This window comes from Flavobacterium sp. MMS24-S5, from assembly GCF_050320125.1.
In the GTDB taxonomy this organism is placed as follows: Bacteria; Bacteroidota; Bacteroidia; order Flavobacteriales; family Flavobacteriaceae; genus Flavobacterium; species Flavobacterium tyrosinilyticum.
This window is the reverse complement of record NZ_CP190016.1, coordinates 1,614,801-1,672,471: the sequence shown is the minus strand read 5'-3', so window position 1 is coordinate 1,672,471 and position 57,671 is coordinate 1,614,801. Positions and strand designations below refer to the sequence as shown.

Annotated in this window: 51 protein-coding genes, 1 tRNA gene and 7 pseudogenes (2 of these 59 cut by a window edge); 28 read left to right on the top strand and 31 right to left on the bottom strand. The window is 33.1% G+C overall.

What is annotated here, in order from left to right; all coding sequences use genetic code 11:
- Both ACPWTF_RS07495 and ACPWTF_RS07490 read right to left on the bottom strand, forming a co-directional pair.
- Positions 1-1,037 carry the 5' portion of a glyceraldehyde-3-phosphate dehydrogenase gene (locus ACPWTF_RS07495; protein WP_427875012.1) on the bottom strand. Its footprint begins 412 nt before the window's first position, so 1,037 of the gene's 1,449 nt are visible here — the first part of the coding sequence; it begins with the start codon at positions 1,035-1,037; its stop codon lies off the left edge, out of view.
- A gap of 201 nt (positions 1,038-1,238) precedes the next feature.
- On the bottom strand, positions 1,239-2,639 hold the full coding sequence (locus ACPWTF_RS07490; RefSeq protein WP_427875011.1) for a Do family serine endopeptidase: 1,401 nt from the start codon (positions 2,637-2,639) through the stop codon (positions 1,239-1,241).
- Between the two features lie 160 nt (positions 2,640-2,799).
- On the opposite strand from ACPWTF_RS07490, the pseudogene dapF reads away from it, so the two are divergent.
- From dapF to ACPWTF_RS07470, 4 genes and pseudogenes are all read left to right on the top strand, one after another.
- Positions 2,800-3,583: pseudogene (gene dapF, locus ACPWTF_RS07485) on the top strand (diaminopimelate epimerase).
- A gap of 85 nt (positions 3,584-3,668) precedes the next feature.
- The gene (locus ACPWTF_RS07480; RefSeq protein WP_095931873.1) at positions 3,669-4,202 is read left to right on the top strand and encodes a GNAT family N-acetyltransferase; all 534 of its coding nucleotides are present in this window, start codon (positions 3,669-3,671) and stop codon (positions 4,200-4,202) included.
- Positions 4,203-4,212: 10 nt separating this feature from the next.
- A pseudogene (gene mltG, locus ACPWTF_RS07475) lies at positions 4,213-5,252 on the top strand (endolytic transglycosylase MltG).
- Between the two features lie 486 nt (positions 5,253-5,738).
- A complete protein-coding gene (locus ACPWTF_RS07470; RefSeq protein ID WP_095931871.1) occupies positions 5,739-6,377 on the top strand; it encodes a peptidoglycan-binding protein LysM in 639 nt (212 codons plus the stop codon).
- Between the two features lie 116 nt (positions 6,378-6,493).
- On the opposite strand, the pseudogene scpA reads toward ACPWTF_RS07470, so the two are convergent.
- From scpA to dnaA, 11 genes and pseudogenes are all read right to left on the bottom strand, one after another.
- Positions 6,494-8,618, bottom strand: a pseudogene (gene scpA / locus ACPWTF_RS07465) (methylmalonyl-CoA mutase).
- Between the two features lie 11 nt (positions 8,619-8,629).
- Positions 8,630-8,818, bottom strand: coding sequence for a hypothetical protein (locus ACPWTF_RS07460; RefSeq protein WP_427875010.1), 189 nt, complete (start codon positions 8,816-8,818; stop codon positions 8,630-8,632).
- A 38-nt stretch (positions 8,819-8,856) separates the two neighbouring features.
- On the bottom strand, positions 8,857-10,221 hold the full coding sequence (locus ACPWTF_RS07455) for a methylmalonyl-CoA mutase subunit beta (protein WP_427875009.1): 1,365 nt from the start codon (positions 10,219-10,221) through the stop codon (positions 8,857-8,859).
- 14 nt (positions 10,222-10,235) lie between these two features.
- Positions 10,236-10,568 (bottom strand): FtsB family cell division protein, encoded by a 333-nt coding sequence (locus tag ACPWTF_RS07450; protein ID WP_095931869.1) that lies wholly within the window; start codon positions 10,566-10,568, stop codon positions 10,236-10,238.
- A 194-nt stretch (positions 10,569-10,762) separates the two neighbouring features.
- Positions 10,763-11,371, bottom strand: coding sequence for a uridine kinase (gene udk / locus ACPWTF_RS07445; RefSeq protein ID WP_250837162.1), 609 nt, complete (start codon positions 11,369-11,371; stop codon positions 10,763-10,765).
- Positions 11,372-11,622: 251 nt separating this feature from the next.
- Positions 11,623-12,505, bottom strand: a pseudogene (locus ACPWTF_RS07440) (SDR family oxidoreductase).
- Between the two features lie 84 nt (positions 12,506-12,589).
- A pseudogene (locus ACPWTF_RS07435) lies at positions 12,590-13,710 on the bottom strand (methionine aminotransferase).
- Positions 13,711-13,749: 39 nt separating this feature from the next.
- A complete protein-coding gene (locus ACPWTF_RS07430; protein ID WP_427875006.1) occupies positions 13,750-14,508 on the bottom strand; it encodes an energy transducer TonB in 759 nt (252 codons plus the stop codon).
- A gap of 53 nt (positions 14,509-14,561) precedes the next feature.
- A complete protein-coding gene (locus tag ACPWTF_RS07425; protein WP_427875742.1) occupies positions 14,562-15,275 on the bottom strand; it encodes an SAM-dependent methyltransferase in 714 nt (237 codons plus the stop codon).
- Between the two features lie 61 nt (positions 15,276-15,336).
- On the bottom strand, positions 15,337-15,804 hold the full coding sequence (locus ACPWTF_RS07420) for a low molecular weight protein-tyrosine-phosphatase (RefSeq protein WP_427875005.1): 468 nt from the start codon (positions 15,802-15,804) through the stop codon (positions 15,337-15,339).
- A gap of 8 nt (positions 15,805-15,812) precedes the next feature.
- On the bottom strand, positions 15,813-17,240 hold the full coding sequence (gene dnaA, locus ACPWTF_RS07415) for a chromosomal replication initiator protein DnaA (protein WP_095931847.1): 1,428 nt from the start codon (positions 17,238-17,240) through the stop codon (positions 15,813-15,815).
- A gap of 187 nt (positions 17,241-17,427) precedes the next feature.
- Between dnaA and ACPWTF_RS07410 the strand changes: the two genes are divergently transcribed.
- Positions 17,428-17,841 (top strand): acyl-CoA thioesterase, encoded by a 414-nt coding sequence (locus tag ACPWTF_RS07410; RefSeq protein ID WP_274254115.1) that lies wholly within the window; start codon positions 17,428-17,430, stop codon positions 17,839-17,841.
- 24 nt (positions 17,842-17,865) lie between these two features.
- On the opposite strand, the gene ACPWTF_RS07405 is transcribed toward ACPWTF_RS07410, so the two are convergent.
- From ACPWTF_RS07405 to ribD, 3 genes are all read right to left on the bottom strand, one after another.
- The gene (locus ACPWTF_RS07405; RefSeq protein ID WP_427875003.1) at positions 17,866-18,498 is read right to left on the bottom strand and encodes an IMPACT family protein; all 633 of its coding nucleotides are present in this window, start codon (positions 18,496-18,498) and stop codon (positions 17,866-17,868) included.
- Positions 18,499-18,627: 129 nt separating this feature from the next.
- Entirely contained in the window at positions 18,628-19,230 is a 603-nt protein-coding gene (locus ACPWTF_RS07400; RefSeq protein WP_427875002.1) for an HAD family hydrolase, read from the bottom strand.
- Positions 19,223-20,269 (bottom strand): bifunctional diaminohydroxyphosphoribosylaminopyrimidine deaminase/5-amino-6-(5-phosphoribosylamino)uracil reductase RibD, encoded by a 1,047-nt coding sequence (gene ribD, locus ACPWTF_RS07395; protein ID WP_427875001.1) that lies wholly within the window; start codon positions 20,267-20,269, stop codon positions 19,223-19,225. The genes ACPWTF_RS07400 and ribD overlap by 8 nt, the downstream gene beginning before the upstream one ends.
- A 130-nt stretch (positions 20,270-20,399) precedes the next feature.
- Between ribD and ACPWTF_RS07390 the strand changes: the two genes are divergently transcribed.
- From ACPWTF_RS07390 to ACPWTF_RS07380, 3 genes are all read left to right on the top strand, one after another.
- Positions 20,400-20,885 carry a GNAT family N-acetyltransferase gene (locus ACPWTF_RS07390; RefSeq protein WP_427875000.1) on the top strand — a complete coding sequence of 162 codons (486 nt, stop codon included), beginning with the start codon at positions 20,400-20,402 and terminating at the stop codon, positions 20,883-20,885.
- Between the two features lie 86 nt (positions 20,886-20,971).
- Entirely contained in the window at positions 20,972-21,838 is an 867-nt protein-coding gene (prmC, locus tag ACPWTF_RS07385; RefSeq protein WP_427874999.1) for a peptide chain release factor N(5)-glutamine methyltransferase, read from the top strand.
- Positions 21,839-21,861: 23 nt separating this feature from the next.
- A complete protein-coding gene (locus ACPWTF_RS07380) occupies positions 21,862-22,380 on the top strand; it encodes a hypothetical protein (protein WP_427874998.1) in 519 nt (172 codons plus the stop codon).
- 22 nt (positions 22,381-22,402) lie between these two features.
- On the opposite strand, the gene ACPWTF_RS07375 is transcribed toward ACPWTF_RS07380, so the two are convergent.
- A complete protein-coding gene (locus ACPWTF_RS07375; RefSeq protein WP_427874997.1) occupies positions 22,403-23,647 on the bottom strand; it encodes an ABC transporter permease in 1,245 nt (414 codons plus the stop codon).
- A 241-nt stretch (positions 23,648-23,888) separates the two neighbouring features.
- On the opposite strand from ACPWTF_RS07375, the gene hisS reads away from it, so the two are divergent.
- The 12 genes and pseudogenes from hisS (at position 23,889) to ACPWTF_RS07315 (ending at position 34,837) form a co-directional block, all read left to right on the top strand.
- On the top strand, positions 23,889-25,316 hold the full coding sequence (gene hisS, locus ACPWTF_RS07370; RefSeq protein ID WP_427874996.1) for a histidine--tRNA ligase: 1,428 nt from the start codon (positions 23,889-23,891) through the stop codon (positions 25,314-25,316).
- A gap of 292 nt (positions 25,317-25,608) precedes the next feature.
- Positions 25,609-25,679: transfer RNA gene (locus ACPWTF_RS07365), tRNA-Trp, on the top strand.
- Between the two features lie 327 nt (positions 25,680-26,006).
- The gene (locus ACPWTF_RS07360) at positions 26,007-26,585 is read left to right on the top strand and encodes a nucleotide exchange factor GrpE (RefSeq protein ID WP_250837149.1); all 579 of its coding nucleotides are present in this window, start codon (positions 26,007-26,009) and stop codon (positions 26,583-26,585) included.
- Between the two features lie 69 nt (positions 26,586-26,654).
- On the top strand, positions 26,655-27,764 hold the full coding sequence (gene dnaJ / locus ACPWTF_RS07355) for a molecular chaperone DnaJ (protein ID WP_427874995.1): 1,110 nt from the start codon (positions 26,655-26,657) through the stop codon (positions 27,762-27,764).
- A 158-nt stretch (positions 27,765-27,922) separates the two neighbouring features.
- Positions 27,923-28,867, top strand: a complete 945-nt coding sequence (locus ACPWTF_RS07350) for an ABC transporter ATP-binding protein (RefSeq protein WP_427874994.1) — start codon at positions 27,923-27,925, stop codon at positions 28,865-28,867.
- A 71-nt stretch (positions 28,868-28,938) separates the two neighbouring features.
- A pseudogene (locus ACPWTF_RS07345) lies at positions 28,939-30,257 on the top strand (ABC transporter permease).
- A 105-nt stretch (positions 30,258-30,362) separates the two neighbouring features.
- Positions 30,363-31,526 carry a sigma-54-dependent transcriptional regulator gene (locus ACPWTF_RS07340; protein WP_250837145.1) on the top strand — a complete coding sequence of 388 codons (1,164 nt, stop codon included), beginning with the start codon at positions 30,363-30,365 and terminating at the stop codon, positions 31,524-31,526.
- A gap of 45 nt (positions 31,527-31,571) precedes the next feature.
- The gene (locus tag ACPWTF_RS07335; RefSeq protein ID WP_320492383.1) at positions 31,572-32,231 is read left to right on the top strand and encodes a DEAD/DEAH box helicase; all 660 of its coding nucleotides are present in this window, start codon (positions 31,572-31,574) and stop codon (positions 32,229-32,231) included.
- Positions 32,232-32,369: 138 nt separating this feature from the next.
- Positions 32,370-33,185, top strand: a complete 816-nt coding sequence (locus ACPWTF_RS07330) for an alpha/beta hydrolase (protein ID WP_427874993.1) — start codon at positions 32,370-32,372, stop codon at positions 33,183-33,185.
- A 14-nt stretch (positions 33,186-33,199) separates the two neighbouring features.
- The gene (locus ACPWTF_RS07325) at positions 33,200-33,418 is read left to right on the top strand and encodes a putative signal transducing protein (protein WP_095931831.1); all 219 of its coding nucleotides are present in this window, start codon (positions 33,200-33,202) and stop codon (positions 33,416-33,418) included.
- Positions 33,419-33,495: 77 nt separating this feature from the next.
- Entirely contained in the window at positions 33,496-34,299 is an 804-nt protein-coding gene (locus tag ACPWTF_RS07320) for a Cof-type HAD-IIB family hydrolase (protein ID WP_427874992.1), read from the top strand.
- A gap of 7 nt (positions 34,300-34,306) precedes the next feature.
- The gene (locus ACPWTF_RS07315; RefSeq protein WP_427874991.1) at positions 34,307-34,837 is read left to right on the top strand and encodes a GNAT family N-acetyltransferase; all 531 of its coding nucleotides are present in this window, start codon (positions 34,307-34,309) and stop codon (positions 34,835-34,837) included.
- 81 nt (positions 34,838-34,918) lie between these two features.
- Here the strand turns inward: ACPWTF_RS07315 and ACPWTF_RS07310 are convergent, their stop codons facing one another.
- Positions 34,919-35,443 (bottom strand): hypothetical protein, encoded by a 525-nt coding sequence (locus tag ACPWTF_RS07310; protein ID WP_202006353.1) that lies wholly within the window; start codon positions 35,441-35,443, stop codon positions 34,919-34,921.
- Positions 35,444-35,930: 487 nt separating this feature from the next.
- Between ACPWTF_RS07310 and mtaB the strand changes: the two genes are divergently transcribed.
- Positions 35,931-37,265: a tRNA (N(6)-L-threonylcarbamoyladenosine(37)-C(2))-methylthiotransferase MtaB gene (mtaB, locus tag ACPWTF_RS07305; protein ID WP_095931104.1), complete on the top strand. Its 1,335-nt coding sequence runs from the start codon at positions 35,931-35,933 to the stop codon at positions 37,263-37,265.
- Between the two features lie 159 nt (positions 37,266-37,424).
- Here the strand turns inward: mtaB and ACPWTF_RS07300 are convergent, their stop codons facing one another.
- The 8 genes from ACPWTF_RS07300 to ACPWTF_RS07265 all read right to left on the bottom strand — a co-directional run bounded on the left by ACPWTF_RS07300 (position 37,425) and on the right by ACPWTF_RS07265 (position 45,041).
- A complete protein-coding gene (locus ACPWTF_RS07300; RefSeq protein ID WP_427875741.1) occupies positions 37,425-37,931 on the bottom strand; it encodes a hypothetical protein in 507 nt (168 codons plus the stop codon).
- Between the two features lie 110 nt (positions 37,932-38,041).
- On the bottom strand, positions 38,042-38,758 hold the full coding sequence (locus ACPWTF_RS07295) for a 3-ketoacyl-ACP reductase (protein ID WP_095931102.1): 717 nt from the start codon (positions 38,756-38,758) through the stop codon (positions 38,042-38,044).
- Positions 38,759-38,872: 114 nt separating this feature from the next.
- On the bottom strand, positions 38,873-39,460 hold the full coding sequence (locus ACPWTF_RS07290; RefSeq protein WP_427874990.1) for a phospholipid scramblase-related protein: 588 nt from the start codon (positions 39,458-39,460) through the stop codon (positions 38,873-38,875).
- A gap of 62 nt (positions 39,461-39,522) precedes the next feature.
- Positions 39,523-41,676 carry a YfbK domain-containing protein gene (locus ACPWTF_RS07285; RefSeq protein ID WP_427874989.1) on the bottom strand — a complete coding sequence of 718 codons (2,154 nt, stop codon included), beginning with the start codon at positions 41,674-41,676 and terminating at the stop codon, positions 39,523-39,525.
- A gap of 143 nt (positions 41,677-41,819) precedes the next feature.
- Complete coding sequence (locus ACPWTF_RS07280) at positions 41,820-42,704, bottom strand: hypothetical protein (protein WP_427874988.1); 885 nt, start codon at positions 42,702-42,704, stop codon at positions 41,820-41,822.
- 2 nt (positions 42,705-42,706) lie between these two features.
- A complete protein-coding gene (locus ACPWTF_RS07275; protein ID WP_427874987.1) occupies positions 42,707-43,207 on the bottom strand; it encodes an RNA polymerase sigma factor in 501 nt (166 codons plus the stop codon).
- Positions 43,208-43,534: 327 nt separating this feature from the next.
- A complete protein-coding gene (locus tag ACPWTF_RS07270) occupies positions 43,535-44,371 on the bottom strand; it encodes a DUF6929 family protein (protein WP_427874986.1) in 837 nt (278 codons plus the stop codon).
- Between the two features lie 25 nt (positions 44,372-44,396).
- Positions 44,397-45,041, bottom strand: a complete 645-nt coding sequence (locus tag ACPWTF_RS07265) for a hypothetical protein (protein ID WP_427874985.1) — start codon at positions 45,039-45,041, stop codon at positions 44,397-44,399.
- Between the two features lie 228 nt (positions 45,042-45,269).
- Between ACPWTF_RS07265 and ACPWTF_RS07260 the strand changes: the two genes are divergently transcribed.
- Positions 45,270-46,148 (top strand): PPK2 family polyphosphate kinase, encoded by an 879-nt coding sequence (locus tag ACPWTF_RS07260; protein WP_427874983.1) that lies wholly within the window; start codon positions 45,270-45,272, stop codon positions 46,146-46,148.
- A 128-nt stretch (positions 46,149-46,276) separates the two neighbouring features.
- Here the strand turns inward: ACPWTF_RS07260 and ACPWTF_RS07255 are convergent, their stop codons facing one another.
- Entirely contained in the window at positions 46,277-46,795 is a 519-nt protein-coding gene (locus tag ACPWTF_RS07255) for a hypothetical protein (RefSeq protein ID WP_379797011.1), read from the bottom strand.
- A gap of 189 nt (positions 46,796-46,984) precedes the next feature.
- On the opposite strand from ACPWTF_RS07255, the gene ACPWTF_RS07250 reads away from it, so the two are divergent.
- The 4 genes from ACPWTF_RS07250 to ACPWTF_RS07235 all read left to right on the top strand — a co-directional run bounded on the left by ACPWTF_RS07250 (position 46,985) and on the right by ACPWTF_RS07235 (position 51,375).
- The gene (locus tag ACPWTF_RS07250; RefSeq protein ID WP_427874982.1) at positions 46,985-48,367 is read left to right on the top strand and encodes an MATE family efflux transporter; all 1,383 of its coding nucleotides are present in this window, start codon (positions 46,985-46,987) and stop codon (positions 48,365-48,367) included.
- A gap of 96 nt (positions 48,368-48,463) precedes the next feature.
- Complete coding sequence (locus ACPWTF_RS07245; protein WP_095931090.1) at positions 48,464-48,691, top strand: hypothetical protein; 228 nt, start codon at positions 48,464-48,466, stop codon at positions 48,689-48,691.
- Between the two features lie 37 nt (positions 48,692-48,728).
- Positions 48,729-50,663 carry an LTA synthase family protein gene (locus ACPWTF_RS07240; protein ID WP_427874981.1) on the top strand — a complete coding sequence of 645 codons (1,935 nt, stop codon included), beginning with the start codon at positions 48,729-48,731 and terminating at the stop codon, positions 50,661-50,663.
- 22 nt (positions 50,664-50,685) lie between these two features.
- Positions 50,686-51,375, top strand: coding sequence for a DUF4304 domain-containing protein (locus ACPWTF_RS07235; protein WP_427874980.1), 690 nt, complete (start codon positions 50,686-50,688; stop codon positions 51,373-51,375).
- 29 nt (positions 51,376-51,404) lie between these two features.
- On the opposite strand, the gene meaB is transcribed toward ACPWTF_RS07235, so the two are convergent.
- The 3 genes from meaB to ACPWTF_RS07220 form a co-directional block, all read right to left on the bottom strand.
- On the bottom strand, positions 51,405-52,502 hold the full coding sequence (meaB, locus tag ACPWTF_RS07230; protein WP_427874979.1) for a methylmalonyl Co-A mutase-associated GTPase MeaB: 1,098 nt from the start codon (positions 52,500-52,502) through the stop codon (positions 51,405-51,407).
- 237 nt (positions 52,503-52,739) lie between these two features.
- Positions 52,740-53,381, bottom strand: coding sequence for an NAD(P)-dependent oxidoreductase (locus tag ACPWTF_RS07225; RefSeq protein WP_111378401.1), 642 nt, complete (start codon positions 53,379-53,381; stop codon positions 52,740-52,742).
- A gap of 57 nt (positions 53,382-53,438) precedes the next feature.
- Positions 53,439-53,846 (bottom strand): RrF2 family transcriptional regulator, encoded by a 408-nt coding sequence (locus ACPWTF_RS07220; protein ID WP_095931086.1) that lies wholly within the window; start codon positions 53,844-53,846, stop codon positions 53,439-53,441.
- A 118-nt stretch (positions 53,847-53,964) separates the two neighbouring features.
- Here ACPWTF_RS07220 and ACPWTF_RS07215 point away from each other — a divergent pair, with 118 nt between their 5' ends.
- On the top strand, positions 53,965-54,876 hold the full coding sequence (locus ACPWTF_RS07215) for an AEC family transporter (protein ID WP_427874978.1): 912 nt from the start codon (positions 53,965-53,967) through the stop codon (positions 54,874-54,876).
- A gap of 304 nt (positions 54,877-55,180) precedes the next feature.
- On the top strand, positions 55,181-55,819 hold the full coding sequence (locus ACPWTF_RS07210; RefSeq protein WP_427874976.1) for a peroxiredoxin: 639 nt from the start codon (positions 55,181-55,183) through the stop codon (positions 55,817-55,819).
- Between the two features lie 186 nt (positions 55,820-56,005).
- Here ACPWTF_RS07210 and ACPWTF_RS07205 read toward each other — a convergent pair.
- Positions 56,006-57,671 (bottom strand): annotated as a pseudogene (locus ACPWTF_RS07205) (cation:proton antiporter) (it continues 571 nt past the right edge of the window).

Here is a 57,671-nt window from a genome sequence, read left to right as displayed (position 1 = left end):
ACCATGTTTAAAGCTGCAGCTCTTCCGCGACGGTATTTTTTGTGCATATTATCAACCAGATTCTGGTCGTTTGTGTAGGCATGAATGGTTTCTAAATGTCCTTTTACAACTCCAAGAGTTTCTTCAACTACTTTTAAAATTGGAGTTATGGCGTTTGTTGTACAAGAAGCGGCAGAGAAAATATTTATTTCATCAGGATTAAAATCGTTATGATTCACACCATGTACAATATTTGGAACACCTTTTCCTGGAGCAGTTAACAAAACTTTATTTGCTCCGTTTGAGGTTAAATGTCTTTTTAATGCTTCTTCTGTTGTAAATGCGCCAGTATTATCAATAACTAAAGCGTCATTAATTCCGTATGTGGTATAATCAATTTCTTCTGGCGAATTGGCAGTAATGATATGAACGGTTGTTCCGTTTATAATTAAGGCATTATTTTTAGCGTCGGCTATTACTGATCCTTGGAAATCTCCGTGAATGGAGTCGTATCGTAATAGAGAAGCTCGTTTCTCTAAGCTTGATGCGTCATTTTTATCACGGGTAACAATTGCTCTTAATCGCAACTGATTTCCTTTACCTGTTTTCGACATTAGCTCTCTTGCTAATAAACGTCCGATTCTTCCAAAGCCATATAAAACAACGTCTTTTGGTTTGATTTCTTTTGATGATTTTGCTTTTTTCAGTTTATCAATAACAAAATATCTTGCATCGGGATATTTTTCATCTTCTAAACGATACTCGTAAGTTAGTTTTCCTAGATCTATCTTTGCTGGCGGAAGATCTAATGATAAAACCACTTTTGCAATCTCGACAGAATCGAATATTGTAATTGGTTTTCCAACAAATTCACCAGCATATTGATGAAGATTGATAATATCGCTGACGTTTTTATCCAATAATTGATTTTTAAATAAAACCATCTCGATTGATTTGTCATACCATAAATCGCTTATGACTTTAATTAATTCGACACCTGCTTTTCTTCGGTCGACTTGTAAGGATACCTCTTTTTGGTACAATGATTTGTTACTCATAATTGAAAAAATAAAATGCTCACTATTTTAAAATTTGGCGCAAAAGTATCCATTTCAATCGATTTCGTAAACTATTTTATCATTTATTTTTGAAAATAAAAAAGTCACCTTAATTTTCTTAAGATGACTTTTTTGAAGTTTTCAGTCGCAGTCACAGTTTGCAGTTTTTAGTAACCGAAAACTGTAACCGAAAACAGAGACTTAAATTATAATTCTGAAAATCTCTCCGTTTCTGTTGATCATTTCAATTCGTACGCTTTGTCCTTCGTCTTTTTTACTTAAAAGTTTTGAAACAGTTTCAACGTTGGTTGCTTTTACATTATCAATACTTAGAATAATATTTCCTAGTAGTTCGTTTTGATATTGCATTAAATTTTCATTGCTGATGTTTTTAATTTTAACACCATAATCAATTCTGAATTTTTTCTTGTCAGCGGCATCAATGTTTTCTAATTCAATTCCTTTAAATTCAGCGCTGTAAAACTCATTTTTGCTTAAAGTTACGGGAACTGTTTTGGTTTTTCCTTCTTTAATATAAGTTACTTTTACAACATCGTTTGGACGTTTTGTATTGATATAACCTGATAAATCTGCATAAGTTGCAATATTTTGGTCATCCAATTTTACGATAATGTCACCTTTGGTTAAACCAGCTTTTTCTGCACCTGAGTTTTTAGAAACTCTATTAATATAGAATCCTTGTGTTTCTGTTACTCCCAATTCTTTAGAAGCCGTTGCATTTAATTCGCCTCCTTCAACACCAAGAATACCTCTTTGAACATTTCCGTATTCCATAATATCCTCAATAATTTTACGAGCAATATTAGAAGGAACCGCGAAAGAATATCCAACATAAGAACCTGTCATAGAAGAAATCATGGTATTAATTCCAATTAATTCTCCTCTTGCATTTACTAACGCTCCACCACTATTACCTGGGTTTACCGCAGCATCAGTTTGAATGAAAGATTGGATTCCGCTTTGGTCTAAATTTCTGGCTTTCGCCGAAACAATTCCAGCAGTTACAGTTGAAGTTAAGTTATAAGGATTTCCAACTGCCAATACCCATTCTCCTACTTTCACATTATCAGAATTTGCAAAAGCAGTATAAGGAAGTTTCTCATCGGCATTGATTTTTAAAAGGGCAATGTCCATTTTAGAGTCGGTACCAATTAACTTCGCTTTGTATGATTTTTTATTGTTTAAAGTAATTTCAATTTCTGTAGCGTCTTTAATTACGTGATTATTAGTCACAATGTACCCGTCTTCAGAAATAATTACACCAGAACCAGTTCCTACTTGTTCTTGTTGTTGCTGTCCGCCGTATCCGTAGAAAAACTCAAGCATCGGATTACTTACGGTTCTTCTCGAAACATTTTTTACGTGAACAACAGTGTGGACAGTTTTTTCTGCGGCTTCGGTAAAATCTAGTATTTCAGCACCTAAACCAACATTTTTTCCATAAGAGTTAGGGGCAAGAGTTACAACAGAATTTCCTTTTCCAAAAAAAGAATTGTTGCTTTCAAATAATAACTTGTAAGCACCAAGAGTAATAGCACCACTTAATAATGATACTAAAAATAAGGCTGAAAATCTTTTCATATTAGAATTTGTAATTAAGTTATTAGAATTTAAGTTCATGTTTTATTTAACGTAAAATTACTTCAAAAAATTATTTGGAAAAACGGTTTAACGCTCTTTAACAATGATTAACATTTCATTAATTAATAGTTCGTACTTTTGTATTTCTAACAACTAAAAAATGCAAGTAGAATTTTATAAATATCAAGGCACAGGAAATGATTTTGTAATGATTGATAACCGATCCAATTTCTTTCCAAAAGATGATGTTAAACTTATTGAGCGTCTGTGTGACAGACGTTTCGGAATTGGAGCTGACGGATTAATCCTTTTAGAAAATGATACCGAAACCGATTTTAGAATGGTGTATTATAACTCGGATGGAAACCAAAGTTCGATGTGTGGAAATGGAGGTCGTTGTCTTGTTGCTTTCGCTAATCAATTGGGAGTAATTGATGATAAAACCACTTTTATCGCAACAGATGGTTTGCATCATGCTTCAGTAAATAATGATTCGATTGTTTCCTTACAAATGATAGATGTTAATGAAATCCAGAAAAAAGATTCTTATACGTTCCTAAATACAGGTTCTCCTCATCATGTTCAGATTGTGGATGATTTGGAACATTATAATGTAAAGGAGAACGGAGCCGCGATTCGTTATGGTGAATTGTACGGAGAAAAAGGCAGTAATGTCAATTTTGTAAAAAAAGTAGATAACGATACTTTTTCTTTAAGAACATACGAAAGAGGCGTTGAAAATGAAACTCTTGCCTGTGGAACTGGCGCAACTGCAGTTGCAATTGCTATGAATGCAATTGGAGAAACAGATAAAACTTCAATAAACTTAAATGTTGAAGGTGGAAAACTTGTCGTTTCTTTTGATAAAGATAATGATGGTTATACCAATGTTTTCTTAACAGTGACCTGCAAAATTTGTATTCAAAGGTACAATTGAGATTTAATTTATAAATACCAATTTTTAAAATCCCAAATTCCAATTGAGATTTTAAAATCTAAAATCTACAATCAAAAATCTAAAATTGTAAAATGATAACATTAAAAGGCGATTCCATTTATCTACGTGCTCTTGAACCTCAAGATCTCGAGTTTATTTACTCTATAGAAAATGACGAGAATATCTGGGAAGTTAGCAATACGCAAACTCCTTATAGCCGTTTTTTGATTAAACAATATTTAGAAAATGCTCATCAAGATATTTATGAGGCAAAACAACTTCGTTTGGCAATCTGTCAAGACGAAGATTTTCCTGCTATCGGATTGATTGATTTGTTTGATTTTGATCCTAGAAATAATAGAGCTGGAATTGGTATTGTGATTCAGAAGGAAGAAAATCAAGGGAAAAACATTGGTTCTGAGGCTTTAGAGCTTTTAATAAAGTATTCTTTTTACAATTTAAATCTCCATCAATTGTATGCAAATATTGGTGTTCAAAATGTAGCAAGTCTTGCACTTTTTACTAAATTTGGTTTTAAGAAAATCGGAATCAAAAAAGACTGGATTTTGTATCATAACCACTATCATGATGAAGCAATTTATCAGTTAATTAATAAACAAATTTAAATTTTAAGCTTTGAGTCTAAAGAAAATAATCACAATAAGTGCCGTAGCCATTATTTCAGTTCTATTGATATATGGTTTTATTTTAGTAAGTAAAATTTTTAGTTCTAATACTAAATTTGAAGAGAAAGAAGTATATGTTTACGTGCCTACAGACGCTAGTTATGCCGATGTAAAGAAAATATTATCACCTTATATTAAGAATTTTGACAACTTTGAAATGGTTGCTGAAAAAAGAGATTATCCGCAAAATGTAAAATCGGGTCGTTTTCTTTTAAAGAAGGATATGAACAACATCGATCTAGTTCGTGCAATGCGTTCTAATATTCCGGTTAAGCTAGTTTTTAATAACCAAGAACGTTTAGAAAACTTTGCTGGAAGAATTGGAAAAGAAATCGAAGCTGACAGTTTATCCTTAATGAAAGCTATCAAAGATTCGACATTCTTAGCCGCTAACGGATTTAATGAAGAAAACGTCTTTGCAATGTTTATTCCAAATACGTATGAAATTTATTGGAATACATCGGCAGAGAAGTTCCGTGATAAAATGATTAAAGAATATAATAATTTCTGGACAGCTGATAGAATCGCTAAAGCAAAAGCGCAAGGATTAACTCCTGTTCAAGCCACAATTTTAGCATCAATTGTACATAAAGAGTCTGTTAAAAAAGACGAAAGACCTCGTATTGCTGGTGTTTATTTAAACCGTTTGCGTTTAGAAATGCCATTACAAGCAGATCCAACAGTTATTTATGCTTTAAAATTGAGAGATAACGACTTTGATCAAGTTATTAAAAGAGTTTTTTATAATGATTTAGTTATGAGATCTCCATATAATACTTACGTAAACAAAGGAATTCCTCCAGGCCGATCGCAATGCCAGATATTACAGCTTTAGAAGCAGTTTTAAACCCAGAAAAGAACGATTATATTTATTTCTGTGCAAGTGTTGACCGTTTCGGATATCACGAGTTTGCGGCGACATTGGCAGAACACAATGTAAACGCGAAAAAATATTCAGACTGGATCGCTAGTCAGGGCGTCACAAGATAATTTTGTTATCTAAATAATATTAAAAAAACCGAAGCCAATTTTGCTTCGGTTTTTTTGTTTTCTTTTTGAGGTGAAAATGTTCTTTAGAACTAAAATTTATCAAATTGCTATTTTAACGATTTTATAGTTTATCGTAATAAAAAAATAAACATTTATTAATGAGGAATTTTATAAAATTCGAAAATTGCTTTTCAAGATTTGCATAAAAAATCACGATTTAATCATAAGATAATTCTTTCTTTTTTGCTAAAAAAGCTTAAAATTTATATAAAATGCGATTTTTTTTGACCTCATTTTTCAGTTTTTGAGGCCAAAAAAAATAAGCTTCAAATCTATCGGAAACTACTATCATAACTGGGATTATCGCGATTTACGTTTTTACGTAAAAAACGCTAAAGTATTGGTTTTTAGTATATTTTTGAAATAACTTATCTTTGCACCGTAGAAATTTCAAGAGGGTGACGGCGTCTTGAAGAAAAACAATTTATGATAAAGAAATGGTATTTTTATGCGAGTTTAGTCGTTATTATTACATTTTTAAGTTTGGGATTTATTCCCTCAGAAAAAGAAACCAAACCTTGGTTTTTAATTGAAAAAACAGATGGATCAGAATACATTTTTCCATCAAAAGAAAAGGATGATTATCCGAACACCAACGTCCCATACACAGGAAATCATCTAATAGGATTTAAAGAGGCAGTAGCTTTTAAAGAATCACAAGGGCAATACAGACTAGTAAATTCTCTTGGGTATATGGGTAAATATCAATTTGGTTCTAAAGCTTTAAGAGCAATCGGAATTAATGATAATAAAGCCTTTTTAAAAGATCCTGCTCTACAAGAAAAAGCTTTTATAGCTTTGTTAGCCAAAAACAAATGGATTTTACGTTACGAAATCGAAAAGTATCAAGGTAAAATCATCAGTGGTATTGAAATTACCGAATCTGGAATTTTAGCTGCAGCGCATTTAGGTGGTGCAGGTTCTGTAAAGAATTTTTTCAAAAACAAAGGAAGCAGACATTTTAGAGATGCTTTCGGGACTTCTTTGAAAAGCTACATGAGAGATTTTGCAGGTTACGATCTTTCTTTTATAGAAGCAGATAGTAACGCAACAGTAAACGACTAAATTAAAAGAGGTTGTTTCACATTTGTGAAACAACCTCTTTTTCTATTTAATTTCTTTTGTCTCGAAATCTTTATTTATTTCCAAAGCAGCTGAGAACTGTGACTGAGACTGTAAACTTAATCTATTAAAGCTTCTAAGATTTTTATAGCTGCTTCGCTTATTTTAGTTCCAGGTTCCAAAAACAGCTGATGCTCCGGCATCGAACAAGAATTGATAGTCCTGAGACGGAATAACACCACCTACAATTACCATTATATCTTCGCGTCCATGTTTTTTTAGTTCTTCTATAACTTGTGGAACTAATGTTTTATGACCAGCAGCAAGTGATGAAACTCCCAAAATATGAACATCATTTTCTACCGCCTGTTTTGCGGCTTCTGCAGGAGTTTGAAATAATGGGCCAATATCAACATCAAAACCTACATCGGCATATCCTGTTGCAACTACTTTTGCACCTCGGTCGTGACCGTCTTGTCCCATTTTGGCAATCATAATTCTAGGACGTCTACCTTCTTGTTTAGCAAAAACATCTGCTAGTTGTTTTGCTCGCTCAAAATTTTCGTCATTTTTTATTGCTGCACTATACACTCCGCTAAAAGATTTGATTTGTGCTTTAAAACGGCCAAAAATGGTTTCCAATGCATTACTAATTTCGCCTAATGTTGCTCTGTTTCTCGCAGCTTCAACGGCAATTTCCAGTAAGTTGCCTTGTCCGGTTTGTGCACAAAGGATTAATTTTTCTAGTGATTGATTTACTTTTTCAGAATCTCTGGTTCTTTTTATTTCTTCCAGACGTTCAATTTGTTGTTTGCGAACCAATTGATTGTCTACATCTAGAATATCTAAGGGATCTTCTTTTTCTAAACGATATTTATTTACGCCAACAATAATATCTTGTCCGCTGTCAATTCTTGCTTGTTTTCTCGCAGCTGCTTCTTCAATTCGAAGTTTCGGAATTCCAGCTTCAATTGCTTTGGTCATTCCGCCAAGTTCTTCAACTTCTTCAATTAGCTTCCACGTTTTTTCAACAATATCGTTTGTCAGACTTTCAACATAATAACTTCCAGCCCAAGGATTTACTGTTTTAGTAATTTTGGTTTCTTCTTGAAGAAATATTTGAGTATTTCTAGCAATTCTCGCAGAAAAATCTGTTGGAAGCGCGATAGCTTCATCTAAAGCATTGGTATGCAAAGATTGTGTTCCTCCAAAAACCGCGGCAGAAGCTTCTATACAAGTTCTCGCCACATTATTAAACGGATCTTGTTCTGTTAAGCTCCATCCGCTAGTTTGGCAATGTGTTCTTAAGGCTAAAGATTTATCGCTTTTTGGATTGAACTGTTTTAATAATTTAGCCCAGATCATGCGGCCAGCTCTCATTTTGGCAATTTCCATAAAATGATTCATTCCGATCGCCCAGAAGAAAGATAATCTTGGAGCAAAATCATCAATCGTCATTCCAGTTGATAATCCAGTTCTGATGTATTCTAAACCATCGGCCAAAGTATAAGCCAATTCAATATCTGCAGTTGCACCAGCTTCTTGCATATGATAACCAGAAATAGAGATAGAATTGAACTTTGGCATTTTTTTGCTCGTAAATTCAAAAATATCTGCAATTATTTTCATTGAAGGAGTAGGAGGGTAGATATAGGTATTTCTAACCATAAACTCCTTTAAAATATCGTTTTGAATTGTTCCTGCCAGTTTTTCTGGACTAACACCTTGTTCTTCTGCAGCAACAATGTAAAAAGCCATAATAGGTAAAACAGCTCCGTTCATGGTCATAGAAACCGACATTTCGTCTAACGGAATCTGATCGAAGAGTACTTTCATGTCTTCAACAGAATCAATTGCAACACCCGCTTTACCAACATCGCCAACAACTCTTTCGTGATCAGAATCGTAACCGCGATGCGTTGGCAAGTCAAAAGCAATGGAAAGTCCCTTTTGTCCTGCAGCTAAATTTTTTCTATAAAAAACATTGCTTTCTTCTGCCGTAGAAAATCCTGCATATTGGCGAATGGCTCAAGGGCGTCTCACATACATTGTAGCGTATGGTTCGCGTAAGTTTGGTGCAAAACCAGCTCCGAAATCAAGAAATTCAAATTCTTCAATGTCTTTCTCCGAATAGTTTTTTTTGATTTCGATTCCTTCGGCAGTCGTAAAGTTGTCAGAACTAGAATTAACTTCTGGTTCCTGACTTTTAACTTCTAGCTTTATATGTTTAAGGTCTTTTCTCAATTTAAATATGGTTATTTAAGTGCGATTAAATCTCTTTTGATTTCTTCTAAAAAGTCATCGATGTTAGAGACATCATTTGGATTTTTTAAATAATCTTTTGTTCTTTTTCTAACTTGATCAATTTGCCACTCAGGAATTTTGTATTGAAATTCAGCTATTGAATCGTTTTCAACTGATATTATTTCATTAGTTCTTTTCATAATACTTTAGTTTAAATTCAATAATTTATTTCACAATTTTATTCAAGCTCCAATCTTTCTTGCTCCATTTTCTCAGCCAATCTCTTTTCGATAATTGGCGTAATTAATGTTTTTCTTGGTTTTATTTTGACAAAAGGGAACAATTCTAAATCCTGTTTCATTCGGTCTTCTTTGTTGGGATATTTATTCGTTCCTAAAAGAATTTCTTTTTTAGAATCGAATAATTCCTGCTCTTTATTAGCACTTTCCTGAATTTTCTTTTTGATTGTTCCATCATTTAAAAGTTTCAAGAAACCTCCATTGGTTTCGATATCTTTAAACAAAGTCAAACTTTTTTCAGCCAACTGCATGGTTAAACTTTCGATATAATAACTTCCATCGGCTGGATTGTCTACTTTGTCAAAATAACTTTCGTGTTTTAAAATCAAAAGCTGGTTTCTGGAAATTCGATCTCCAAATTCGTTGTCTTTATGGTACAATGCATCATAAGGTAAATTGGCAATTGCATCGGCTCCTCCCAAAATTGCAGACATGCATTCGGTTGTGGTGCGAAGCATATTGACGTTATAATCGTAAATTGTTTTATTACGTTTTGTTGGTGTTACCAATAAATGACATTGGATTTTTGAATTGTATTCTTTAGCAATTAAATCGAAAAGCAGTCGAAGCGCACGAAGTTTGGCAATTTCAAAGAAATAATTTGTTCCAACAGAAACCTGAAAAACAATAGATTTTGCAGTATCAGAGAAACGATTTAAATATTCGTTTGCATGCGCTAAACTATATGCAATTTGTTGCGTAATATTAGCTCCAGAATTTTGATACAATCCTAAATCTACACTTAGCAGATTTAAATGGGTCGTGTTTTTAAAGAGTAGATCTACAGTGTCGAAATTATTTTTCTCAGAAGTTGTAAACCAATTTCCTTCTCTTGCTAATTGTCCGATTGGATCAAAATTGCAATAGAATTTAGCTTTTTTCTGGATTGAAATAGTATCTAATTTTTTAACGAAATCGATTGAGATAAAATTGAAATTAAAGTAAACCGTTTTGTTTTCTAAAGGAAGATTTCCCAATAGTTTTTGAACGTCAATTTTATCGTTTTCAATTGTAAAACGAAGGCTTTCTGCACCTCTTTCTAAAGTGTTTAAAGCACGTTCGATAGATTTTTCTACATCGAAAACAAAGATATTCTGGCAGATCTTAAAATCTGAGGCTTGAGTATTTACATTTGCTGCTTTTGTAAATTCATCGCTGTGATAAAAAGGTTTTACCTGAATATCTTCTGGAGAATTCCAAATAACAGTTTGATTGTAATCGGCTCCATCTAATTCAAACTGAATTTTTTGTTTCCATTGTTTGGATGAAATCGGATTAAAATCGTCGAATAGGTTAGTGGCCATTGTATTTTGTTTGATTATTCTTTTTCTTGAATCGTGTCTCCTTCAAATTGAATGATATAAATATCCTCACTGTCTTTTTTCATGAAATACTTTTCGCGAGCGTATTTCTCAATTTGTTCAGGATTTTTGAGCTGTTTGATCTGCTCTTGATCTTTTTTGATCTCGTCCTGATAATACTTTTTATTATCCTCAAGTTCATGAATTTGCTCATCTAAAAAGCGATGATCAAAATAGGAGTAATTGTCTAGAAATAACATCCAAACAATAAAAAATAGCAAAACCCAAACGTATTTGTTTCCTAGGTATTTGAACCATTTTCTGTCTTTGTATGGAATTTTAAATTTCATTTTTAAACGAATATTTCTTTTGAATTTGAGTGTTGTCTTTAGCCCCGATAGTAGTGAAAATCCTTTTGTGCCGGGGTTCGGCACAAAAGATTACTTCACTTAATTTTTATTTTTATTGGAGTTCAGTAAACTCCATTTGTAACGAATAGCGGGAATCAGCTTCTAATTATTATGGTTTAAATTTACGATAAAAATTATGAAATTCTCTGATTAATTACAGCGCGAACTACATCTATTGCTACCGTATTGTATTTGTCATTCGGGATAATGATGTCTGCAAAAGCTTTAGAAGGTTCTATAAATTGCTCATGCATAGGTTTTAAAGTCGTTTGGTAACGGTTTAAAACTTCATCAATATCGCGTCCTCTTTCTGAAATATCTCTTTTTAAACGGCGAATTAATCTTTCATCAGAATCGGCGTGAACAAAAACTTTAATATCAAACATATCTCTCAATTCTGGATTTGTTAGAATTAAAATTCCTTCTACAATCATTACTTTTCTAGGATGTGTCGAAACGGTATCGTCTGTTCTGTTGTGCTGAATAAAAGAATAAACAGGTTGGTCAATTGTTTCACCTGCTTTTAGCGCTTTTAAATGCTTAACCAATAATTCGAAATCAATTGCTCTTGGGTGATCAAAGTTGATTAATGCTCTTTCGTCAAACGATAAATTATCAGTTTGTTTATAATAAGAATCTTGAGAAATTACCCCAACTTCTGTATGTGGCAATTCGTTCATGATTTGGTGTACTACTGTTGTTTTTCCACTTCCTGTTCCTCCTGCAATTCCTATAATGAGCATAAAATTTTTGTTTGATATTTGTTTCGCAAAAATAATAATTTAACTGAATCGCTAAACATTTAATGTAATTTAACCATATAAGTACTGTAAGTAAAATTAAGCTAGAAAATGTTTAAACAAAATGTTACTTAACTGAAATTATATTACTTATATGGCAAAAAATATAAAAAAAATCCCGAAAGTAAACCTTCGGGATTTCGTGCAATCAGTATAGTTTAAAAAAATATTCTGAATTTAGTAAGCACTTGTAATTATTTATTCTTTTTTGCTTTAATCATCATTTCAAGCTGATCCCAAAGTTCTTCTGGAATTGCTTCTAACAAGTTGAATTGTCCAGCGCCTTTTAACCATTCGCCTCCATCAATTGTAATTACATCTCCATTGATGTATGAAGAGAAATCGGAAACTAAATAAGCAGCTAAATTGGCCAATTCTTGATGATCTCCAACTCTCTTTAAAGGCACTTTTTTCGCCATGTCAAATTTCTCTGAAAGATCTCCTGGTAATAATCTGTCCCAAGCTCCTTTAGTTGGAAATGGTGCCTGGAGCAATGGCGTTAGAACGGATTCCATATTTAGCCCATTCTACAGCAAGACTTCTTGTCATGGCCAAAACTCCCGCTTTTGCTGTAGCACTAGGAACAACATAAGCAGATCCTGTCCAAGCGTAAGTTGTAACAATATTTAAAATCGTAGCAGAAGTTTGTTTCGTATCGATCCAGTGTTTTCCAAAAGCCAACGTACAGTTTTTAGAACCTTTAAGTACGATATCTATCACAGTGTCAAATGCATTTGCAGATAGTCTTTCTGTTGGAGAAATGAAATTCCCTGCTGCATTATTTAAAAGAACATCTACTTTTCCGAAAGCTTTTAAAGTCTCTTGAAGCATATTTTCTACTTCTTCGTAATGACGAACATCACATTGAAGAGGAAGACATTTACCTCCCGTTTGACTTTCCAGTTCAGCAGCTGTAGTTTTTAACTTTTCTAGATCTCTAGAAGTTATGGCTACTTGAGCTCCTAATTCGAGAAAATATTTGGTCATAGCTTTACCTAAACCGCTTCCGCCGCCTGTAACGACAATGACTTTGCCTTGTAAAGCATCATCACGTAACATCTTATCTGTGTAGCTCATACTTTTTTCTTTTTTTGCAATATTAGTTAAATAAAATAGGATGCATGCATAATAATGTTATAAAATTTTGAAAAAAATTATATTTCAGATAATTTTTTTGCTTGCAGACTCTAATGTGAAGTTATCCTTTGCGAAACAAAAACGAATTAATTTTTGATCTTTATGATCTGAATAGAAGGTTGAAATAGGAATTGCAGCAACTCCGTGTTTAGTAATAAGATTTTTGCAGAAAGTAACATCGTCTTCGTCTGAAATGTTAGCATAAGAAGCAACTTGAAAATAAGTTCCTTCACAAGCTTTCAGTTCAAAACGGCTATTCTGAAGCAGTTTCTGAAAGTAATCTCTTTTTCTTGATAGAATTTTCCAAGAAGATTAACGTCAACAACATCTAAATATTCGCTTATAGCAAACTGGGAAATGCTGTTTACACTAAAAACTAAAAATTGATGCACTTTTTTAATTTCTTTCATTAAATGTTCTGGAGCAATGGTATAACCAATTTTCCATCCTGTTATATGAAATGATTTTCCAAAAGAAGAAACCATCACACAACGATCTAAAAGGAAATCTTTTGTATGTGCAGAAATATGTTTTTCTTCGAAAGTAATATATTCGTAAACTTCATCAGATAAAATGATAATATCCGGATATTTTTCAAGAAGATTTTTTAATTGAACGAAATCATTTTCGGTCAGAATTTTTCCTGTTGGATTATGTGGATTATTGATAATCATCATTCTGGTTTTTGCAGAACAAGCTTTTTCAATTCTTTCCCAATTTGGTGTGTAATCGTCATTTAGTGCAACTCGAACGGGTTTTGCTTTGCAAAGTAAAACTGGAGACTCATAAGAATCATAACTCGGATCGAGAATAATTACTTCGTCATTTTCTTTTACTAAAGCCAAAATAGTAGTGAAAATTCCCTGTGTAGCTCCAGCGGTAACCAAAAGTTCTGTGTCAGGATTAATTGTTCTGTTATAAGAACTCTGGGTTAACGCCACAATTTTGTTCATCAACGGCGGATAACCTGCCATTGGTGTATATTGGTGAACGTTTTCCTTTGCTAATCGGGCAATAATATCTGTTAATCTTTCATCTACAGGAAAATTTGGAAATCCCTGCGAAAGATTGATTGCATTGTACTCGGCCGCCATTTTTGACATTACCGTGAATATGCTTGTGGTTACGTTTGGGAGTTTGCTCATGGCGAAGTTTGATTTTGGAAAAAGAAGAGGTGGTTAAATTTAATCTACTACTATAGGCATAGCGTATAAAACTCTAACGACCTTCTCATTTTGTTTTCCAGGATTCCATTTAGGAGATAATTTTAAAACCCGAATAGCTTCTTCTTTAGTCCCAAATCCTAAATCTCGAATAGTTTTTATATCACTAAGCAATCCATCTTTTTCAATAATAAAAGTGGCATATACTTTACCTTTTAGATCTTTTTTTGGGTTTTTAAAATTATCTTTTAAAAAACGTTCCAATGCTTCTTGACCTCCTGGAAATTCAGGTTTAACTTCTATGCCTGCAGTATTATAAACATCGTTTTTATCCTCAATAACTTCTGAAATTGGGTTGGTGTTATTACGATCATAAAATTCTTTGGCTTCATCTAGTTCAACACCGTTTACAGTTATAGGAAATGAATAGTTCCATCTCACATATTTGTTGTCTCTTTTTGCAGGAGTCCATCTAGGAGATAATTTTAATACCCTAATTGCTTCTTCACCTGTTCCATATCCAATGTCTCTTAAAATTTTTATATCACTTAAAGTTCCATTTGTTTCAACCATAAAGGATACATACACTTTTCCTTTTAAGTTTTTCACAATCGGCATTCTATAATTATTTTTTATAAAATCGTTATATAAAGCTTCTGGTCCGCCAGGGAATTCAGGTTGTGAATCTACACGTAAATTATTTGTACTGCTGTTGGCTACTGCATCAGGATTCTGATTTAATAGTTGGTTCTTTGTGTTGAGAAAAACTATTTTGTACAAAACAAATCAAAATTAACGGAAGAAGTTTTTTCATCATGATGGTTTAAGTTAGTTTACATTTTATGAATAATAAAAATCGCAGGACGTTTATCTAAATCAACTTTTAACTTTTTCCAATCAGAAATTTTCATGGTTTTTATGAATTCTGTTGGAAGCGTTATATCTGCCGCAATACAAAGATGAGTTGCAGGACTTAAAATCTGTAGAAGGTCTTCAATCAGTTTGTTGTTTCTGTATGGAGTCTCAATGAATAGTTGCGATTGATTTTTGTCATAAGATAGTTTCTCAAAATGACGAATTGCCGATTTTTTTTCGTCTTTGTCAATTGGTAAATATCCGTTGAAAGTAAAACTTTGTCCGTTCATTCCTGAAGCCATCATCGCCAATAGGATAGAAGAAGGACCAACTAAAGGTACAACTTGAATTCCTTTTTCATGCGCCAATTTTACAATTGCAGCACCTGGATTGGCAACGCCTGGACAACCTGCTTCGCTCATTAAACCCATGCTTTTTCCTTCTAATAAAGGTTTAATGAAATCATTATGTTCGCTAGTTTCTGTTCTTTTGTTTAAAGTAAAAAGAACCAATTCAGATTGTTTTTTTTCGGGATAAACTGCTTTTATAGATTTTCTTGCCGTTTTGTCGTTTTCTACAATATAATGGTCAATAACTTCTATCGTTCTTCTTACTGTTTGTGGTAAAACATCCATCGGATTGCTTTCGCCCATTGTAGTTGGAATTAAATATAATTTTCCGAGAAGTTTCATGTGTTTTTTCTTTAAAATTAAAAAATTCAATTATTTCTTTTTTAGAAACAATTGAATCGAATTAGGAGTGTTTTTTAAGTAATTGATCTGCAATAAGATCGGTTACTTCGTCTAGCATTTGGTAAACATTGTCAAAGCCATTTACTGAACCGTAATATGGATCTGGAACATCGACATTTTCGTTTGGAAATAAATCGTTTAAAATCAAACGAACTTTGTTTCTGTGTTCTGGAGTTTTAGCTAAATGAAGTACATCGCGAAAATTAGAATTATCCATTACATATATATAATCGAATTCATCAAAATCAGAAACTTGAATTTGTCTCCCTTTTTGCTCGCCGATATGGATTCCGTTTTTTTTGGCCACTTCGATAGAACGTTTGTCAGGACAATGGCCAATATGCCAAGAACCTGTACCAGCAGAATCAACAAAGAATTTATCTTCGGGTAGTTTAGAAGCAAGAATTCCTTCGGCTAAAGGAGATCTGCAGATATTCCCTAAACAAACCATTAAGATCTTTACAGGCATGGTGCGTCTTAAAGCGTTAGTTTTTTATTGATGTCTTCAACAAACTTTTTAAATTGTTTGTCTGTAGAAACTAAATTATCGACTGTTTTGCAAGCATGAAGAACAGTTGCGTGATCGCGGTCTCCAATTTGTGAACCAATATTTGCCAAAGAAGCTTTTGTGAATTTTTTAGCAAAGAACATCGCTAGTTGTCTTGCTTGTACAACGTGCCTCTTTCGAGTTTTAGACTGAAGTGTTTCAATATCTAATTGGAAATAGTCTGAAACGATTTTTTGAATATAATCGATTGAGATTTCTCTCTTTACGTTTTTAACAAATTTCTCTACAACACTTTTTGCCAGTTCAATCGTAACTTCTTTTTTGTTGAAAGAAGACTGAGCGATTAATGAAATAATGGCGCCTTCCAATTCTCTAACATTAGATTTGATGTTTCGAGCAACATATTCTAAAATATCTTCAGGCATCTCAACACCATCACGATATAAAATGTTTTTTAAGATCGAGATACGAGTTTCGTAATCAGGCTGATGTAATTCTGCAGATAATCCCCATTTAAAACGAGACAATAATCTTTGTTCGATATCCTGCATATCAACAGGAGCTTTATCTGAAGTTAAGATTACTTGTTTTCCGTTTTGGTGTAAATAGTTGAAAATATGGAAGAATACATCTTGTGTTCCTGATTTTCCAGACAAGAACTGAACGTCATCAATAATTAAAACATCAATTAATTGGTAAAAGTGAATAAAATCATTTCGATTATTCTTTTTTACAGAATCAATGTATTGCTGTGTAAAAATCTCAGCAGAAATATATAAAACGGTCTTTTCTGGATATTTATCTTTTACTTCTACACCTATAGCATGCGCTAAGTGTGTTTTTCCTAGACCAACTCCTCCAAAAATCAATAACGGATTAAATGAAGTTCCTCCAGGTTTGTTGGCAACAGCCATACCAGCAGAACGAGCCAAACGGTTGGAATCTCCTTCTAAGAAATTATCAAAACTATAGTTCGGATTTAACTGAGACTCAATTTTTAAATTTCTAATTCCAGGAATTACAAACGGATTTTTTAGTTCGGGATTTAAGTTTTTAAACGGAGCATCAACCTCTTGCGGTTTCATTGGCACTCTGTTGGCACTTGGCAGCTGCTCGGTAAACGGCTGTTTATTGCCATAAGTGTTCTCCATTTTAATTTTATAGAGTAACTTTGCGTTTTTTCCCAGTTCTTTGGTAAGCGCAACTTTCAATAATTTTACGTAATGCTCTTCGAGCCATTCGTAGAAAAATTTACTTGGAACCTGAATGTATAATGCGTTATCGGTTAGCTCAACTGATTTGATTGGTTCGAACCAAGTTTTATATGCTTGGTCTTGAATATTATCCTTTATAAAGGACAAACAGTTTTCCCATACCGATTGAGCAGTTTTAGTCATAGATTCAGATAAATTTTTATTATTGTTATAAAGATTCTCCTAATAAAATAGGAGCAATTTTATTCCGTATTTCGGGATAACAAATATGTGAACAAATTTCTGTAAAAAAAAATATTTTGGTATCTAATTTTATAAAAAAAAGTTGTAATACGGCTTTTTAAATTCGAATTTTTTTAATATTTTATAAATGAAAAATCATCAGACTCAAGTACGAGTTCGTTACTCAGAAACTGACCAAATGGGAGTCGTTTATCACGGTAATTATGTTCCTTATTTTGAAATTGGACGCGTGGAATGGCTTAGAAATAAAGGGGTTTCGTATAAAAGCATGGAAGAAAGCGGTATTGGTCTTCCAATTGTCAACATGAACATCAATTACAAAAAATCGGCGAGATACGACGAACTTTTGACAATTCACACGACTTTCAAAAGTCACTCTTCGGTGAAGATCGAATTTGACTGTGCAATTTACAATGAGGCTAATGAGTTATTAACAACTGCGACATTTATTTTGGTATTTGTAGCGTTAAAAACGGGTCGTCCAACAGCTCCTCCAGAATACATTTTAGACATATTCAAATCACTTGATGAAAACTGTTAAAACAGCCTTCATTTTGATGTTAAATTATATAATTTTAATATCAATTTCGAACATTAAATCAAAAATGCTGAACACTGTTTCGGCATTTTTTTTTCGTGTTTTTGTCACAATTTTGCCAATTGGCAGTTCAGAAATTTCATCCATTTCCATTTCCTGAGAAGTGATTTCTAATTTCTTTTCTTTGATAACTCGCATTACTTTATTCATGTTTTTGTAATCAAAAGAAATTAAAAATTCGACATCAATTGTCTTTTCAACGATTTCACAAACTTCCAAAGTCTGTTGTGCAGTTGTTCGATATGCAGAAATTAAACCGCCAACGCCTAATTTTACTCCGCCAAAAATACGAACGACTACAACTAGAACGTTTGTTAATCCAAAAGATTGTATTTGTCCGTATATTGGGGCTCCGGCTGTATTGCTTGGTTCTCCATCGTCGTTGGCACGATACGAGATTTTATTTCCAACACCAATTTGGTAAGCGTAGCAATAGTGTACTGCGTGTGGATGTTGCTTTTTAAGTTCCTCGATAATAGGTTTTACTTCATCTTCATGATCTATCGGAAAAGCATAGCCAAAGAATTTACTGCCTTTTTCTTTAAACAGTATTTCTTCAGATGCAGATGCAATAGTTTGATAAGTATCGTTAATTTCCAATTGTAAGGGTTTAAGTTTTTTTTAGCCACAGATTAAAAAGATTCTCACAGATTTTCTTTTAAAAAAGCAAAAAAGAAATCTTTTTAATCCTTTTAATCTGTGGCTAAATATTTTTTACTAGAAAGTGTGTTACAATAATCCTTTGGTAAATAGATCAACAACATCTTCTTTGCCAACTTGAAGATTCCAAACTTTAATTCCTAGAGACGCAGCGCTGTCGGTATTTTCTGTTTTATCGTCAACAAATAAAGTGTTTGCTGCAACTAGATTATTTTGGTCCAAAACAAATTGATAGATTTTCGGGTCTGGTTTTCTCATTCCTATATCAAACGAAAAATAGACTTTTTCGAAACAAGCATAAAAGTCTTTGTAAAAAGAAATTCCGCTTTTTTCTTCAAATGTATTAATGTGAATAGAGTCGGTATTGCTCAACAAAAACAAGCGGTATTTTTTTGATAACTCCTGGAGAAACTCTAAACGATAAAAAGGAAAATCTGCCAAAACTGCATTCCATGCTCTCAAAATGTCTTCTTTAGAAGCATTTGGCAGTTGTTTTTGAAAACCGCCAATAAAATCTTCTGAAGAAATAGCACCAACTTCAAAAGAAAGATTTAATTGATCCAATTCATTATTCCATTCTTTCATTCCTAATTTTTGTAAACCAGAAATGGTGGCAGGTTTATCTAAATTGATGAAAATATCTCCAAAGTCAAAAATTATCGCATTAATCATGATTTCTAATTTGTATTAGTTCGTCACTTAATATGTTGGTCTTTGTGGTGTTTTTTCTTGTAATAATTGGAGCTTTTGTTCCGTTTAGAAAACTTGTTTTTCCAACAAAAATTCTCGCTTCATCCCAAAGATTTTCATCAATAAAAGATTGGATTGTTTGTCTTCCGCCTTCAATTATTATAGATTGAATTTGATTTTGATATAAAACATCCAAAACCTGAGGGATACTATTTTTATCAAAATCAATTACTTCAAATTGAGTATTTTCTCTTGATGGTTTTGAATCTTTAGAAAAAACAAAAGTTTTTACAGAGTTATCAAAAATAAAACTGTTTTCATCAATTCTATTATTTTGATCTATAACAACTCGAACGGGATTGTTACCGTTCCAATCTCGAGCATTTAATTTTGGATTGTCATCAACAACGGTTTGGGTTCCAACTAAAATGGCCTGTTCTTCAGTTCGCCATTTGTGAACCAATTGTCTTGAATATTGATTCGTAATCCAAATTGGTTTGCGTTCTTGATTGATTTCTTTTTCTGGCGCTAAAAAGCTGTCTTGGCTTTCTGCCCATTTTAAAATGATATACGGTCTCTTTTTTTGATGGAAAGTAAAAAAGCGTTTATTCAGTTCGTTGCATTCCTCTTCTAAGACTCCAACAGTAACATTCGCTCCAGCTTCAATTAATTTTAAAATACCCCTTCCAGCTACTTTTTCGTTAGGATCAACTGTGCCGACCACAACATTCGGAATTTCATTTGCAATAATCAAATCACAGCAAGGAGGAGTTTTTCCAAAATGACTGCAAGGCTCTAAGCTTACATAAATTGTAGCTTTTTTCAACAGTGATTTGTCTTTTACAGATTTAACGGCATTTACCTCGGCATGGGGTTCACCTGCTTTTTTATGCCAACCTTCGCCAATAATCTTATCTTCATAAACAATTACACTGCCAACCATTGGATTCGGATACGTTGTTCCAAGTCCATTTTGTGCCAGTTCGATGCAGCGTTTTATGTATTTTTCATGTATATTCACACTGCAAAAGTAGTTAATTTTAAGATTATCACTAACTCGAAAAGATTAAGTTGTGAAACAATCCAGATAGTTATAATAGTATCAAAAAAGTATATTTACTTTTGTATTTGTAATGATTTAGAATAAAAAAATGGTAAATTGGCTTATAAGGACAATTAAAAAGGAAGACAATCAGGCGGTTGCAAGTTTGATAAGATCTGTTTTTGATGAATTGGAAATTCCAAAAGTAGGAACAGCATACGAAGATCCTTACTTAGATTTGATGTTTGAGGAATATAGTAAAACGAAATCGGCCTATTTTGTTGTGGAAAATGATGGGGAAATTGTGGGCTGTGCTGGAATCGCGCCTTTAGAAAATGGAGATCCTGAAATTTGTGAATTGCAGAAAATGTATTTCCTTCCCAAAACGAGAGGATTGGGAATTGGAACTAAAATGATGGACAAATGTTTGGAACAAGCAAGAGCATTTGGTTTTAAAAAATGTTATATTGAAACCATGCCATTTATGCATGCAGCGCAGAAACTGTATAAAAAATCCGGTTTTGAGTATTTAGATGCCCCAATGGGGTGTACTGGGCACAATTCTTGTCCGGTATGGATGCTGAAAGTTTTATGATTTTAATGTAACAAATTTAAAGTGTCAAGACTTATTGAAAGATAAAATATCAGTTTTGGACTGATGTAAATGCCCAAAAAATAAAAATGAAAATTAAACAATATCGTACTCAGTTTATTAAAGAATTATCTCCTTTTTACGATGCGTACGAAGCAGAGAGTTTTTTTTATTTGATTTTAGAAGATAAACACCAGCTTCGCCAGATTGATTTAGCTTTAAATCATGAGTTGGTATTTGATGAGAATGATTTTGTGATATGGGATGAAATCTTGCAACATTTGAAGAAAGAAGTCCCTATTCAATATCTATTAGGAAAAACACATTTTTATGGTTTGGACTTTGAAGTTAATGAGAATGTTTTAATTCCAAGACCAGAAACTGAGGAATTGGTAGAATGGATTATTAATGAAAATGCAAGTCCAGAGAAATCTAAGAAAATAAAAATACTGGATATTGGAACAGGAAGTGGCTGTATTGCTATTTCTTTGGCTAAAAATCTTCCAAATGCCGAGGTTGTTGCTATAGATGTTTCTAAAAAAGCAATTGAAACTGCGAAAAGAAATGCGGTTAGGAATAATGTTGATGTAACTTTTGTTATGCAGGATATCTTAAAGGAAGAGGAGCTGAGATGTCAATTTGATGTTATTGTTTCTAATCCGCCTTACGTACGAAATTTAGAAAAAGCAGAAATCAAAAAAAATGTTTTGGACTACGAACCGCATTTAGCGCTTTTTGTTGAAGATCATGATGCCTTGATTTTTTATAGAAAAATTGCCTCGCTGGCAAAAAATGCCCTTGTGGAAAAAGGAAAATTATATTTCGAAATCAATCAATATCTTGGAAAAGAAATGACCGATTTATTAGAAAGTATGGATTTTAAAAGTGTAGAGCTTCGAAAAGATATTTATGATAATGACAGAATGATTTCTGGTAAGGTTTTGAAAGGCTTGTAATTTAATAATTCGTTTAAAATCTTATGGAAGACCAAATTCACCCTAAAGATGAGTTTATTGTAATTGATGGTTATTTTTCAGGAAATGGAATTAAATCTGTTAAAGATGTTGTAGAAAAGCGTTTTGAAAATCGATTAAAAACAGATTTCTATAATGATTTTATAAATTGGTCTAAAGCTGAAAATGAAATTTTGTTAGGAACGTTTAGAGCCTCTGCCGCTTGGCCTTTACTTACGGATTTAGGATGTGTTTTTGATTTTCGTAACCCAGAAAAATTTGTTTATCAGGAATTTAAACTTGTTCATTCTTTAGTGAATGGGTGGATTCCAGCAGAAAGCACTTCAATAGGAAATAATCATATTGTAGCTGTAAGGTTTGAAAGGCAGATCCCTGAAATGCTGCATGAACTTTATGAAGAAAGCGAATATCATCCCAATGCACCAATTGGTTGTCTTCAATTAGGAATATGTCGTAAAAAAGATTTTCCCATTATCTTGGAAAATATTAGAAAGAATCGTTTAAAAAGTGAAAGTGATTATTAACTGAAAAATGAATACTAAAAAACTATTCGTAACGCAACGCTTCAATAGGATCTAATTTCGATGCTTTAATGGCCGGATATAAGCCGGAAACTATAGCAACCATAAAGCTAGTAGCAAAAGCCGCAAAAATGGCCATCCACGGAATCACAAAAGAAAAACTCATAGCGGTGGCTATTCCGAAACCCAGAAGAATTCCAAGAAAGATTCCAACTAAACCACCAATTTGTCCGATTAATAAAGTTTCAATAAAAAACTGAAAAGCAACTGTTGATCTTTTTGCTCCTAATGCTTTACGAACACCAATTTCGCGTGTGCGTTCTGTTACTGAAACAATCATAATATTCATTAAAGCAATAGACGATCCTAAAATGGTAATTACAGAAATAGTCCACGCTGCCAATCCTAGATATTGAGTAATGCTTAGTATGCGATTAATCAAATCATCGCTTCGAACTATGCCAAAATTATTGTCACGAACCGGACTTAATTTACGAACTCTTCGCATGGTACTTGTAGCGTTATCTATGGCTTCGTCTAAAACTTCTTTTTTAGAAACCATCACACTAATGGTATAGTTGATATTTGGTGCAGTAAATAAAGATCTCGCAACTTGAATTGGAATTAGAACTCTTAAATCCTGACTGTTGCCAAACGTAGAACCTTTCTCTTTTAAAACACCAATTACTTTAAATCTTGCGCCTCGAATAGAAATGATTTTATCAATTGGATTAACGTCTTTCAAGAGCCCTTTTTCAAAATCAGAACCAACAATACAAGAGTAAGTATTATTTTCAATATCAAATTGGTTAAAACTTCTTCCTAAACTAGTTTCTAGCCCAGAATTGGTAATAAAATGTTCGTCTACGCCTACAATTGTAATTTCTGGATCTGTTTTTTCGCTCAAGTATTTTACTTCAGCAGTTGAAGTTGCGGTAAAAGATAGAGAGGTTTCTGTAAATGGGTATTTGTATTTGCTTTTGAAAGCCACAGCTTCTGGATAGGAAATAATAGGATTGATGATTTCGCGTTCGTTTCCGCCACGGTTTCGAACTTTATTTTCGTATTGATTGATGTTAAAAGTATTGGCTCCCATAGAAGCAAAATCGCTGGAAATAGTGTTTTCTAAAGCAGAAACTACAGTAAGGATTCCAACCAAAGCGGTAATACCGATGGCAATAATTAATACAGTAAGAATAGTTCGCAGCAATTGTGTTTTGATAGAACCAAATGCAATTCGGATATTTTCTTTAAATAATTTTAGCATCATGACCAATTTGTCACGAAAATACGGTTTTTGTTACAAGTTTGTTTTCGAAGTGTTATTATTTATTTTAAAAAGTAAGATATTTGCAGACTTAAATTAAGTCGAAAGTTGGAAAGTTATAAAGTCGAAAGTCTAAAGTGCCAGCAATCAAAAAAAATAGAAATAAATTAATTTTAAAGATTTTTTGAATTTAAGTTTCAAAAGAAATCTAAAATCTAAAATCAATAATCTAAAAGAAAAGAAGATGGCTTCAAAACCAAGTGTGCCAAAAGGGACAAGAGATTTTTCACCAGCCGAGGTGTCAAAACGCGAATATATTATGCAAACCATAAAAAGTAATTTTGAAAAATTTGGTTTTCAGCCTATAGAAACGCCTTCGTTTGAAAATTCGGATACTTTGATGGGGAAATATGGAGAAGAAGGAGATCGTCTGATATTTAAAATATTGAATTCTGGTAATTTCTTTTATGATAAAAATAAAATTGAACTGCCACAATCAATTGAAGAATTACTTGTGAATTCTGCTGAAAAAATAAGCTTAGAGCAAAGAATCGAATTAAATAAATTCACAGGAAAGATTTCTGAGAAAGCATTGCGTTATGATTTGACTGTTCCATTTGCGAGATATGTAGTGCAGCACCAAAGTGAAATAGTATTTCCTTTTAAAAGGTATCAAATTCAACCAGTTTGGAGAGCTGATAATCCGCAAAATGGGCGTTATAGAGAGTTTTATCAATGTGATGCTGATGTTGTTGGTTCAAAATCACTTTGGCAGGAAGTAGAATTGGTTCAATTGTACGATACTGTTTTTACTTCTTTAGGTTTAGAAGGCGTTACAATTAAAATCAACAACCGAAAAATTTTATCGGGAATTGCTGAGGTAATTGGCGCTTCAGATAAATTGATTGATTTTACAGTTGCTCTTGATAAATTGGATAAAATTGGAGAAGACGGCGTTAAAAAAGAAATGATTGAAAAAGGAATTTCTGAAGAGGCTTTGGTAAAAGTACAGCCGCTTTTTAGTTTCTCAGGAACTTTTGCAGACAAAATTGCGCAACTTTCGGACTTATTGTCTTCTTCTGAAGAAGGAATGAAAGGTGTTGAAGAATTAAAGTTTATATGTGACAATGTTGCCGATTTAGGTTTGTCAACAGCAACTTTAGATTTGGATGTAACATTAGCACGTGGTTTAAATTACTATACCGGAGCTATTTTTGAAGTTGCAGCGCCAAAAACAGTTGCTATGGGGTCTATCGGTGGAGGCGGAAGATATGACGATTTAACTGGTATTTTTGGTTTGCAAAATATGAGTGGTGTCGGAATCTCTTTTGGGTTAGATAGAATATACTTAGTTTTAGAAAAATTGCAATTATTCCCAGAAACTGTTGCAACTACTTCAAAAGCAATGTTCTTGAATTTTGGAGATAAAGAAGCGCTTTACGCTTCAAAAGCGATTCAGAAATTGAGACAGGAAAATATAAAAGTAGAATTATATCCTGATAGTGTAAAAGTTGGAAAACAATTTCAATATGCAGACAAACGTTTAATTCCGTTTGCAGTATTGGTTGGAGATCAGGAAATTGCTTCAAATTCTTATACGCTTAAAAATTTAGTGTCAGGAGAGCAGGTTTCTGTAGATTACGACGGATTAAAAAATGCTTTACAGGCCTAATAAAATTTTGTTTCACGCAGATTTTTCAGATTAGAGGAGATTTATTTTATTTTTTTGTTTAAAAAATCTGTAGAAATCGGCCTAAATCTTTTTTAAAATCTGCATGAAATAGTTTTTCTTTCTAAAAAGCAAATAAATTTCGAAGCATTAAAAAAAAGCTTTGTCAAGTTAACTATCTGGAACAAAAGTTTTTGCTTTAGATTCCGCAGATTTAAAGGGTTTTCTTTTGAAATCTCTTCCTGAAATAGTTGCCAGAGAAGAAAAAAAACTTTTAATTTGCCAACCTTAAGTTACGGGCGTAGTTCAAGGGTAGAATAGCGGTCTCCAAAACCGTTGATGGGGGTTCGAATCCCTCCGCCCGTGCAAAAACAATAAATGACAACTTTGTCATGTAAAGCTTAAACATAAAAAAAGCTTCGTCTCTATAGGCGAAGCTTTTTTTAATATAAGGTAAACTTGAATTAATAATTATTTAGAGGCCGAAGCCAACCCTTAAATTCAATTTTTGGCGGTAATAATTTATGTTTATTGGTCTCAAAGATAATATAAACTAAAACGTAATAGTCTTAAAATTATAATAAATTTTTTCTGAGCAGATACTTTTTTTAAAGGTCTCATAATTAATAAAGTGACAATTTGACATTTTATAAGATTTGGCAGTACTTTTGCAATCCAACAGAAAGAAATAAAATGAAGTTTAAGAATATTTTTAAAAATAAAAGTAATATGACTACGGAAAATACAGAATTCGATCAGGAATTAGACGATGTAACGTTAGAGAACAATGCCAACGGAGAACAGTTAATTGTTGAAGAATTAAGTGTTGAGGAGCAATTAGCTAAAGACTTGGCTCACGAAAAAGATAAGTTTTTGAGATTATTTGCTGAATTTGAAAATTACAAAAAAAGAACTTCAAAAGAGCGTCTTGATTTATTTAAAACAGCAAATCAAGAGGTTTTATTGGCAATGCTTCCGGTTTTAGATGATTTTGACAGAGCGGCAGTAGAGATCAACAAGTCTGAGGATGAGAATTTGAAAAAAGGTGTTGAGTTGATTCACGAAAAACTGAGAAATACTTTAGTTTCTAAAGGTTTAGAGCAAGTTGAAATTCAAGCAGGAGATGCTTTCAATGCTGATATTGCTGAAGCAATTACCCAAATTCCAGCGCCGTCTGATAAATTAAAAGGGAAAATTGTTGATGTTATTGAAAAAGGATACAAATTAGGAGACAAAATTATTCGTTACCCTAAAGTTGTTGTAGGAAACTAAAAATGCAATAAGAATTTCAAATGCATTTTTGGATTTTGGAATTTTTAAGATTTGGAACTTAATCTAATTATGAAAAAAGATTTTTACGAAATACTAGGCATTTCAAAAAATGCTGATGCTGCCGAAATAAAAAAAGCATACCGAAAAAGTGCGCTTAAATACCACCCTGATAAAAATCCAGGCGACAAAGAGGCAGAAGAAAACTTCAAATTGGCGGCAGAAGCTTATGAAGTTTTAAGTGATCCACAGAAAAAAGCGAAATACGATCAATATGGTCATCAAGCATTTGATGGCTCTGGCGGATTTGGCGGTGGCCACGGCGGTATGAATATGGATGACATTTTCAGCCAGTTTGGTGATATTTTTGGTGGCGGATTTGGCGGTTTCGGAGGCGGAGGCGGAGGCCATCGTCGTGCGAAAGGAAGCAATCTTCGAATTAAAGTAAAATTAACTTTAGAAGAAATTGCAAATGGAGTGGAGAAAAAAGTAAAAGTAAAACGTAAAGTTCAAGCAAAAGGCGTAACGTATAAAACTTGTACGACTTGTAACGGTCAAGGACAAGTAATGCGTGTAACCAATACCATTTTAGGAAGAATGCAATCTGCATCTACTTGTCCTGCTTGTGGTGGTTCTGGTCAGATTTTAGATAAAAAACCTTCTGAGGCAGATGCTCAAGGAATGGTTCAAGAAGACGAAACAGTATCAATTAAAATTCCTGCGGGAGTTGTTGATGGTATGCAGTTAAAAGTTGCCAACAAAGGTAACGATGCTCCAGGAAACAGTATTCCAGGAGATTTAATTGTAGCGATTGAAGAAGTTGAACACGAATTCTTGAAGCGTGAAGGAGAAAACATCCATTTCGATTTATACATCAGTTTTCCTGAAGCAGTTTTGGGAGCTTCTAAAGATATTGAAGCAATCAACGGAAAAGTTCGTATTAAATTGGAAGAAGGAATTCAGTCTGGAAAAATCTTAAGATTGAAAGGAAAAGGAATTCCAAGTTTAAATGGTTACGGAAGCGGAGATTTATTGGTTCACGTAAATGTTTGGACTCCAAAAACATTAAATAAAGAGCAAAAACAATTCTTTGAAAATGCTTTAGCAGACGAACATTTTGTTCCAAGTCCAGAGAAATCAGAGAAGTCGTTTTTTGAAAAAGTAAAAGATATGTTCTCATAATCTGAACTTTTTTAAAGTTATAAAAATTAAAAACCCATTCTAGCATAAATTAGAATGGGTTTTTTGCGTAATATGCCACAATTTCGCTTCGAATTATTTACTTTTACAGTCGCTGAACCGTAACAGGCAAAGTGACGCAGTAAATCCTTAAAAATAGCATGAGTAACTTACTTGAAGTACATAAAGTCGTAAAAAAATACGGCAATTATGTAGCACTTAACGAAGTTTCATTAAATGTGCCAAAAGGCAGTATATATGGACTTTTAGGTCCGAATGGAGCCGGAAAAACTTCCCTTATCAGAATCATAAACCAAATTACATTGCCAGATAGTGGCGAAGTAATTTTGGATGGAGAAAGATTGCAACCCAAACATGTGCAAACTATCGGATACCTTCCAGAAGAAAGAGGTTTGTATAGTTCGATGAAAGTGGGAGAGCAATGTTTATATCTGGCTCAAATGAAAGGCCTTTCTAAGGCTGAAGCCAAGAAACAATTGGATTATTGGTTTGACCGATTAGGAATTCAAGGCTGGTGGAACAAGAAAATTCAGGAACTTTCTAAAGGAATGGCACAGAAAATTCAGTTTGTGGTTTGTGTTTTGCATAAACCAAAATTGCTAATTTTAGATGAGCCTTTCTCTGGATTTGATCCTGTAAATGCGAATGTTATTAAAGATGAAATTCTGGCATTGAAAGAACAAGGTTCTACTATTATTTTTTCGACGCACCGAATGGAAAGTGTAGAAGAGCTTTGTGAAAACATTGCTTTAATTCACAAATCCAATAAATTGATCGAAGGGAAAGTGGCTGATGTGAAACGTCAGTTTAGAACCAATAGTTTTGAAGTTGGAATTTTGACGAATAATGTTGAAGGTTTGATGTACGATATCACTCAAAAGTTCACGGTTTCGCCTGCTAGTTTTAAATCTTTAAATGATGATTTGAAATTAAATATTCAGATTGGAAATGCAAGTCCAAACGAATTATTGAATATTTTAACACAACGTGGACAAGTAACACATTTCGTAGAAAAAATTCCGAGCATAAACGATATTTTTATCCAAACGGTAACGGAAAACAAAAAATTAAATTCCAATAATTAAATTCCAAAATCCAAGTTTGGAACTTCGAGAGTTGGAATTTGGGATTTTAGATTTGAAAATTAAAAATATTTATGAGCATCATCTCGTTGATTATAAAAAGAGAATTTATTGCCAAAGTCCGCAATAAATCTTTTGTTGTCATGACATTTTTGAGTCCGCTTTTATTTGTGGCGATTGCTGTTTTTATTGGCTATTTAAGTTCGATGAAAGCAGAAACAAAAAGAATTGCAATTCATGACGAAACCGGACTTTTTGCGTCTGATTTTTTAAAAGAAAATAAAAAAGGAGCCGAATTCAAATATTTAAATTTATCTGAAATTGATGTAAAGGCTTTAAAAGATAGCATTACAAAAGAAAATTTCAACGGATTAATCGTTATTCCGAAAACAAAAGATATAAAAGATTTAGAAAGTAAAATTGAATTTATTTCTAATAATAGCCCGAGCATTTCTTTTGTTGAAAACACTCAAGATATCATTGGAAATAAAATTACAAAACTAAATCTGGAAGAAGCAAAACTAGACACTTTGGCCATCCAGAAAGCGCAGTCAGATGTAAATATTCATTTGGTTAAAGCTTCAGGAGAAGAAAGTCTGAAAGGTTTAAATGAAATTAAAATCGGAATCGGAGGCGCATTTGGTTACTTGATCATGATGTTTATTATCATTTACGGGAATATGGTAATGCGAAGCGTAATCGAAGAAAAAACAAACAGAATTATCGAAATCATTATTTCATCTGTAAAACCATTTCAGTTGATGATTGGTAAAATTGTAGGAACATCATTGGCTGGGATTTTACAATTTATGATTTGGGCGATAATTGGATTAGGATTGATGTTTGCAGCTTCGGCATTTTTCGGCGTGAATGTTCGTGTCCGACAGCCAGAATTTCTCCAGAATTAATGCAAAGTGCGCAGCATGAATTTGCTGGATCGGCCCAAATGTATATTGCTGAGTTATGGAATTTGCCAATTGCAAGTATCATAATCGGATTTGTAATTTATTTTATTGGAGGATATTTTTTATATAGCTCATTTTACGCAGCAATTGGAGCGGCAGTTGACAATCAAACCGATTCTCAGCAATTTTTGCTGCCAATTTTAATGCCTCTTATTTTGAGCGTCTATATCGGATTTTTTACAGTTGTAAACGATCCGCACGGAAGTGTTGCGGTTATCTTTTCAATGATTCCGTTAACTTCGCCAATTGTAATGCTAATGCGTATTCCGTTTGGCGTGCCGTGGTGGCAAATCGCAATTTCGGTATCATTATTGTTTGCTACATTTTTCCTTGTGGTATGGTTCGCTGCCAAAATTTACCGTGTAGGTATTTTAATGTACGGCAAAAAACCGACTTGGAAGGAATTGTATAAGTGGCTAAAATATTAATTTTAAAGATGCTAAGATACTAAGGTTCTAAGATGCTAAGTTTTTTAGCTTCTAAAAAAAAACTCAGAACCTTAGTATCTTAGCGTCTTTGAACCTTAGAAAAAAATGAGTAAAATACTAATTATTGAAGACGAAGCAGCGATCAGAAGAGTTTTGGTAAAAATTTTATCAGAAGAAAATGATGCGTATCAGGTTGATGAAGCTGAAGATGGTGTTGCGGGACTTGAAAAAATAAAAAACAACGACTATGATTTGGTTTTGTGCGATATCAAAATGCCAAAAATGGACGGTGTTGAGGTTTTGGAAGAAGTAAAAAAGATAAAACCAGAGATTCCGATGGTTATGATTTCAGGTCATGGCGATATGGAAACTGCGATTCAGACCATGCGTTTGGGCGCATTCGATTATATTTCGAAACCGCCAGATTTGAACCGTTTATTGAATACGGTTCGTAATGCTTTGGATAAAAAACAATTAGTAGTTGAAAATAAAATCCTAAAGAAAAAAGTTAGCAAAAACTACGAAATGATTGGCGACAGCGAATCGATTAATCATATCAAAGTGATGATTGATAAAGTGGCGCAAACAGAAGCGAGAGTTTTGATTACTGGACCAAATGGAACGGGAAAAGAATTAGTGGCGCATCAGTTACATGAAAAAAGCGAGCGTTCTAGTTTTCCGTTAATTGAAGTAAACTGTGCGGCAATTCCAAGCGAATTGATTGAAAGCGAATTGTTCGGACACGTAAAAGGTGCTTTCACATCGGCTGTGAAAGATCGTGCAGGAAAGTTTGAAGCAGCAGACAAAGGAACTATTTTCTTGGATGAAATTGGAGATATGAGTCTTTCGGCGCAAGCCAAAGTTTTGCGTGCTTTGCAAGAAAGTATGATTACGAGAGTTGGTGCTGATAAAGATATTAAAGTTGATGTTCGTGTTGTTGCAGCTACGAATAAAGATCTGAAAACAGAAATCGCAGAAGGCCGTTTCCGTGAAGATTTATACCATCGTTTGGCAGTGATTTTAATTAAAGTTCCGGCATTGAATGAAAGACGTGATGATATTCCAGCTTTGATTTCGCATTTTGCAGAAAAAATAGCTTTAGAGCAAGGAAATGCAGTTAAGTCATTTTCGGCGCAAGCCATAAAATTATTGCAAGAATACGATTGGACAGGAAATATTCGTGAACTTCGAAATGTAGTAGAAAGATTGATTATTTTGGGAGGAAACGAAATCTCAGAATCAGATGTGAAAATGTTCGCAAGCAAATAATGATTTGGAATCTAAATTCTAAAATCATAAATCTAAAATTTAGAAATGAAACTAAAAAAAATAAACGAGAAATTACAAGACGGACTAGTTGAAAATGGTTTAACGGAAGCGAATGCTTTGCAGTTGGAAACTTTTTCAACCATAAAAAGCGGAGCTGATTGTGTAATTATTTCTCCAAAAGGAAGTGGAAAAACAACAACGATTGTTTTAAATGTTATTCAGCAATTGGCTGGTAAAACCGAAGAATCGCCACGTGCTTTAATCATTGTAGAAGACAAAGCAAAAGTTTTGGAGATGGTTGAGCTTTTTGAGAAATATGGGAAATACACCAATTTGGAAATTTATGGTGTAAACGAAAAAGGCGACATGGATTATGATAAAAACTACGTTTCTACTGGAATCGACGTTCTAATTGGTACGCCAACTAAATTAAACGACATGTTTAGTACAGCGGGTTACAATGTAAATCGTTTAAAAATGTTTATTTTGGATGATGCAGATCCGATCTTGAAATTACGCCATGATCCAAAAATCACACGTATTTCTAATAGTATCGCCAAAGTGCAACGAATTATCTTTTCTGAAACTCTGACAGAGCGTATTGAAATTTTGGCAGATAAAATCATGGTTGAGCCTTATTTGTTTGATATGGATGAAGACGGAGAAGAGCTTGATGAAGACGAAGACGATATTGAAGAAGAATAATTTATAATAAAGTTTTCAGTCCCGGTTTTCAGTCTCAGTAACTGAAAAGCGGGATTTTTTATTAATTATCTGTTACATTTAGTTTTCAGTTTTAATAAACACTAAAAATGAAAACTGCGACTCAAAACTAATTTAGATATGGAGATTTTAAAAACGTTTAAATTTTTGGGAATTGTGCTTTTGTGCTTTTTTCTGATTATTTATGTTTTGATGATATCCTATTTTTATTTTAATCAGGTTGATTTAGTTTTCTATCGTTCAAAATTGCCTAAAGACTATAAATTTGATTATCAGCAAAAATTTGAAGAAATCAATATTTCTTCTTTTGATGGATTTGTGTTGAATGGATTATTGTTTAAAGCTGAAAACTCAAAAGGACTTGTTTTTTATCTGCATGGAAATGCTGGAACACTTGAAACTTGGGGTAAAATTGCAAAAATATACACCTCATTAGATTATGATATCTTTATCTTGGATTACAGAAGTTTCGGAAAAAGTGAAGGCGAAATAGAGAATGAAGAGCAATTGAGTAAAGATATTTCTATCGTATATAAGAAAGTGGCTGAGAGATACGCTGAAGATAAAATTATTATTGCAGGATATTCAATTGGTTCTGGTTTTGCCACAAAATTGGCATTAGAGAATAAACCGAAAGCTTTGATTCTTCAAGCGCCGTATTATAATTTTCTAGAATTATCTAGCTCTAGAGCGCCATTTTTTCCTGACTTTATGAAGAAATTTAGCTTGGAAACAAATCTTTATCTTCCAAGAATAAAAAGACCAATTTATATTTTTCATGGAACTAAAGATCAGTTAATTCCAATTGATAATTCAGTCAGGCTAAAGAAGTTATTAAAAGCAAATGTCTATTTTTATCCGCTGAAAAATCAAGAACATATTGGAGTAAATGAAAATGAAGATTTTCAAAAACAATTAAAAAGAATATTAGAATAAAAAAATAAAACGTTATGGGATTAATGAAAGTATTTTCTGGAAGTGAAGTTTTAGCAATTGCTTTGCAGGAAAGATTAGAAGAAGCTGGAGTAGAAACAGTAAAAAAAGACAATATTCAATCTGCACGTTTAGGAGGTTTTGGCCAGACAGATTTGGCAATTGAAGTATTTATACAAGAAACAGATTTTGCAAAAGCAAATCCGGTTATAGAAGAGTTTAGAATGAGTCTTTAAAAGTTTTCAGTTTTCAGTCGTAGTTTTCAGTTGTTACTGAGACTGCGACTGAAAACTGCGACTGAAAACTAAAAAAAATGCAATACAAAATGTTAGTGCTCGACATGGATGACACCTTGTTGACAGACGATCACAGAATATCAGATTTAAATAAAAAAGTAATATTAGAAGCACAAGCAAAAGGCGTTTACGTTGTTTTGGCTTCTGGAAGACCAACTACCGCAATGACAGCTTATGCAAAGGAGTTGGAATTAGATAAAAACGATTCGTATATGATTTCGTTTAACGGCGCAATAATCAGCCGTGTGAAAGATGATCTAATTTTGTTTGAACAGAAGTTAACTGTAGAGCAAATTCATGCGTTATACGATTATAGTGTAAAAAAGAATGCGCATATCATTACGTATTTAGACGACCAAATCATTAGCGAAACAGATTCTGAATATATTGAGGTAGAAAAAGAAATCACGGGAATGGCCGATCTTAAAGTTTCAAGCTTTAAAGATTATGTAGACAGACCAGCGGTTAAATGTATTTTGCTACAAGATCCAGCTTATTTAAAAACCTTGGAAAAAGATTTAATGGAGGCTATGCCACATTTAAGTGTTTCGATGTCTAAACCATTTTTCTTAGAAGCGGCACAGCAAGGCATTGATAAAGCAGCGAGTTTAAAACTTTTGGCAGAAAAGCTGGGTATTCATCAAAGTGAGATTATCGCCGTTGGAAACGCGGGGAATGACTTGACAATGATAGAATATGCAGGTTTAGGAGTTTGGGTAGATAATGTGAATCCTGAATTGCGTGATCGAGCAGATTTAATCGTAGCTTCAAATAATGATGATGGTGTTGCTGAAGTGGTGCAAAAATATATTTTAAATTAAATAAAAGATGAAAAATCCAATTGAAACAGAGCGTTTGCTTTTACGAGAATTAGAACTTTCTGATGCAGAAGGAATGTTTGAATTGGATTCTAATCCAAATGTGCATTTATTTGTCGGAAATAGACCTGTAAAACATATTGACGAAAGCATTGAATATATCAAATTTGTTCATAAACAATATAAAGATCTTGGCACAAGAAGATGGGCTGTTGTTCTTAAGGAAACCAATGAATTTATTGGCTGGTCTGGAATCAAATTTATTACAGACGAGATCAATAATCATAAAAACTTTTATGAGCTAGGATATCGTTTTATCGAAAAGCATTGGGGAAAAGGTTATGCAACCGAAGCAGGAAGAGCTTTTATTGATCATGCTTTTAACGAAATGAAAGTAGAAGTGCTTTATGCTTACGCAGATGCAGGAAACGAAAACTCAAGAAAAATTCTGGAGAAATTAGGCTTTCATTTTGTGAATTCTTTTGAATACGATGAAGAATTAGAAGTTTGGTACGAACTTAAGAATCCAAACAGAATTTAAATAAAAAACGAATTCCAAATCTTTACATACTTAAAAGTCAGTAAAGATTTGGAATTAATTAAGAAGTAATATTTGTAAATATTATTTTTTAGCTACAGAAACAAAATATTTATTTCCGTCACCCATAGTTAATTTTACACGCTCGTCGCAAAGATCGATTGCAAAATTGGCACTTTCGTAGCAGCTGCAAGTCGTATTTTTGTCTTTGGACATTTCTGTTTTACAGTTGTTGTTTTTAAAGCTTGCTAATTGCGGAGTGTATAAACTAACCAAGTCGGTAGAAGCGGTTACTAAAGAAATGATACTTGCAGAATTGTTGTTTGTAATTCTGTATACAATTCTATCGGTATAATTTACTTCGTTAACTGTTACTTTACGAATGTAGGTATAAGCTGTAGATCCTTCACCAGGTTCTTTAACTTCAAACTTAAACCCAACTGCACGAATAGCAACATCAAATTGCTGTTGTGAGTTAAAGCTTGCCCAAGTCGTCAATGTGCTAATAGTAGGAAATGGATTTGCATTTGCGGCTGGAGCACTAGTTTGCGCTTGCGAACTAAATACGGTTAAGAACATCAAGCAGATTGTGGGTAAAAATGCTTTCATAAAGCGTGGTATTTGTATTTTAATTTTGCCTACTCTCTTTGGTTTTCGGCTTTCCCATTTCATTTTGTAACACAAAACAACAACATAACGAGTAAAATTCAAAATTGTTATGCCCGAATTATTATTAAATTAATTAAAGCTTATCAAAATTCTTTAATGTAGCTCAATTTTGAATTACATTCATAACAATGGTAAATGTAAGAAATTTAGAATTTAAAACCGAAAAAAATGTATTTAATCGATAAAATTTGCATTTAATCGATTATTTTGTCATTTAATTCTTATCAGAGTGTTAAAATTTCAATAATAGCACACTCACATTTTTTTTTAATAAAAATAGAAAAAATTAGCTTTCAAATGTTTCTAAATTAATATTAGTGTCAAATTATTGATTCGAAGTAGATTAATTGCTTTCTTTTGATGAATATTGTTTGTAAATTTGCAGCCTTAAATTTTTTGACAACGATTTCATTAATTTAAGCAGATTATGGAAAACAGAAAAAAAGTTGCCTTTTATACACTGGGTTGTAAACTGAATTTTTCAGAGACTTCTACAATTGCCAGAAATTTTAATGACGAAGGTTTTGACCGCGTCGATTTTGAAGAAATAGCAGATATTTATGTCATTAATACTTGCTCTGTAACAGAAAATGCAGATAAGCAGTTTAAGCAGGTAGTTAGAAAAGCAATGAAGCTGAATGAAAAAGCTTTTGTTGCTGCTGTTGGATGTTATGCACAATTAAAACCTGAAGAATTAGCGGCAGTAGACGGTGTTGATTTGGTGTTGGGTGCAACAGAAAAATTCAAAATCACGGACTATATCCATGATTTGAGCAAAAACGATATGGGCGAAGTTCACTCATGCGAAATTGCTGAAGCCGATTTCTATGTAGGAAGTTATTCTATTGGAGATCGTACCAGAGCATTCTTAAAAGTTCAAGACGGTTGCGATTATAAATGTACCTATTGCACAATTCCGTTGGCAAGAGGAATTTCTAGAAGTGATGCTTTAGAAAATGTTTTAAAAAATGCCAAAGAAATTTCGGCTCAAAATATCCGTGAAATTGTTTTAACGGGTGTAAATATTGGTGATTACGGAAAAGGGGAGTTCGGAAACAAAAAACACGAACATACTTTTCTAGATTTAGTTCAGGCTTTAGATAAAGTAGAAGGAATTGAGCGTTTGAGAATTTCGTCTATCGAACCGAATTTATTGAAAAACGAAACGATCGAATTTGTTTCTAAAAGCAGAACTTTTGTACCGCATTTTCATATTCCGTTGCAATCAGGAAGCAATGATATTTTGAAATTGATGAAACGCCGTTATTTACGTGAAGTTTATATTGACCGTGTCAATAAAATTCGCGAAGTAATGCCACATGCTTGTATTGGTGTAGATGTGATTGTTGGTTTTCCTGGAGAAACAGACGAACACTTTTTAGAAACGTATCATTTCTTAAATGAATTGGATATTTCGTATTTACACGTATTTACGTATTCTGAAAGAGATAATACCGAAGCTGTTGATATGGAAGGCGTAGTTCCTTCAAATGTTAGAGCAAAACGCAGTAAAATGCTTCGTGGTTTGTCAGTTAAAAAACGTCGTGCTTTTTACGAAAGCCAGTTAGGCACAAACAGAACGGTACTTTTTGAAAGCGAAAATAAAGAAGGATACATTCATGGGTTTACTGAAAACTACGTAAAAGTAAAAACACCTTGGAATCCAGAATTAGTAAATACTTTGCAAGAAATCAATTTGACAAAAATAGACGAAGACGGAAGTGTACGTTTGGAGTTTTTGAATAAATTGGCAGAAGCGTAAAAAATATACTCAAAGTATTTGTCATTCCGAGGAACGAGGAATCACACTCGAAACTCTACAAAGATTGACAATTATAGCATACGGAATTACTAGTGTGATTCCTCGTTCCTCGGAATGACAAAAAAAGCCTCTTATTAGAGGCTTTTCTGTTTTTATAAATTATTCATTTTCCTGAACAACCAATTTCAAAGAATTAATATAATCGGTATCAAATTCTATAACTCGAATTTTTTCGGGATTAAAACTTAATTCTCCTCCAAACTGACCTTGCGTATCTAAAAAATCGATAGTCAATTCTTCCTCATTTAATTCGATTAATTTTCCTAGATAAGCAGATTTAGATGATTTTTTTGCAATCTGAAAAATGCCATATTTTTCAGAAATAAATTTAATAATCGAAGCCAAATCTTTAATCGGGATAATATCATCCGAATTAATTTTTAATCCTTTCATCCGAATTACTTTTTCTGTAAAAGCCAAATAGTGATCTCGGTTAACAGCTTCAATGTTTTTATTTCTCAAAATAACAAAACCATCCAAAATAAAATCTACAGGATTATTTCGAAGCAAAATCCATTCATCAGAATAATCAATAAGAAATCCGGAGAAAATCTGTTTTTTATCCTGAAATTCTATTTCGACCAATTGTCTTAAATATTGTTCCATCATGTTTTTTTAAATTCCAATAATTTAGTTTCAAATTCCAATATTTAAATTCCAAACTCCAATTACTTTGAGATTGGAATTTGGAATTTCAAAAATTTAGAATTTATTCTTTATGGGTTAGTAGACCAGATGCTGCTATTTTTAATAAACACCCTTCGGTTTAATTTTAATTGAGCAATGATTAAATCTGCCATATCTTCAGACTGCATTACTTTTTCTGGATTTCCGTCAGTTAAGTTTAAATCTTTTGCCATGTCAGTTGCAACGGTACTTGGTGTTAGCGCCGTAACACGAATATTGTGTTTTCTCATTTCCTGCATCAAAGAATCAGTTAAACCTAAAACTGCAAATTTAGAAGCACTGTAAGCACTTGTCAAAGCGTTTCCGTTTAATCCAGCAGTCGAAGAAATATTGATAATGTCTCCAGTTTGTCTTTCGATCATATTTGGGATAATGGCACGAGTAGTGTAATACGTTCCCATTAAATTCACCTGAATAATTCTTTCCCATGCTTCTGGCTCTAATTCTAAGAATTTTCCAAAAGAAGCAATTCCAGCGCTATTGATTAAAATGTCAATGCTTTTAAATTCTGCGATAGCTTTTTCAACAGCAGAATTGATAGAGCTGATGTCAGAAACATCGGCAGACAAAGCCAAAGTTTTTACACCCAGTTTAGCCGTTTCTTCTGCCAGTTGATCGATATCACTTTTTGTTCTCGAAACTAAAATTAGATTTACGCCTTCTTTAGCCAAAGCAATTGCTACAGCTTTTCCAATTCCTTTTCCTGCGCCCGTAATAAAGGCATTTTTATTTTTTAAGTCGGTCATGATTGTATTTTTAGAAATGCAAAAAGCATCATTTTAAGTCTTACAAAAATAAGGTTTTGAAAACTAAAATGATGCTTTAAAAGATATTCTTAATCTAAGTTTAACAACTTTCTGTTATTCTTTCAGAACCATGTCTATACACATTACGGCTCCTAAAATTAACTGTCTCAACGGACTATCGGCTGCTACTGTCTCTTCAATTTGAAGTGCATAATTATCAGCACTTGTAAAAAACTCTTTTCCTAATCCAGCCCATTTTTTATTTACTTGCGCTAATTGTTTGCCTTCATGAGAGAATTTAAAATCCCAACCCGTCCATTTTCCTTGAAGCGTTGCAATTGGTTTTTCGTTTTTATCCAGGATATCAAACTTTCCTCCAATAGAAAAGAATTTTTGTTTGAAAGTTCCAACCAAACGATCTTTTTCGTCCAAAACTTCAACGGTCGATCTAAAGATGGCAACACCTCTTCTTACTGTTATTAATTTTTCTCCAGAAGCAGTTGTAATTTCAACATTAAATGGAGTGGCTCTTTTATAATCTGTAAAACGAAATACTTTGGTGAAAAAACCAAGATTGTTTTCTCGGCAGTTCATTATAATTTGATTGGTTTCTGGGTGATAAATATCGTAATTGTTTGCAGCTTTGAACATTCCAACATGTTCTTTTACTAAAAATAGATTTTGGCTTAAAATAGGATTCATACGTGTGTAAAATAAGTTTTAAAAATGAAGCGGCAAATGTAATATAATATTTATTAATTATACTATTTAGAAGTTTCAACCAAACGAATAAATTCGGCTTTATAACCTTCGCCATCATTTGAATTTCCTTGTTTGGCTAATTTTATAATTTCTTTCGAAGATTTGTCAGCGATTAATTTTGAATCTCGCAGTTTCAATCCGAACCAAGCTACGGCAGAACTAAATTTCATATCATCACTTGCTTTTTCTAAAATCACCGATTTGTTTTCGATTACCTGAACCATTTCGATGCTTTCATCACCATCAGGCTTTTTGTAACGGAATTTTATTGTAGCCAATTCATTGCTGTAATTAGTAGAACTATTTTCTGTTTTAGTATATTTTAGAGCATCAGGCTGTTCGGCTAAATAATCACTTTTTACTCCAGTTGGAATAATTTCATACAAAGCTGTAACCGTATGATTGCTGCCCAATTCTCCTGCATCAATGGCGTCGTTTTTAAAATCTTCTGGACGCAATTTTCTGTTTTCGTAACCAATTAATCTATACGCCTGAACTTGTTTTGGATTAAATTCAATCTGAATTTTTACATCTTTCGCGATAGCAAACATCGAACCTTTGAATTCTTTTCCTAAAAAACGATTGGCTTCTTGAATGTTATCGATGTAAGCATAATTTCCGTTTCCTTTATCAGCCAAAATTTCCATTTTGCTGTCCTTGTAATTTCCCATTCCGTAACCTAAACAAGTTAAGAAAACGCCTGTTTTTCTTTTTTCTTCAATTAATTTTTCCATATCAGAATTAGAAGAACTTCCAACGTTAAAATCTCCGTCGGTAGCCAAGATTACTCTGTTGTTTCCGCTTTTAATGAAATTTTCAGTTGCAATCTTATAAGCCAATTCAATTCCTGCTCCGCCGGCCGTACTTCCTCCAGCTTGCAAATTATCCAATGCATTAATAATTGTTTTTTTCTCATCTCCAGAAGTTGGCGGTAAAACCATTCCCGCAGCACCCGCGTAAACTACAATTGCTACTTTATCTTTTGATCTTAATTCGTTAACCAAAATTTTTAATGATTGTTTTAATAAAGGCAATTTGTTCATGTCTTCCATAGATCCAGAAACATCAATCAAGAAAACAAGATTTGAAGCGGGTAAATCTTCAGTTGGAATGTTTTTTCCTTGTAAACCAATTTTCAATATTTTGCTATTGGAGTTCCAAGGCGAATCGCTCACTTCGGTATTGATCGAAAACGGATGCTCGTTTTTGGGCTGCGGGTACGTATATTTAAAGAAATTAACCATTTCTTCTACACGAACGGCATCTTTTGGTACTTTCTGTCCGTTGTTTAAAAAACGTCTGATATTCGTATAAGAAGCATTATCGACATCTATAGAAAAAGTTGAAAGTGGTGCTGTTTTAGGGCTTTCGAAAGCATTCTCAACAAAAGCATCATAATCTTCCTGAGTTGGTTCAGTCGGAATTGGCATAATGTTTAATTTTTTGTCCAATTCTTTTTCTGAAAGGTTTTTGTAGATTTCATTTTTGGTTGAAATTACTACAACACCATTTGAAGCTTTGTTTCCATAAATCGAAGTTGCCGCTTGGTCTTTTAAAACCGAAACATTATCAATATCATTCGGATTAATTTTTGCCATTTGATTGGCTTTCACTTTAACTCCGTCAACAATATACATCGGTTCGTTTTTTGGAGAAATTGTAGCATTTCCGCGAATAGCAATTGGAGCTGGCATAGCAGAATATGCGATAGAATTTTGAGTTTGAATTCCTGCAACTTTTCCTTTAAGTGCCTGCTTAGCGTCTTTTTTCTCTCTCTTTCTTTCGGCACGAGCATAACTTCGGTCTTCATATTCAGAATGGGCAGTTCCATAGCCAACAACTACAACTTCGCTTAAAGTCTGATTATCTGGAAGAAGTTTTATATTAATAATATTTGAGTTCTGAATCTTTTGGCTTTGGCTTTTGTATCCAATGAAGCTGAAAACCAGCATATCGCCAGTTTTGGCTTGAATGCTGTATTGACCATCAAAATTGGTGTAAGTATTAGCTTTTGTGGTCTGATTTATAACGGTTACGCCTGGAAGCGGCTGTTTTGTTTCATCTGAAATGATTCCCGTAATTGTTCTTTCTTGTGCCATGCTTACGAAACATATAAGCATAGCAATGGCTGATGAAATAAGTTTTAGACTTTTCATGATAATAAGTTTTAAGATTAATGTTTTGATTTTGCTTTGTCAAAGCTGCAGACTTTGACAAAGCATAAGATTATTTTTTCGGAGCTGGTTTTCCGTTTTTAGTAGTGATAATAAGAACTCCTTTTTTCCCTCGTTCGCCGTATTTAGAAGTAGCTTCGAGGTGCCTGCAAAATAGTTATGGTTTTAATTTCCTGTTTGTCTAAAGGTGCATAAGGACTTGTTGGGTTTTTGCCAAATAAATCTTCTTCAGAGTAATAGATGCCATCGATAATGTACAAAGGATTGTCTAGAACTACTAGAGACTCCACATTTTCAGGCTGTAAATTAGACATTTCTGCTTGCATCATTTTGTCTCTTTTAGCATCGTCACTGTGTGCCATAGCATTTCCGTTAAGAATTACCAAAGGAGCATTTTTCTTAGCTTTTTGAGCGGGTGCGGCTGCGTAAGCAACTTTTGCAGATTGTCTGTCTAGATAACTTCTTTCTTCGAAAGCATCTTTTTTTGAAGAACTAGCATCTTCTTCATCAAAACTTTCACTTATTGCGAATTTTGCAGGAATAGTAGCTTCTGCATCAATTTTTGGTGTTGCAACAGCTTGAATTGGTTCTGCTTTAGGAATCATTGTTTCTTGAATCGCAACTCGTTCTTTATTTTTAGTTTGATTTTCTAAAATTTTAACCGCTTCTTCATTAGAAACTATTTCTGAATCTGAAGATGGAGTTGCCACTTTTTTATCTAAAATTGGTTTTTCAAATTGTTTGATTTCTTTTGCATCAAAAACCACTTTTGGTGTTTCTGTTACAGTTTCTTTATCTGAATGTAAAAATTGATAACCTAAAGAAATAAGTAAAAGAAGAGAAGCCGCAATTGCAATTTTCTTCCATAAAGCAATTGTTTTTTTATCTTCTTTTTTGTCCAGTTTTTCTTCAACACGCGACCAGACTTTTTCCATTCCTGGAAAGTCTTGAAACTCGGCTTTTTGCGAAGCTTCTTTTATTTTATCGAATAATTTATCTTGATTGTCCATGACTATTTTGCTTTTTGATAATACAGTTTATTAACCAGTTCTTTCAGTTTGGTCTTAGCGGCATTCAATTGTGATTTTGAGGTGCCTTCAGAAATCTTTAGCATTTCGGCTATTTCTTTATGAGAGTAACCTTCAATAACAAAAAGGTTAAAAACAGTTTTACAGCCGTCAGGAATGTGGTTTAATAAATTAAGTAGATCTTCTTCTTCCAACGTATTCAGTTCATCGACAGAAGGCTGAGAAATCAGCTTTATGTCGTCTAAATACATGTTGAAGTTGGTTGCTTTTCTAATACTTGCCAAACAATGATTTACAGTTATTCGTCTAGCCCAAGCTTCAAAAGCATACGCTTCTTTTAATTGATCCAGTTTGGTGAAAATAGTAAAGAAAGAATCGGCTAATGCTTCTTCAATTTCTTCTTCCTTTTTTAAATATCTTTTGCAAAGGCGGTACAACTTAGGCGCCATGTATTCGTACACCTCACGCTGGGCGTCGCGGTGCATTTTTTTACAGTTTGCTATTTGAGTCTCGTTTATCACAATTGTTGTCTTTCTTGTATAGAGAGATAAAAAGATAAAAAGGTTGGGATGGGGGTGAAAAAAATATTAAAATATTTTTTTTGGGTTCAAAGTTACAAAGTTACGAAGGTTTTATTGTAGAGGCGAACTGCAGTGCGTCTACGGAAAGAATATCAAATTATGGGTTCTCTCATTTTAGACGCACTGCAGTGCGTCTCTACGTTAATATTGTAATCAAAATATTTTGTGTTTCTCTGCGAAAATCTTTGCGAATCTCTGTGTAATAGCTCTTTCGCAAAGATTCGCAAAATATTATTTAATCGGTAATGTCAATTTATAAATTTTTGTTTCTAAAAGCTCTGTGTCATTGTCTTCGCAAAGCAAAAACTCGATTTTATTATTTTCTTTTTTGTATAAAGTTAGACCTTCAAATTTATTGGTTGCCGTAATTTTTTGAGTGAAATCTATTTTCATCGTTTTAACGTCTATTCTTCCAATGAAACTTCCTAAGATTTCTCCGTCATCATAAGTTGATTTGGTATCTTCAGCAGTTGAAAGGAAATAAATTTTATCATCGACCAACACAGCATCGGTAAAACTGGAACGAACGCCTTTTATTTTTGGCAGTTTGTAATTGACCGAAATCAGCGCAAATTCTTCTCCGAGGTTTTTGGCGTGAATGGTAAAAATGGTGTTTTTGTTGGTAGCGCCATTTCCTCGATTGAATAAATACCAATTTTCTCCATCAAAAATAGCGCCTTCCAGATTAAAATCTTCGGGTTTTATTTCTCCAAAGCTCTGCATTACTGCATACAAATCGACTAAATTATTCTTTTGTAAAACCGTTTTGGATTTAATATCAAATTCGATCATTTTATTTCGGTTTTCGGTTGAACCAGAACCAAAAACATACAATGTGTCGTTATGATGCGTTAGAGATTCAAAATCAGGTTTTAGATTTTTAGGAATATTTTGCGTCGGATTATCAATTAAAGCGTGTTGATTTAATTGCTGATTCTGCATATTGTATTCGTAAAGAAATCCGCTGTTGTCGCCAATTACATAAAGTGCGTCATTATTGTAAAATAATCCCGATGCCGAGCCGATTCCGATAATTTGAAATAATATTTCTAATGTGAATTTTTCCATGAAGTTTTATTTTGAAGCCTTTAGTTTATCTTGACTTTATCTTTTTAAATATATTGTTTTTTTCGGCTTCTGAAGTTATTTTTTCAAGAATATCAACGATTAGTTTACTTTTTAGATTGATGTTGTTTTTGTAATTTATATTTATAAAGTTTCCATCTTCTTTTTGTAAATCAAAATCATCAAATCGTTTTTCTGTTATATTTCCTTTTATAATAATTCTTAAGTTTTGAAAACTTGAATGACTTCTGGCCATCGTGTGTTTTATTTTTTTTGATTTTTGTATGGTCACATATTCAAAAGGTTTGATTATTTCATGTTCAATTAAAGTTTTATTAGAGAAATAAGTTTCCCAAAAAGAATCGTCTTGAAGTATGATTTTTGAATATTCATCACAATAACCAAGTTTAGAAAAGTAGGTTTTGTCTTTTTCTTTCCAAAAAACATATATGGGATGATTTGTTAAATCGGCAATACAAATCTCGCCTTCGTTTTCAGAAAGTTCAACAATGGGAATACTTCCAGTTGAGTAAGTTTCGTAGGTAAACAAAGTATCTGTTTTTTGGGTTTTGATAAAGTCTGAAACTAAGTCATTAAGGTTAATTTTTAGATTAGTTTGCGCATTTATAATAAATGGTAAGAACAGAATGAAAATGATAATTCTTTTTGTCATTATGAATTTGAAATATTTGAATTGTTCTTTTGAAAACGAATGCCTAGCCCTGATAGTAATGGAAATACTTTGAAAAGAAATTGCATTTTTTCCTGACATAAGAAAGCGACCAACGGAAGCTCTTGTTATGGCTTTGGAAAAAAGCAGTTTATTGAAAAGTATTGCAATGAATAGCAGGAATATGCTTCGTAAAATTACTATATTTATAAGACAAAAAATGAAAAAGATATGAAATCAATAGATCCGAAAGATTTTAAAGTTGTAGATAAAATAAAGCTTAAAGAAATTCCAACTGTTTTGGATGTTAAAGCAGATGACGAGGAAAAAGAAGAAAAATTAGATAGGGTACAAGCCAAATTAAGTGATTTGCAAGACGTAATGTACGCGCACAACAAATACAGTGTTTTGATTTGTCTGCAAGGAATGGATACTTCGGGGAAAGATAGTTTGATTCGAGAAGTTTTTAAGGAGTTTAATCCGCGTGGAGTAGTGGTGCATAGTTTTAAAACGCCCACTTCAACAGAACTGGAGCATGATTATTTATGGCGCCATTATATTGCGCTTCCAGAAAAAGGAAAGTTTGCCATTTTTAATAGAACCCATTATGAAAATGTTTTGGTAACCCGTGTGCATCCTGAATATGTCTTGGCTGAAAACTTACCTGAAATTAATTCTGTAGACGATATTACGCCTGATTTTTGGAAAAATAGAATTGAACAGATTAATAATTTTGAAAAGCATATTTCTCAAAACGGAACAATCGTAATGAAATTCTATCTGCATTTGAGCAAAGAAGAACAGCGCCAGCGTTTATTGCGTCGTTTGGAGGAAGAAAAACACAATTGGAAATTTTCGCCTGGAGATTTAAAAGAACGTGGCTATTGGGATGAATACATGAAGTATTATGAAGAAGCAATCAATAAAACATCGACTTCGCATGCACCATGGTATATTATCCCTGCAGATGATAAAGAAATGTCACGCTATATTGTAGCAAAAATTATTTGGGAAGAAATGAAAAAACATACCGATATTAAAGAACCTGAGTTAGACAAAAAAACGGCTGCCAATATTGAATTGTATAAGAAAGAATTAGGAGAAAAATAATGGAACAATTGAGATAATTAGTCAATTTGATAATTTTTTTAGGACAAGACACAATAATAAAAAACCCGACAGACCATTCAGGCTGTCGGGTTTTTACCAAAAACAAAATAATAAATTAAACCTATTTTTTATAGTTTAAAACCATAAGCAACACGTAATGCTACTTGATTGGTTCTAAAATCGTGATAATCTTCGTAACGAACACTTAAGTCGATGTACTTGTTGGCATAACCAATTCCTGGAGCCCATAAAAAAGTTGTTTTATCGTAACCATTTGTTACTGCAAAACCAGCACCCAGTTCTCCTAAAACATAAAATTGATCTTTTAAGACAAAAGCTTTAAAACCTGCTTTGGCCGGAATAAATCCAAGATCTTTTATGTTGTTTCCAAGGTCATCTTTTCCCATAAATAGGTTTGTAAATCCCGTTGTTAAAGTCAAAGATGTTTTCTTAGAAAGATCATATTGTAAACGAACGTCTCCCCCAAGAGCCCAGTCGTAATCACCGTCGGTCGGTAATCCTCCATTTAATCCGACTCCTAATCTAAAACCCTGATCGTAATTTTCTACTCCGCTCTCTTGAGCAAAAGTTGTGTTGGCAAATAAAAACGCGAACGCAGCTAGGCATAACATCTGTAATTTTTTCATGGCTTATATTTTTGAAATTTCTATGATGTAAAATTATATTGGAGGCGTTTGGAGTTTGTTATACAATTTTTAAAAATCGTTACATAATATTGAGTTCGTCTTATTTTTGTCTTAAAATTGGCATATATTTTTATTGATAGGATAGAATTCGAAGCTTCTGACTATCTTTGCGCACAAAATAGAATAAAAGTGAATTTAAAGCAGTACACCAAAGAGTTTTCGTATAATTTGAGACTAGCCTATCCCGTAATTTTGGGTATGGTCGGACATACTTTAATTGGTATTGTCGATAATATAATGGTTGGTAAAATTGGAAGTACAGAATTGGCGGCAGTTTCACTTGGTAACAGTATGATTTTTATAGCCATGTCTTTAGGAATTGGATTTTCTACAGCCATTACGCCAATCGTTGCCGAAGGTGATGCAGAGAAAAACGATACCAAAATTCGTTCTGCTTTTCATCATGGATTATTTCTATGTACGATTCTAGGACTGGTACTTTTTACGGTTATCATGTTTGCTAAACCAATTATGGAATTGTTAAAACAGCCAGAAGATGTTATTGTACTTGCAAAACCTTATTTAGGATGGGTCGCTTTTTCTTTGATTCCGCTTGTAATGTATCAGGGGTATAAGCAATTTGCAGACGGAATGTCTTTGACAAAATATTCGATGTATGCTATGGTAATGGCAAATGTGCTTCACGTAGGTATAAACTATGTTTTGATTTACGGAATCTGGATTTTTCCAAAAATGGGAATTATTGGCGCAGCATTAGGAACCGTAATTTCGAGAATATTTTTGGTAATGTTCATGCATATTATGCTTTCGCGAAGAGACGATTTAAAGCGATTTTTTAAAGGTTTTAGTTTTAATGAAATCAAAAAAACTATGATCAAAAAAATTATCAGTATCGGATTTCCTTCTGCAATGCAGATGCTTTTTGAAGTGGTTTTGTTTACCGCTTCGATCTGGCTTTGCGGGAACATCGGAAAAACAAGTCAGGCTGCCAATCAGATTGCTTTGAGTTTGGCTTCGATGACTTTTATGTTTGCAATGGGATTAAGCGTGACATCTATGGTGCGTGTAAGTAACCAAAGGGGATTGATGGATTATAAAAAGCTGATTGTTGTTGCGCGTTCTATCTTTTTGCTTGCTATAATCTTAGAGACTGTTTTTGCAATTTTCTTTATTATTTTCCACGATTATCTTCCATATATTTTCTTAAATATGGAAAATACAGGGCAGATTTTAGATAACGAAGAAGTTATTCGCATTGCTTCAAAACTGCTTTTAATTGCAGCTGTTTTCCAGATTTCTGACGGAATTCAAGTTGTGGTTTTGGGCGCTTTACGCGGATTACAAGACGTAAAAGTTCCAATGTACATTACTTTTGTAGCCTATTGGGTTATTGGTTTTCCGATTTCCTATTATTTAGGAGAACACACAGAATTGAAAGCACAGGGAGTTTGGGTTGGACTTTTGGCCGGATTGACTGCAGCGGCAATTTGTCTTTATATTCGTTTTCATTACTTGACAAAGAGATTAATTGCGAAATCAGATATAGAATAATTAAATTTGAAAAATATATTTCACTGATTTTGAAGGTTAAAACAAGAGAAATCGGTTTTAAAAAATAATAATCAATTACTAAAAAAATAAACAAATATGGAATTACCTAAATTTTTACTTGGAGATAACACAGATTTTCCAGACGATATTTTTATCATTCACTTAGATTATCCAAGATTTATAATCAATTTGAAAGATGATGAGGTGGAGTTTTTAGAAGAAGCTGAAGATCTTGACGAAGCAGAATTAAATGCCGAAATGGAAGATTTAATTGAAAAAGCAAATGAGTTTTATGACAGAGAAATAAACCGTTACGAAGAGTAATTTGTTTCTCTAATTTTACGTTCTTATAACTATCTTAATGAAAAACTTACGTTTCTTAAAACCGATTTTTAGTTTCATCGCAATCGGATTATTGATTACCACTCTAAGTCGAATATTTTTATTTTTTCTTTTTAAAGAAAGAGTAGTTCAAACGCCAGATTTCTGGTATATTTTTCCAATCGGTCTTCGAATGGATTTGATATTACTTTGTTATTTGTCGTTTCTTCCAGCATTACTAATTACATTTTTGCCGAATAAATGGCTAAAATTTACCAATAAGTTTCTGGTAGTATATAGTTTTCTGTTTCTGTTTTTAATTCTTTTTGTAGAATTAGCTTCGCCAGATTTTGTAAAACAATATGATACACGTCCCAATAAGATTTTCTTAGATTATCTTATTTATCCAAAGGAAGTAGTAGGAATGCTTTTAAAAAGTTATCTGACTTCTATAATCGTAACATTTTTAATTTTAGGAGTTGCGCTTTATTTTGCTGTCAAAAAAGGAAAACAATTATTCTATACTTCAAGTGCAGAATACAAATTCAAGTTAATGATATTTCCATTAGTAGCTTTTTTATTGTTTTTTGGAGCACGTTCTAGTCTAACTTCAAAACGTCCTATTAATGCGAGTAATGCTGTTTTTTCTACCGATCAATTAACAAACGCTCTTGGATTAAATTCATTTTATACGGTTGCTTTTGCTGCCTATTCAATCAAAAATGAAGGAAATACAAAAATGTATGGAAAAATGGATGAAGCAGAAGCTATTGCTCGTGTAAAAAAATACATGATCGCAGGGCCGAAGGATTTTACCGATACTGAAATTCCGTTTTTGCATGTCCAGCAACCAGATTCTTTATTAAAGAAACCTTACAATTTAGTAATCTTTTTGCAAGAAAGTTTAGGCGCAGAGTACGTTGGAATTTTAGGCGGAAAACCATTAACGCCAGAATTTGATAAATTATCTAAAGAAGGAACATTATTTACTAATTTGTATTGCACAGGAACCAGAAGTGTTCGCGGAATTGAAGCAGTAGTGACTGGGTTTTTGCCTTCGCCATCTGAAAGTGTCGTAAGATTAGGAAATTCACAGCAAGGCTTTTTTACCTTAGCAGATGCTTTAAAACAAAAGGGGTACGACACCAGTTTCATTTACGGAGGAATGGCCAATTTTGATAATATGGCTTCATTTTTTAATGGAAATGGTTTTCAAGATATTGTTGATCAAACCGATTTTGAATCCGATGGAAATAAATATGCCTTTAAAGGAACTTGGGGATATTCTGATGAAGATTTAGTAACCAAAGCCAATCAGTATTTTAAATCAAAAGGAGACAAACCGTTCTTTTCCTTAATGTTCTCGACTTCCAATCACGAACCTTTTGAATATCCTGCGGGAAGAATTAAACCTTATGATAAAAAGCCTAACACGGTAAATAATGCCATGAAATATGCTGATTTCTCTATTGGAAAATTCTTTGAAATGGCCAAAAAGGAGGCTTATTTTAAAAATACAATTTTCATTGTAATCGCAGATCATAATACGAGAACATACGGCAAAAATTTAGTTCCAATAAATAAATTCCATATTCCAGCATTTATTATGGGGCCAGGAGTTCCAAAAGGAGCAGTTTATGACAGATTGGCAAGTCAAATTGATATTCCGCCAACACTGTTAGGGTATTTAGGAATGCCTTTTGAAACCCCAATGGTAGGACGCAACTTGACAAAGTTAGATTCAAAAGTACAAGGAAGATCTATCATGCAGTTCAACGACATTAATGCATTTAGAGTTGAGAATCAAGTTGTAATCATGCAACCCAATTTGAAACCATTACAATTTGAAATCAAAAATGATACAACTTTAATTCCAGTTAAATTAAACGAAGATTTAGCAAAAGATGCCTTAGCGCATGTTATTACAGCAGGGAATTTGTATAAAGAGAGTAAGTATAAATTAAGAAAAAAATAATTATAACTTGATTAACTAGAAAATGAATACTAGGGGAACATTTGAAATAGGTTGTAAAAAGATTTATGATCATCTAGTTAATTTTGGTTTTAAATCTGTTAAGAAAGGTCAATTGCTTAAAAAAAAATCAAGCGATGGTGAATTTATTTATGAAATATATTTTCAGTCAAGTTTACGAAATTGGAGTGGAAGTATTTCTATTTGGCCTCATATTTCTGTCAGTTCAAATTCACTAAAAAAATGGCAGATAGAAAAGTATAATTCTGATGAAGAAAGTGGATTGATTTTTTCAACTAGATTAGAAAATTTGACACCATTAAAAAATAAAAATACTGATTGGAATATTGCTCAAAACAATCAGGAAAATATAATTCCTAGGTTATGTGAACTAATTGAAAAACATGCAATTCCTGTTTTCGAAAGATTTGAAAATATAGATAATCTGTTAGAGGACATTTCTACAAATTCATTAGCACTTAATGAACATTTTGATACAAAGCATCAAAATTTACCGATAGATTTTTTGATTTATTATGGAAATATTGATATAGCACAAAAAGCTTTTGACAATTATTTGGAAAAGCAAAAGTTAAGAAATAATGCGAAACGAGTTTATGAAGAGATGGAAAAAACTGGGAATAATTCAAATCAATTTGTAACAGATTTTACAATGCGGAGAGCTTATTTGAATAACTTAATAATTAAAGACTGAGAAAAAAACTCAGAACCTTAGTATCTTAGTTACTTAGAACCTTTATTAAAATAAAATTTTAATAACACAGAAGCAGCTGCAAAAGATGAAATTTCATTGTTTTGCACTGCTTTTTTGTTTTCTTCCAATAATGAAATAATTTCAGGGCGGTTATAAAAATTCTGTTTCAATTGCTCATTGATGGTTTCCATCATCCAGAAATGGTTTTGTTCGTTTCTTTTGTCTTGGAAAAATCCTGATTCTTTTGTCAATTCTAAATAATTAGAAATCGTACTCCAAACTTCGGGAATTCCATCTTTTGTTAGCGAACTGCAAGTGGTTACTTTAGGCTGCCAATTTGATTTTTTTGGAGGAAATAAATGTAAAGCACGATTAAACTCTAATTTCGCCTGATTGGCTTTTTTTACATTGTCGCCGTCTGCTTTGTTGATTACAATTGCATCAGCCATTTCCATAATACCTCGTTTGATGCCTTGGAGTTCATCGCCTGCACCAGAAATTTTTAAAAGTAAAAAGAAATCTACCATACCATGAACAGCAGTTTCACTTTGGCCAACACCAACTGTTTCGATAATTATAGTGTCAAAACCTGCCGCTTCACAAAGAATAATCGTTTCTCGGGTTTTTCGAGCCACTCCACCTAAAGTTTCTCCAGAAGCACTTGGTCTAATAAAAGCATTTTCATCTTTAACCAATTCTTCCATTCTTGTTTTGTCGCCCAAAATACTTCCGTGTGAAAGCGAACTGCTTGGATCAACGGCCAAAACAGCTACTTTTTTTCCTAGTTGAGTGAGATGTTTTCCAAAAGCTTCAATAAAAGTACTTTTTCCAACACCAGGAACACCTGTAATTCCAATTCTAACTGATTTATTGGCATAAGCCAAACAGCCTTGAATGACTTCGCCAGCTTTTTCAAAATGATCTGGATTGGTGCTTTCAATTAAAGTAATGGCACGGCTTAAAGAAGTTCTGTTTCCTTCTAAAATACCCTTAATTAATTCTTCAGAAGAGGGTTGTTGTCTGCGTTTATTTTTAATTTGATTGATAGCCGAAATATTGGTGATTTCGGGAGGTGAAATTCCAGCTTTTTTAGATATGCTACCACTTTGTTTATTTGAATTTGACAAAACGCACTTTTTAGAAATGTAAAAGTACAGAAAACAAAAGCAGTTTCAAAAAGTTAGTTTGCTACCAATTACACGAATTTCCGCTAATTTGTTATTCTCAAAAGGAGTAAAAAAAAGTTTGCCACGAATTCACGAATTTTCTTTTTAAAATCTTTATCTAGTATTATTCAAATTAATTCGAAAAAATAATCTCAAAGATTTTAAAAATAAAATTCGTGAATTCGTGGCTGAAGAAAATTAATACCCAGCAGTAAACCTAACTTGATGATGTTTTGGAGTTTCTACTTCATCAGCAATAACAACTGCTAAATCTTCTACAGAAAGAATACTTCTTTGCTCATCATTGAAAACCGGATTTTCTAAACCTAAACGGTATTTTCCAGTTCTTCCAGTTTTAGTTCCAGCATGCATTTCGAAAGCAGGACTAAAAAATGCCCAGTCTAAATCTTTTTCTTCTTTTATGATATTTAAATAATGTCTTGCAGCATTTGCACCTGGGAAAATTTCTTTTGGAAAATCTGGAGTGTCAACTGCTTGTAAATCTGGAGCAACATATAAGCTTCCTGCACCACCGATGGTGATAAAACGTTTAACACCCGATTTTTTAACCGCTTCTTGAATAGCTTTAGAACCAGCTAAAAAGTCATCGTAAATGTTTGGGTTAGTCCATCCCGGATTATAAGCATTAACCACAGCATCATGACCTTTTAAGATCTCTGCCAAAGCATCAACATTAAAGATATCCGCAGCAACCCAAGTAGCATTTGCTGTGTCTTTTGGAGTTCTTGCAATAGCAGTGATTTCGTGTTTTCTATCTGCTAATTCGTTTAAAATTGCTGAGCCAACAAATCCTGTAGCTCCAATAAGTGCGATTTTCATAATATATAAATTTATTTAGTAATAAAAAATGTTACAGTTTAGGTCAAAAAAATAGTTTTAAAATTGATTCGAAAAATCTTCCAATGAAATACCTTCCAGCTGTAAGCTAACTTTCTGATTCATTTCGCTGTATAAATTCTCCAAATGCTGATTGATGTTTTTTCCAACAGGACAATCAGGATTGGGTTGATTTTTAGCAAAACCTAAACCAATAGTTTCGAAGGTCATTTCGAATATTTGTTTTAAAGTCAGTTCGGCAGCATTAACAGCCAATTTTGTACCGCCATTTTTTCCTTCTTTACTTTCTACAACATGATGCGCTTTTAGGTTGGCAATTTCTTTTCGAACCAAAACAGGATTTAAATTAATACTTCCCGCAATAAACTCCGATGATAAATAATCATTAGGGAATTTATGCAGCAGAGTAAGAATGTGAATTGTTATGGCAAATTTACCTGAAATCATACTGTAATAAAATATGTTACAAATTTACATCTTTTTTGTAACACAAAATACTAATTTAACTAAAAATTAATTCTTTACCTCAAATTTTAAATACTTATTTTTGTCTTGATCTTACTATATGAACAACTTCATTCTCATATTTCTCTTTCTTTCACTGGGATTGATTTTACAGCGGGTAAAACAATTCCCGACTCATATTTACAAAACGCTCAATAAAATTGTTATTTATTTTTGTCTTCCGGCGATTACTTTATACCATATTCCGAAGATAAAATGGAGTAGCGAATTATTGTTTCCGATAGGAGCAGGATGGATTACTTATATTCTAGCTTTTATTTTTTTTCATTTTTTGGGAAGAAGAAATGGCTGGTCGAATAAACTGATTGGATGTTTGATTTTGACGGCAGGATTAAGTAACAGTTCATTTCTCGGATACCCAATTATTGAAGCCTTGTTTGGTAAAAAAGGCCTAGAAACGGCAGTTTTGGTAGATCAGCCCGGAACTTTTGTTGTGGTTTCAACACTTGGTGTTTTTACAGCCGCTTTTTATTCTAAAGGAAGTCCAGATGCTTTAGGGATTTTCAAAAAGATTATTTTGTTTCCTCCTTTCATAATGTTTGTTATCGCTTGTTTAATGAATATTTTTCAAGTTGATTTAAATGAAAATTTCCAATCTTTATTATTAAAAATTGGAAGTCTGGTAACGCCTTTAGCTTTGCTTTCGGTTGGTTTGCAGTTAACTTTTGATAGAAAAAGTCAGCATTGGAAATTTTTACAACTGGGGCTTTTCTTTAAACTGCTTTTAATTCCTTTTGTGATTTTTGTGCTTTATGTATTTATTTTTGACCAGCATTCTGAAGTTATAAAAATCACTATAATGGAAACTGCTATGGCCCCAATGATAACCGGTGCAATTTTAGCCTCAACATACGGATTAAAGCCAAAATTAAGCAGTATGATGATTGGTTTCGGAATTCCAATTTCCTTTGTAACGCTTGCTGTTTGGTACTTTGTGGTAAGTTTTATTTAATCTCTTATTTGTTTTTTAATCTCGCAAAGACGCCAAGTCGCTAAGTCTTTTCTTTTTAAGTTTTTCTTTTTTTTAGTTTTTTATAAAACTTTGCGTCTTTGCGACTTTGCGAGCAATTTTACTATGAAAAAGAGGCTTATAAAATAATTCAGTAAACATTACAAAATCTATGTTTTTATGTGTTAAAATCAGATTAAAACACTAACTAGATAGAGAATGTAGAATTTTAACTTTTTTTTACCTTTTGAATGTTTTCTAAATGCATTTTTTAGTTAATTTTAGATGAACTAAAAAAATATAAATTATGTCAACATTAAGATTAGGCGATATAGCTCCAGATTTTCAGGCAGAAACCACACAAGGGCCAATTAATTTTCACGAATGGTTAGGTGATTCTTGGGGTGTTTTATTTTCTCATCCAGCAGATTTTACTCCTGTTTGTACTACTGAATTAGGAACTGTAGCGAACTATGTTCCAGAATTTCAAAAAAGAAATACTAAGGTTATTGCTTTGAGTGTAGACGGTTTAGACTCGCATAAAGAGTGGATTAAAGATATTAACGAAACTCAAAATACAGAAGTAAATTTCCCAATCATTGCAGATGAGGATAAAAAAGTAGCAAATCTATATGATATGCTTCATCCAAATGCAAGTGATAAATTTACAGTACGTTCTGTTTTTGTTATCGGTTCAGATAAAAAAATCAAATTGACTTTAACATATCCAGCTTCTACAGGAAGAAATTTTGATGAATTGCTTCGTGTAATTGACAGCTTGCAATTGACAGCAAATTACAGCGTTGCAACACCAGCAAACTGGAAAGATGGAGAAGATGTGGTAATAGCACCGGCAATTCCAGATAGTGACATTCCAGCAAAATTCCCGAAAGGACATACGCCTATCAAACCTTATTTGCGTTTGACACCGCAGCCGAATAAATAATATTCTGAGTTTCTAAGTTTCTAAGTTTCTGAGATGCTGAGATGCTGAGATTCTAAGATTTTTCAAAATAATAAATATTAAAGCGCTAAAATTTCATAATGAAATCTTAGCGCTTTATTTTTTACGAAAGTTTAAAAAGAGGCAAAATAAAAACTTAGAATCTCAGCATCTCAGAAACTTAGGGACTTACTTGGCTGCCAACAAAGCATTCATTCTTTTCTTGTCTCCTACAACCCACAGAATGTCATTTTTCTCCAAGAGCAAACTAGATTCAGGATTTAAGATACGATTTCCGTTTCGTTCAATTCCTACAACCATTCCATCTGTTTTGGCTCTGAATTGTCCGATGCTTTTTTGAATAAATTCGTCTTGAGAAACTTCAAGCTGACGTAAAACAATATCGGTTTCTTCTACTTTTGCAGGCGGTTCTGTTTCGTTTTGAGTTAAGAATTTGGTGAATTCTGTAATTTGGGCATCAGTTCCGATTACGCAAATTTCGTCGCCTGGAAATAAGCGTTCGGTTTTAGTAGGAATCGGAATTGTGACTTCTCCTCGTTTAATGTAAGCGATATTAATTCCTAATTGCTCACGAATTTTAAGTTCTTGTAAAGTTTGTCCGACCAGATTAGATTCCTTTTTAATTTCGAAGAAAGACATGTGTCCGTCCCATGGCATTAAATTAGCATATCTTCTGTCGATCTTTTTGTTTTCACGATCGTTAAGATTCTTTAAAAAGTGACTTTCAATTCTGTGGTATTGCTCGTTTAATTTTTTAGGGAAAAGTTGATAAGCTCCAATTGCAATAATCAGCGCGACGAAAGCAACCAAAGGAGAGAAGAAAATATTCAATAAAAACCCGACAAAGAATAAACCAAGGCTCATTCTAATTAAAATAAGCATTAACAGTGCACCACGATATTTGCGTTCTTCCCAAAGAGCTTCAACTTCATCTACTTTTACACGACGAAGCGAAAGTGCCCATAAAAACGGTGCAATTACAACCAAAGTTAGTAAAGCCGCCAAAGTATTTCCGAATCGTGTATCGGCTACTAAAGGCGCTACAAATTTAGATGACAATAATATGATGGCAGTAATAATGATCGTATGAAGAACAATTTGAGTAATGGAAGAACGAAGAACAATCTGCCAAGTACTGACAGATTTAATCGCTTGCGCATTCACACTATAACGGTTAATATTTTTAACCCATCTTTTAGGCATTTTTGCTTCTAAAAAGAAAGCAAACCGCTCTGAATATTTAATTAAGAAAGGAGTAGTAAATGTAGTAATTGCAGATACTGCCACGATAATAGGATATAAGAAATCGCTGGTAACTTTTAAAGTCATTCCAAGAGTTGCAATAATAAAAGAGAACTCTCCAATTTGAGCCAAACTCATTCCGGTTTGGACAGATTGTTTTAAAGGTTGGCCAGAAATTAAAGCTCCGATAGAAGAACTGAATGCTTTTCCGAAGATGGTCAATAAAGTGATTATAGCCACAGGAAGAGCATAATTTACCAAGGTAATCGGATTGATTAGCATTCCTACCGATACAAAGAAAACAGCACCAAAGAAATCTTTTACGGGCTGAATTAAATGTTCGATTTTTTCTGCCATTGTAGTTTCAGCAATAATAGATCCCATAATGAAAGCGCCTAACGCTGGAGAGAAACCAACATTTGAAGCGAAAATGACCATCATTAAACATAAGGCTAATGAGATTATCAAGAGCATTTCGTCTGTTAAGAGATGTTTTGCTTTTTTGAAAATAGTGGGAATAATAAAGATTCCTCCTAAGAACCAGATAATTAAAAAGAATACAAGTTTTAAAACAGATTGCAATAATGCAGTT

Excerpts from the sequence above, each read along its gene's own strand:
- ACPWTF_RS07245 (WP_095931090.1), top strand. The coding sequence starts at position 48,464 with ATGGAATTACCTAAATTTTTACTTGGAGATAACACAGATTTTCCAGAC.
- ACPWTF_RS07390 (WP_427875000.1), top strand. The coding sequence starts at position 20,400 with ATGGTAAATTGGCTTATAAGGACAATTAAAAAGGAAGACAATCAGGCG.
- ACPWTF_RS07295 (WP_095931102.1), bottom strand. The coding sequence starts at position 38,758 with ATGACCGACTTAAAAAATAAAAATGCCTTTATTACGGGCGCAGGAAAA.
- ACPWTF_RS07340 (WP_250837145.1), top strand. The coding sequence starts at position 30,363 with ATGAGTAAAATACTAATTATTGAAGACGAAGCAGCGATCAGAAGAGTT.
- mtaB (WP_095931104.1), top strand. The coding sequence starts at position 35,931 with ATGGAAAACAGAAAAAAAGTTGCCTTTTATACACTGGGTTGTAAACTG.
- ACPWTF_RS07375 (WP_427874997.1), bottom strand. The coding sequence starts at position 23,647 with ATGATGCTAAAATTATTTAAAGAAAATATCCGAATTGCATTTGGTTCT.
- ACPWTF_RS07215 (WP_427874978.1), top strand. The coding sequence starts at position 53,965 with ATGAACAACTTCATTCTCATATTTCTCTTTCTTTCACTGGGATTGATT.
- ACPWTF_RS07225 (WP_111378401.1), bottom strand. The coding sequence starts at position 53,381 with ATGAAAATCGCACTTATTGGAGCTACAGGATTTGTTGGCTCAGCAATT.
- ACPWTF_RS07420 (WP_427875005.1), bottom strand. The coding sequence starts at position 15,804 with ATGCCTGTAAAGATCTTAATGGTTTGTTTAGGGAATATCTGCAGATCT.
- hisS (WP_427874996.1), top strand. The coding sequence starts at position 23,889 with ATGGCTTCAAAACCAAGTGTGCCAAAAGGGACAAGAGATTTTTCACCA.
- ACPWTF_RS07400 (WP_427875002.1), bottom strand. The coding sequence starts at position 19,230 with ATGATTAATGCGATAATTTTTGACTTTGGAGATATTTTCATCAATTTA.
- ACPWTF_RS07240 (WP_427874981.1), top strand. The coding sequence starts at position 48,729 with ATGAAAAACTTACGTTTCTTAAAACCGATTTTTAGTTTCATCGCAATC.
- ACPWTF_RS07425 (WP_427875742.1), bottom strand. The coding sequence starts at position 15,275 with ATGAAACTTCTCGGAAAATTATATTTAATTCCAACTACAATGGGCGAA.
- ACPWTF_RS07325 (WP_095931831.1), top strand. The coding sequence starts at position 33,200 with ATGGGATTAATGAAAGTATTTTCTGGAAGTGAAGTTTTAGCAATTGCT.
- udk (WP_250837162.1), bottom strand. The coding sequence starts at position 11,371 with ATGCTCATTATAGGAATTGCAGGAGGAACAGGAAGTGGAAAAACAACA.
- ACPWTF_RS07360 (WP_250837149.1), top strand. The coding sequence starts at position 26,007 with ATGAAGTTTAAGAATATTTTTAAAAATAAAAGTAATATGACTACGGAA.
- ACPWTF_RS07315 (WP_427874991.1), top strand. The coding sequence starts at position 34,307 with ATGAAAAATCCAATTGAAACAGAGCGTTTGCTTTTACGAGAATTAGAA.
- ACPWTF_RS07300 (WP_427875741.1), bottom strand. The coding sequence starts at position 37,931 with ATGGAACAATATTTAAGACAATTGGTCGAAATAGAATTTCAGGATAAA.
- ACPWTF_RS07450 (WP_095931869.1), bottom strand. The coding sequence starts at position 10,568 with ATGAAATTTAAAATTCCATACAAAGACAGAAAATGGTTCAAATACCTA.
- ACPWTF_RS07280 (WP_427874988.1), bottom strand. The coding sequence starts at position 42,704 with ATGGACAATCAAGATAAATTATTCGATAAAATAAAAGAAGCTTCGCAA.
- ACPWTF_RS07270 (WP_427874986.1), bottom strand. The coding sequence starts at position 44,371 with ATGGAAAAATTCACATTAGAAATATTATTTCAAATTATCGGAATCGGC.
- ACPWTF_RS07210 (WP_427874976.1), top strand. The coding sequence starts at position 55,181 with ATGTCAACATTAAGATTAGGCGATATAGCTCCAGATTTTCAGGCAGAA.
- ACPWTF_RS07455 (WP_427875009.1), bottom strand. The coding sequence starts at position 10,221 with ATGGCCACTAACCTATTCGACGATTTTAATCCGATTTCATCCAAACAA.
- ACPWTF_RS07255 (WP_379797011.1), bottom strand. The coding sequence starts at position 46,795 with ATGAAAAAATTACAGATGTTATGCCTAGCTGCGTTCGCGTTTTTATTT.
- ACPWTF_RS07380 (WP_427874998.1), top strand. The coding sequence starts at position 21,862 with ATGGAAGACCAAATTCACCCTAAAGATGAGTTTATTGTAATTGATGGT.
- dnaA (WP_095931847.1), bottom strand. The coding sequence starts at position 17,240 with ATGACTAAAACTGCTCAATCGGTATGGGAAAACTGTTTGTCCTTTATA.
- ACPWTF_RS07350 (WP_427874994.1), top strand. The coding sequence starts at position 27,923 with ATGAGTAACTTACTTGAAGTACATAAAGTCGTAAAAAAATACGGCAAT.
- ACPWTF_RS07330 (WP_427874993.1), top strand. The coding sequence starts at position 32,370 with ATGGAGATTTTAAAAACGTTTAAATTTTTGGGAATTGTGCTTTTGTGC.
- ACPWTF_RS07290 (WP_427874990.1), bottom strand. The coding sequence starts at position 39,460 with ATGAATCCTATTTTAAGCCAAAATCTATTTTTAGTAAAAGAACATGTT.
- ACPWTF_RS07285 (WP_427874989.1), bottom strand. The coding sequence starts at position 41,676 with ATGAAAAGTCTAAAACTTATTTCATCAGCCATTGCTATGCTTATATGT.
- ACPWTF_RS07410 (WP_274254115.1), top strand. The coding sequence starts at position 17,428 with ATGAAAAATCATCAGACTCAAGTACGAGTTCGTTACTCAGAAACTGAC.
- ACPWTF_RS07460 (WP_427875010.1), bottom strand. The coding sequence starts at position 8,818 with ATGAAAAGAACTAATGAAATAATATCAGTTGAAAACGATTCAATAGCT.
- ACPWTF_RS07220 (WP_095931086.1), bottom strand. The coding sequence starts at position 53,846 with ATGATTTCAGGTAAATTTGCCATAACAATTCACATTCTTACTCTGCTG.
- ACPWTF_RS07310 (WP_202006353.1), bottom strand. The coding sequence starts at position 35,443 with ATGAAAGCATTTTTACCCACAATCTGCTTGATGTTCTTAACCGTATTT.
- prmC (WP_427874999.1), top strand. The coding sequence starts at position 20,972 with ATGAAAATTAAACAATATCGTACTCAGTTTATTAAAGAATTATCTCCT.
- ACPWTF_RS07470 (WP_095931871.1), top strand. The coding sequence starts at position 5,739 with ATGATAAAGAAATGGTATTTTTATGCGAGTTTAGTCGTTATTATTACA.
- ACPWTF_RS07265 (WP_427874985.1), bottom strand. The coding sequence starts at position 45,041 with ATGACAAAAAGAATTATCATTTTCATTCTGTTCTTACCATTTATTATA.
- ACPWTF_RS07480 (WP_095931873.1), top strand. The coding sequence starts at position 3,669 with ATGATAACATTAAAAGGCGATTCCATTTATCTACGTGCTCTTGAACCT.
- ACPWTF_RS07275 (WP_427874987.1), bottom strand. The coding sequence starts at position 43,207 with ATGCACCGCGACGCCCAGCGTGAGGTGTACGAATACATGGCGCCTAAG.
- ACPWTF_RS07260 (WP_427874983.1), top strand. The coding sequence starts at position 45,270 with ATGAAATCAATAGATCCGAAAGATTTTAAAGTTGTAGATAAAATAAAG.
- ACPWTF_RS07320 (WP_427874992.1), top strand. The coding sequence starts at position 33,496 with ATGCAATACAAAATGTTAGTGCTCGACATGGATGACACCTTGTTGACA.
- ACPWTF_RS07235 (WP_427874980.1), top strand. The coding sequence starts at position 50,686 with ATGAATACTAGGGGAACATTTGAAATAGGTTGTAAAAAGATTTATGAT.
- ACPWTF_RS07335 (WP_320492383.1), top strand. The coding sequence starts at position 31,572 with ATGAAACTAAAAAAAATAAACGAGAAATTACAAGACGGACTAGTTGAA.
- ACPWTF_RS07490 (WP_427875011.1), bottom strand. The coding sequence starts at position 2,639 with ATGAAAAGATTTTCAGCCTTATTTTTAGTATCATTATTAAGTGGTGCT.
- dnaJ (WP_427874995.1), top strand. The coding sequence starts at position 26,655 with ATGAAAAAAGATTTTTACGAAATACTAGGCATTTCAAAAAATGCTGAT.